The sequence below is a fragment of the Ruegeria atlantica genome (assembly GCF_013032455.1).
GTDB classification, from domain to species: Bacteria; Pseudomonadota; Alphaproteobacteria; order Rhodobacterales; family Rhodobacteraceae; genus Ruegeria; species Ruegeria atlantica_B.
Genome location: NZ_WQCF01000008.1, coordinates 57,166 through 111,837, shown reverse-complemented (window position 1 = coordinate 111,837; position 54,672 = coordinate 57,166). Strand labels below are relative to the sequence as shown.

Annotated in this window: 63 protein-coding genes (1 of these 63 only partly in view); 32 read left to right on the top strand and 31 right to left on the bottom strand. The window is 58.6% G+C overall.

Going from position 1 to position 54,672, the window contains the following annotated elements; translation table 11 throughout:
• Positions 1-46 precede the first annotated feature (46 nt).
• Entirely contained in the window at positions 47-220 is a 174-nt protein-coding gene (locus GOW93_RS14725) for an argininosuccinate lyase (RefSeq protein ID WP_438826195.1), read from the bottom strand.
• Positions 221-228: 8 nt separating this feature from the next.
• Complete coding sequence (gene argH / locus GOW93_RS14720; protein ID WP_170385751.1) at positions 229-1,617, bottom strand: argininosuccinate lyase; 1,389 nt, start codon at positions 1,615-1,617, stop codon at positions 229-231.
• A gap of 21 nt (positions 1,618-1,638) precedes the next feature.
• On the opposite strand from argH, the gene GOW93_RS14715 reads away from it, so the two are divergent.
• From GOW93_RS14715 to yddG, 11 genes are all read left to right on the top strand, one after another.
• Positions 1,639-2,205: a TlpA disulfide reductase family protein gene (locus GOW93_RS14715; protein ID WP_170385748.1), complete on the top strand. Its 567-nt coding sequence runs from the start codon at positions 1,639-1,641 to the stop codon at positions 2,203-2,205.
• A 65-nt stretch (positions 2,206-2,270) separates the two neighbouring features.
• Positions 2,271-2,633: a hypothetical protein gene (locus tag GOW93_RS14710; protein WP_170385745.1), complete on the top strand. Its 363-nt coding sequence runs from the start codon at positions 2,271-2,273 to the stop codon at positions 2,631-2,633.
• Positions 2,634-2,721: 88 nt separating this feature from the next.
• On the top strand, positions 2,722-3,051 hold the full coding sequence (locus GOW93_RS14705) for a hypothetical protein (RefSeq protein ID WP_170385742.1): 330 nt from the start codon (positions 2,722-2,724) through the stop codon (positions 3,049-3,051).
• 60 nt (positions 3,052-3,111) lie between these two features.
• Positions 3,112-3,498, top strand: a complete 387-nt coding sequence (locus GOW93_RS14700; RefSeq protein ID WP_170385739.1) for a hypothetical protein — start codon at positions 3,112-3,114, stop codon at positions 3,496-3,498.
• A complete protein-coding gene (locus GOW93_RS14695) occupies positions 3,495-4,466 on the top strand; it encodes a sterol desaturase family protein (RefSeq protein WP_170385736.1) in 972 nt (323 codons plus the stop codon). The genes GOW93_RS14700 and GOW93_RS14695 overlap by 4 nt, the downstream gene beginning before the upstream one ends.
• 91 nt (positions 4,467-4,557) lie before the next feature.
• Entirely contained in the window at positions 4,558-4,746 is a 189-nt protein-coding gene (locus GOW93_RS14690) for a hypothetical protein (RefSeq protein WP_170385733.1), read from the top strand.
• Positions 4,747-4,837: 91 nt separating this feature from the next.
• Positions 4,838-5,671 (top strand): EAL domain-containing protein, encoded by an 834-nt coding sequence (locus GOW93_RS14685; protein ID WP_170385731.1) that lies wholly within the window; start codon positions 4,838-4,840, stop codon positions 5,669-5,671.
• Positions 5,672-5,853: 182 nt separating this feature from the next.
• Positions 5,854-7,029: an acetyl-CoA C-acetyltransferase gene (locus GOW93_RS14680; RefSeq protein ID WP_170385728.1), complete on the top strand. Its 1,176-nt coding sequence runs from the start codon at positions 5,854-5,856 to the stop codon at positions 7,027-7,029.
• 185 nt (positions 7,030-7,214) lie between these two features.
• Positions 7,215-7,937 carry an acetoacetyl-CoA reductase gene (gene phbB, locus GOW93_RS14675; RefSeq protein ID WP_170385726.1) on the top strand — a complete coding sequence of 241 codons (723 nt, stop codon included), beginning with the start codon at positions 7,215-7,217 and terminating at the stop codon, positions 7,935-7,937.
• A 301-nt stretch (positions 7,938-8,238) separates the two neighbouring features.
• Positions 8,239-9,186 carry a transcriptional regulator GcvA gene (locus GOW93_RS14670; protein ID WP_170385723.1) on the top strand — a complete coding sequence of 316 codons (948 nt, stop codon included), beginning with the start codon at positions 8,239-8,241 and terminating at the stop codon, positions 9,184-9,186.
• Positions 9,183-10,046: an aromatic amino acid exporter YddG gene (yddG, locus tag GOW93_RS14665; protein WP_170385721.1), complete on the top strand. Its 864-nt coding sequence runs from the start codon at positions 9,183-9,185 to the stop codon at positions 10,044-10,046. The genes GOW93_RS14670 and yddG overlap by 4 nt, the downstream gene beginning before the upstream one ends.
• Here yddG and GOW93_RS14660 read toward each other — a convergent pair.
• The 3 genes from GOW93_RS14660 to GOW93_RS14650 form a co-directional block, all read right to left on the bottom strand.
• On the bottom strand, positions 10,043-10,207 hold the full coding sequence (locus tag GOW93_RS14660) for a YdcH family protein (RefSeq protein WP_170385717.1): 165 nt from the start codon (positions 10,205-10,207) through the stop codon (positions 10,043-10,045). The genes yddG and GOW93_RS14660 overlap by 4 nt on opposite strands.
• A 121-nt stretch (positions 10,208-10,328) precedes the next feature.
• Complete coding sequence (locus tag GOW93_RS14655; RefSeq protein ID WP_170385713.1) at positions 10,329-11,102, bottom strand: tRNA1(Val) (adenine(37)-N6)-methyltransferase; 774 nt, start codon at positions 11,100-11,102, stop codon at positions 10,329-10,331.
• Positions 11,099-11,314, bottom strand: a complete 216-nt coding sequence (locus tag GOW93_RS14650; RefSeq protein WP_170327214.1) for a putative signal transducing protein — start codon at positions 11,312-11,314, stop codon at positions 11,099-11,101. The genes GOW93_RS14655 and GOW93_RS14650 overlap by 4 nt, the downstream gene beginning before the upstream one ends.
• A gap of 56 nt (positions 11,315-11,370) precedes the next feature.
• On the opposite strand from GOW93_RS14650, the gene GOW93_RS14645 reads away from it, so the two are divergent.
• Positions 11,371-12,369: a polyprenyl synthetase family protein gene (locus GOW93_RS14645; RefSeq protein ID WP_170385710.1), complete on the top strand. Its 999-nt coding sequence runs from the start codon at positions 11,371-11,373 to the stop codon at positions 12,367-12,369.
• Here GOW93_RS14645 and GOW93_RS14640 read toward each other — a convergent pair.
• The 4 genes from GOW93_RS14640 to soxR form a co-directional block, all read right to left on the bottom strand.
• Complete coding sequence (locus GOW93_RS14640; protein WP_170385708.1) at positions 12,362-13,183, bottom strand: 4-(cytidine 5'-diphospho)-2-C-methyl-D-erythritol kinase; 822 nt, start codon at positions 13,181-13,183, stop codon at positions 12,362-12,364. The two genes, GOW93_RS14645 and GOW93_RS14640, sit on opposite strands and share 8 nt — an antisense overlap.
• Entirely contained in the window at positions 13,173-14,885 is a 1,713-nt protein-coding gene (locus tag GOW93_RS14635) for a tetratricopeptide repeat protein (protein ID WP_170385705.1), read from the bottom strand. The genes GOW93_RS14640 and GOW93_RS14635 overlap by 11 nt, the downstream gene beginning before the upstream one ends.
• Positions 14,886-14,989: 104 nt before the next feature.
• Positions 14,990-16,636 (bottom strand): electron transfer flavoprotein-ubiquinone oxidoreductase, encoded by a 1,647-nt coding sequence (locus tag GOW93_RS14630; protein ID WP_170385703.1) that lies wholly within the window; start codon positions 16,634-16,636, stop codon positions 14,990-14,992.
• Between the two features lie 135 nt (positions 16,637-16,771).
• The gene (gene soxR / locus GOW93_RS14625) at positions 16,772-17,227 is read right to left on the bottom strand and encodes a redox-sensitive transcriptional activator SoxR (RefSeq protein ID WP_170385700.1); all 456 of its coding nucleotides are present in this window, start codon (positions 17,225-17,227) and stop codon (positions 16,772-16,774) included.
• 88 nt (positions 17,228-17,315) lie between these two features.
• Here soxR and GOW93_RS14620 point away from each other — a divergent pair, with 88 nt between their 5' ends.
• From GOW93_RS14620 to GOW93_RS14610, 3 genes are all read left to right on the top strand, one after another.
• Positions 17,316-17,696, top strand: a complete 381-nt coding sequence (locus GOW93_RS14620; RefSeq protein WP_170385697.1) for a VOC family protein — start codon at positions 17,316-17,318, stop codon at positions 17,694-17,696.
• 140 nt (positions 17,697-17,836) lie between these two features.
• On the top strand, positions 17,837-18,307 hold the full coding sequence (gene greA, locus GOW93_RS14615) for a transcription elongation factor GreA (protein ID WP_170385694.1): 471 nt from the start codon (positions 17,837-17,839) through the stop codon (positions 18,305-18,307).
• A gap of 13 nt (positions 18,308-18,320) precedes the next feature.
• Positions 18,321-19,313, top strand: coding sequence for a hypothetical protein (locus tag GOW93_RS14610; protein ID WP_170385691.1), 993 nt, complete (start codon positions 18,321-18,323; stop codon positions 19,311-19,313).
• On the opposite strand, the gene GOW93_RS14605 is transcribed toward GOW93_RS14610, so the two are convergent.
• Genes GOW93_RS14605 through GOW93_RS14590 form a run of 4 tightly spaced genes read right to left on the bottom strand, consistent with a single transcriptional unit; the run spans position 19,310 to position 23,460 of the window.
• Positions 19,310-21,385: a molybdenum cofactor synthesis domain-containing protein gene (locus tag GOW93_RS14605; RefSeq protein ID WP_368039679.1), complete on the bottom strand. Its 2,076-nt coding sequence runs from the start codon at positions 21,383-21,385 to the stop codon at positions 19,310-19,312. The two genes, GOW93_RS14610 and GOW93_RS14605, sit on opposite strands and share 4 nt — an antisense overlap.
• Positions 21,382-21,873 (bottom strand): molybdopterin-guanine dinucleotide biosynthesis protein B, encoded by a 492-nt coding sequence (gene mobB / locus GOW93_RS14600; RefSeq protein WP_170385688.1) that lies wholly within the window; start codon positions 21,871-21,873, stop codon positions 21,382-21,384. The genes GOW93_RS14605 and mobB overlap by 4 nt, the downstream gene beginning before the upstream one ends.
• Positions 21,870-22,526: a molybdenum cofactor guanylyltransferase MobA gene (gene mobA, locus GOW93_RS14595; RefSeq protein WP_170385685.1), complete on the bottom strand. Its 657-nt coding sequence runs from the start codon at positions 22,524-22,526 to the stop codon at positions 21,870-21,872. The genes mobB and mobA overlap by 4 nt, the downstream gene beginning before the upstream one ends.
• Complete coding sequence (locus GOW93_RS14590; RefSeq protein WP_254443604.1) at positions 22,519-23,460, bottom strand: formate dehydrogenase accessory sulfurtransferase FdhD; 942 nt, start codon at positions 23,458-23,460, stop codon at positions 22,519-22,521. The genes mobA and GOW93_RS14590 overlap by 8 nt, the downstream gene beginning before the upstream one ends.
• Here GOW93_RS14590 and GOW93_RS14585 point away from each other — a divergent pair.
• Both GOW93_RS14585 and GOW93_RS14580 read left to right on the top strand, forming a co-directional pair.
• Positions 23,459-24,181 carry an AzlC family ABC transporter permease gene (locus GOW93_RS14585; protein WP_170385682.1) on the top strand — a complete coding sequence of 241 codons (723 nt, stop codon included), beginning with the start codon at positions 23,459-23,461 and terminating at the stop codon, positions 24,179-24,181. The two genes, GOW93_RS14590 and GOW93_RS14585, sit on opposite strands and share 2 nt — an antisense overlap.
• A complete protein-coding gene (locus GOW93_RS14580) occupies positions 24,178-24,510 on the top strand; it encodes an AzlD domain-containing protein (protein WP_170385679.1) in 333 nt (110 codons plus the stop codon). The genes GOW93_RS14585 and GOW93_RS14580 overlap by 4 nt, the downstream gene beginning before the upstream one ends.
• Here GOW93_RS14580 and GOW93_RS14575 read toward each other — a convergent pair.
• The 7 genes from GOW93_RS14575 to GOW93_RS14545 form a co-directional block, all read right to left on the bottom strand.
• On the bottom strand, positions 24,499-25,131 hold the full coding sequence (locus GOW93_RS14575; RefSeq protein WP_170385676.1) for a hypothetical protein: 633 nt from the start codon (positions 25,129-25,131) through the stop codon (positions 24,499-24,501). The genes GOW93_RS14580 and GOW93_RS14575 overlap by 12 nt on opposite strands.
• 18 nt (positions 25,132-25,149) lie before the next feature.
• Positions 25,150-25,284: an aa3-type cytochrome c oxidase subunit IV gene (locus GOW93_RS14570; RefSeq protein ID WP_170385673.1), complete on the bottom strand. Its 135-nt coding sequence runs from the start codon at positions 25,282-25,284 to the stop codon at positions 25,150-25,152.
• Between the two features lie 68 nt (positions 25,285-25,352).
• Positions 25,353-25,913: a hypothetical protein gene (locus GOW93_RS14565; RefSeq protein ID WP_170385670.1), complete on the bottom strand. Its 561-nt coding sequence runs from the start codon at positions 25,911-25,913 to the stop codon at positions 25,353-25,355.
• Positions 25,900-27,738 (bottom strand): glycerophosphodiester phosphodiesterase, encoded by a 1,839-nt coding sequence (locus tag GOW93_RS14560; RefSeq protein ID WP_170385667.1) that lies wholly within the window; start codon positions 27,736-27,738, stop codon positions 25,900-25,902. The genes GOW93_RS14565 and GOW93_RS14560 overlap by 14 nt, the downstream gene beginning before the upstream one ends.
• A gap of 63 nt (positions 27,739-27,801) precedes the next feature.
• Positions 27,802-28,254, bottom strand: a complete 453-nt coding sequence (locus GOW93_RS14555) for a DUF6173 family protein (protein WP_170385664.1) — start codon at positions 28,252-28,254, stop codon at positions 27,802-27,804.
• Between the two features lie 4 nt (positions 28,255-28,258).
• On the bottom strand, positions 28,259-29,305 hold the full coding sequence (locus GOW93_RS14550) for an MBL fold metallo-hydrolase (protein WP_170385661.1): 1,047 nt from the start codon (positions 29,303-29,305) through the stop codon (positions 28,259-28,261).
• Complete coding sequence (locus tag GOW93_RS14545; protein WP_170385659.1) at positions 29,305-31,008, bottom strand: acyl-CoA dehydrogenase; 1,704 nt, start codon at positions 31,006-31,008, stop codon at positions 29,305-29,307. Before GOW93_RS14545 ends, GOW93_RS14550 begins: the two co-directional genes overlap by 1 nt.
• Before the next feature lie 137 nt (positions 31,009-31,145).
• Between GOW93_RS14545 and GOW93_RS14540 the strand changes: the two genes are divergently transcribed.
• Complete coding sequence (locus tag GOW93_RS14540) at positions 31,146-32,096, top strand: L-threonylcarbamoyladenylate synthase (RefSeq protein ID WP_170385655.1); 951 nt, start codon at positions 31,146-31,148, stop codon at positions 32,094-32,096.
• On the opposite strand, the gene GOW93_RS14535 is transcribed toward GOW93_RS14540, so the two are convergent.
• Positions 32,097-32,651 carry a YqgE/AlgH family protein gene (locus tag GOW93_RS14535; protein ID WP_170385652.1) on the bottom strand — a complete coding sequence of 185 codons (555 nt, stop codon included), beginning with the start codon at positions 32,649-32,651 and terminating at the stop codon, positions 32,097-32,099. It lies immediately after the preceding gene.
• A 148-nt stretch (positions 32,652-32,799) separates the two neighbouring features.
• Here GOW93_RS14535 and GOW93_RS14530 point away from each other — a divergent pair, with 148 nt between their 5' ends.
• Positions 32,800-33,612: a protein-disulfide reductase DsbD domain-containing protein gene (locus tag GOW93_RS14530; RefSeq protein ID WP_170386148.1), complete on the top strand. Its 813-nt coding sequence runs from the start codon at positions 32,800-32,802 to the stop codon at positions 33,610-33,612.
• Between the two features lie 3 nt (positions 33,613-33,615).
• On the top strand, positions 33,616-34,035 hold the full coding sequence (locus GOW93_RS14525) for an NUDIX hydrolase (protein WP_170385649.1): 420 nt from the start codon (positions 33,616-33,618) through the stop codon (positions 34,033-34,035).
• On the opposite strand, the gene GOW93_RS14520 is transcribed toward GOW93_RS14525, so the two are convergent.
• From GOW93_RS14520 to GOW93_RS14495, 6 genes are all read right to left on the bottom strand, one after another.
• Positions 34,032-37,433: an efflux RND transporter permease subunit gene (locus GOW93_RS14520; RefSeq protein ID WP_170385647.1), complete on the bottom strand. Its 3,402-nt coding sequence runs from the start codon at positions 37,431-37,433 to the stop codon at positions 34,032-34,034. The two genes, GOW93_RS14525 and GOW93_RS14520, sit on opposite strands and share 4 nt — an antisense overlap.
• A gap of 5 nt (positions 37,434-37,438) precedes the next feature.
• On the bottom strand, positions 37,439-38,887 hold the full coding sequence (locus tag GOW93_RS14515; protein ID WP_170385644.1) for an efflux RND transporter periplasmic adaptor subunit: 1,449 nt from the start codon (positions 38,885-38,887) through the stop codon (positions 37,439-37,441).
• A gap of 106 nt (positions 38,888-38,993) precedes the next feature.
• On the bottom strand, positions 38,994-39,536 hold the full coding sequence (gene moaB / locus GOW93_RS14510; protein WP_170385641.1) for a molybdenum cofactor biosynthesis protein B: 543 nt from the start codon (positions 39,534-39,536) through the stop codon (positions 38,994-38,996).
• 6 nt (positions 39,537-39,542) lie between these two features.
• Positions 39,543-40,163: a LysE family translocator gene (locus tag GOW93_RS14505; RefSeq protein ID WP_170385638.1), complete on the bottom strand. Its 621-nt coding sequence runs from the start codon at positions 40,161-40,163 to the stop codon at positions 39,543-39,545.
• Complete coding sequence (locus GOW93_RS14500; RefSeq protein WP_170385635.1) at positions 40,160-40,759, bottom strand: metallophosphoesterase family protein; 600 nt, start codon at positions 40,757-40,759, stop codon at positions 40,160-40,162. Before GOW93_RS14500 ends, GOW93_RS14505 begins: the two co-directional genes overlap by 4 nt.
• On the bottom strand, positions 40,759-41,523 hold the full coding sequence (locus GOW93_RS14495; RefSeq protein ID WP_170386145.1) for a uracil-DNA glycosylase: 765 nt from the start codon (positions 41,521-41,523) through the stop codon (positions 40,759-40,761). Before GOW93_RS14495 ends, GOW93_RS14500 begins: the two co-directional genes overlap by 1 nt.
• A gap of 774 nt (positions 41,524-42,297) precedes the next feature.
• Here GOW93_RS14495 and GOW93_RS14490 point away from each other — a divergent pair.
• The 8 genes from GOW93_RS14490 to GOW93_RS14455 all read left to right on the top strand — a co-directional run bounded on the left by GOW93_RS14490 (position 42,298) and on the right by GOW93_RS14455 (position 47,394).
• The gene (locus GOW93_RS14490; RefSeq protein WP_170385632.1) at positions 42,298-43,233 is read left to right on the top strand and encodes an aspartate carbamoyltransferase catalytic subunit; all 936 of its coding nucleotides are present in this window, start codon (positions 42,298-42,300) and stop codon (positions 43,231-43,233) included.
• Complete coding sequence (locus GOW93_RS14485) at positions 43,230-43,748, top strand: hypothetical protein (protein ID WP_170385629.1); 519 nt, start codon at positions 43,230-43,232, stop codon at positions 43,746-43,748. The genes GOW93_RS14490 and GOW93_RS14485 overlap by 4 nt, the downstream gene beginning before the upstream one ends.
• Entirely contained in the window at positions 43,733-44,119 is a 387-nt protein-coding gene (locus GOW93_RS14480) for a hypothetical protein (RefSeq protein WP_368039678.1), read from the top strand. Before GOW93_RS14485 ends, GOW93_RS14480 begins: the two co-directional genes overlap by 16 nt.
• Positions 44,116-44,577: a hypothetical protein gene (locus GOW93_RS14475; protein ID WP_170385626.1), complete on the top strand. Its 462-nt coding sequence runs from the start codon at positions 44,116-44,118 to the stop codon at positions 44,575-44,577. Before GOW93_RS14480 ends, GOW93_RS14475 begins: the two co-directional genes overlap by 4 nt.
• Complete coding sequence (pyrC, locus tag GOW93_RS14470; RefSeq protein ID WP_170385623.1) at positions 44,574-45,854, top strand: dihydroorotase; 1,281 nt, start codon at positions 44,574-44,576, stop codon at positions 45,852-45,854. Before GOW93_RS14475 ends, pyrC begins: the two co-directional genes overlap by 4 nt.
• Positions 45,854-46,459, top strand: coding sequence for a glycerol-3-phosphate 1-O-acyltransferase PlsY (plsY, locus tag GOW93_RS14465; protein WP_170385621.1), 606 nt, complete (start codon positions 45,854-45,856; stop codon positions 46,457-46,459). The genes pyrC and plsY overlap by 1 nt, the downstream gene beginning before the upstream one ends.
• On the top strand, positions 46,456-46,725 hold the full coding sequence (locus GOW93_RS14460) for a hypothetical protein (protein ID WP_170385618.1): 270 nt from the start codon (positions 46,456-46,458) through the stop codon (positions 46,723-46,725). Before plsY ends, GOW93_RS14460 begins: the two co-directional genes overlap by 4 nt.
• A gap of 195 nt (positions 46,726-46,920) precedes the next feature.
• Complete coding sequence (locus tag GOW93_RS14455; RefSeq protein WP_170385615.1) at positions 46,921-47,394, top strand: YHS domain-containing (seleno)protein; 474 nt, start codon at positions 46,921-46,923, stop codon at positions 47,392-47,394.
• A 132-nt stretch (positions 47,395-47,526) separates the two neighbouring features.
• On the opposite strand, the gene GOW93_RS14450 is transcribed toward GOW93_RS14455, so the two are convergent.
• Positions 47,527-48,510 (bottom strand): quinone oxidoreductase family protein, encoded by a 984-nt coding sequence (locus GOW93_RS14450; protein WP_170385612.1) that lies wholly within the window; start codon positions 48,508-48,510, stop codon positions 47,527-47,529.
• A gap of 192 nt (positions 48,511-48,702) precedes the next feature.
• Here GOW93_RS14450 and GOW93_RS14445 point away from each other — a divergent pair, with 192 nt between their 5' ends.
• On the top strand, positions 48,703-49,560 hold the full coding sequence (locus GOW93_RS14445) for a DUF2189 domain-containing protein (RefSeq protein WP_170386139.1): 858 nt from the start codon (positions 48,703-48,705) through the stop codon (positions 49,558-49,560).
• A gap of 22 nt (positions 49,561-49,582) precedes the next feature.
• On the opposite strand, the gene GOW93_RS14440 is transcribed toward GOW93_RS14445, so the two are convergent.
• Positions 49,583-50,569, bottom strand: coding sequence for an NAD(P)H-quinone oxidoreductase (locus tag GOW93_RS14440; RefSeq protein WP_170385609.1), 987 nt, complete (start codon positions 50,567-50,569; stop codon positions 49,583-49,585).
• Positions 50,570-50,624: 55 nt separating this feature from the next.
• Positions 50,625-51,317, bottom strand: coding sequence for a COQ9 family protein (locus tag GOW93_RS14435; protein ID WP_170385606.1), 693 nt, complete (start codon positions 51,315-51,317; stop codon positions 50,625-50,627).
• Positions 51,318-51,428: 111 nt separating this feature from the next.
• Here GOW93_RS14435 and rpsU point away from each other — a divergent pair, with 111 nt between their 5' ends.
• Complete coding sequence (gene rpsU, locus GOW93_RS14430; RefSeq protein ID WP_005614280.1) at positions 51,429-51,635, top strand: 30S ribosomal protein S21; 207 nt, start codon at positions 51,429-51,431, stop codon at positions 51,633-51,635.
• A gap of 297 nt (positions 51,636-51,932) precedes the next feature.
• On the top strand, positions 51,933-52,967 hold the full coding sequence (locus GOW93_RS14425; RefSeq protein WP_170385603.1) for a CAP domain-containing protein: 1,035 nt from the start codon (positions 51,933-51,935) through the stop codon (positions 52,965-52,967).
• A gap of 131 nt (positions 52,968-53,098) precedes the next feature.
• On the opposite strand, the gene ppk2 is transcribed toward GOW93_RS14425, so the two are convergent.
• On the bottom strand, positions 53,099-54,016 hold the full coding sequence (ppk2, locus tag GOW93_RS14420) for a polyphosphate kinase 2 (RefSeq protein WP_170385600.1): 918 nt from the start codon (positions 54,014-54,016) through the stop codon (positions 53,099-53,101).
• A gap of 290 nt (positions 54,017-54,306) precedes the next feature.
• On the opposite strand from ppk2, the gene GOW93_RS20935 reads away from it, so the two are divergent.
• Positions 54,307-54,672, top strand: partial view of a CPBP family intramembrane glutamic endopeptidase gene (locus GOW93_RS20935; RefSeq protein ID WP_170385597.1) — the start only. The gene runs 474 nt beyond the window's last position; 366 of the gene's 840 nt are visible here — the first part of the coding sequence; its start codon is at positions 54,307-54,309; its stop codon lies beyond the right edge, outside the window.

The following is a 54,672-nucleotide window of genomic DNA, read 5'->3' as shown; positions in this document are numbered from 1 at the left end:
CATAGCAAGTGGGTGAGGCGCCGTGAAAATACAATTGCCTCAACGCTTAAATGCCAAGATAAACGCCCAGGCCGCCACGCCGCAGGCCGACACCACCACCGACATAGGTGCCGCTGCTGCCGACTCCGACGTTGGCGCTCATCGAGGGTTGGACAGGCTCCCCATCCGCACCGCATCCGGCCAGGACAAACCCGGCCGAAATCAGAAACACCAAACGCATTATCCGCATCACACCAGCGCCTTCCACCGCTTGATCTGGGCACGCACCTGATCCGGCGCCGTACCACCATAGGACTGGCGCGAGTTTACCGAATTTTCGACGGTAAGGACAGAATAGACATCATTTGTGATATCAGCATGGACGGATTCCATGTCTTCCAGTGTCAGATCCGGCAGATCGCAACCCTTGCCTTCCGCCATGGCCACCAGCGACCCAGTGACGTGGTGGGCATCGCGGAAGGGCAAGCCCAGCACGCGCACCAGCCAATCGGCCAGATCAGTTGCGGTTGAGAAGCCCGAACCCGCCGCCGCGGCAAGGCTTTCGCGGTTGGCGGTCATGTCTTTTACCATTCCTTCCATCGCGGCCAGCGCCAGCATCCAGTTGTCTGCGGCATCAAAGACTTGTTCTTTGTCTTCCTGCATGTCCTTGGAATAAGCCAGCGGAAGGCCCTTCATCACCATCATCAGCGCAGTGTTAGCACCGTAAATTCGACCCACTTTGGCGCGGATCAGTTCCGCTGCATCGGGGTTCTTTTTCTGCGGCATGATCGACGAGCCGGTCGAGAAGCGATCCGAAAGCGTGACGAACCGGAACTGGGCCGAGGACCAGATCACCAGTTCCTCGGCAAAGCGCGACAGGTGCACGGCACAGATCGAGGCGGTCGACAGGAATTCAAGCGCGAAATCGCGGTCGCTAACGGCATCCAAAGAGTTTGCTGCAGGGTGGTCAAAGCCCAACGCTTCGGCCGTCATTTGGCGGTCGATGGGGAACGATGTTCCGGCCAGCGCGGCAGCACCCAAGGGGGATTCGTTCATCCGGGCGCGGGCGTCACGAACACGGCTCAGGTCACGGCCAAACATCTCGACATAAGCCATCATGTGGTGGCCCCACGTCACCGGCTGTGCGGTTTGCAGATGGGTAAAGCCTGGCATGACCCAATCAGCCCCGGCCTCGGCCTGCGCCAAAAGCGCGCGGATCAAAGCGAGCAGGCCGGTTTCCGCCGCATCCAACTGATCACGCACCCACAGTTTGAAATCGGTCGCCACTTGGTCATTGCGCGACCGGCCAGTGTGCAAACGGCCTGCGGGCTCACCAATGACCTCTTTCAGGCGCGCCTCCACATTCATGTGAATGTCTTCAAGCGCGGTCGAGAACTGAAATTCTCCGTTCTGAATTTCTGACAAAACGGTGAGCAGCCCTTCCCGAATGGCTTCGGCGTCACTATCAGTTATAACGCCTGTGGCCGCGAGCATGGCGGCATGGGCGCGCGAGCCTGCGATGTCCTGGGCTGCCATCCGCTGATCGAACCCGATCGAGGCATTGATCGCCTCCATGATCGCGTCTGGACCGGCGGCAAAGCGGCCGCCCCACATCTGGTTCGAGGATTGATCGGTCATGTTGGAAAACCCGGAGTTGATATGCGCCTATTTCGTTTGATCCCCCTTTATATGGCCCTTGCGCTGGGTGCAAATGCGGCTTTGGCCACGGATGCGGAAACTCTGGGTCCATTGCGGGACGGCACCCTGAAGCGCTTGATTCTGCATTCTGAACCGAAACCCGCCAAGGAAATCGAGTTCCAGTTGGAAGATGATGGCGGCATTGGCACGCTTGAGGACTATGCCGGGAAATATGTTCTGGTGAATTTCTGGGCGACCTGGTGCGCGCCCTGCCGCAAAGAAATGCCTCAGATCGCCGAGCTGCAGGAAGAATTCGGCGGTGACAAGTTTCAGGTTCTGACCCTTGCCACCGGGCGCAACTCACCGGCCGGGATCAAGAAGTTCTTCGAAGAAAACGGCATCACCAACCTACCACGCCATCAGGACCCCAAATCAGCCGCCGCGCGTGAATTCGGCGTCGTGGCGTTGCCAATCACCGTCATCCTGAACCCGCAAGGTCAAGAGATCGCGCGGCTGATTGGCGATGCGGAATGGAATTCAGACAGCGCCAAGGCGATTATCGCGACACTGGTCGGTGCTGAAAGCTAAGTACAACACATAAGAAATTCACGAATCATGCTATTCTCTCAGCTTTAATCGTTGGGAGAATAGTTATGAAATCATTTGCTACACTGGCCGCAGCGGTCAGTATTCTGTGCATTGCGGCGACGACAGCAGATGCGAAAGACATCAAGAAGCAGCAGCAATTCATGGACACAATCGTTGGCAAAAAGTTGGTAAGCGGCGGGTCTTGGCTTGTCGTCGAGGCAGACGGCACGATTCAGGGGGAAACCGCCAAGAAAGGTAAAATCAAAGGTGCTTGGGTCTGGAACAAAAGGTATTTTTGCCGAAATGTTTTTGTTGGAACCAACCAACTTCCCGAGGATTGCCAGAAAGTTACAATCGACGGCAATCAAGTAACCTTCACGCGCGATAAAGGAAAAGGTGAGGCCGTGCCTATGACCATTTCCAACTAGGCAGAAAACACTGCATTTTTTTGTGCTAGAATGAAACCGGTCCCTTTGGACCGGTTTTTCTGTTGGTTACCAGTGAAAGGAGGCGACAATGAAACCAGTGGTTCTGTTGATCGGTCGCTTGCCGAATGTCATCGGCGACGTGGCGCGGCGCTTGGATCACATGCCAATCCAATGGCTGGGCGCGCATGATCAGGATGAGGTCCGGCGGCAACTGGATGCCGAACCTCGGATCGTCTGCGCCATCATAGGCGCGGGCCTGGATGACAAGATACGCGGAGAGATGGTGGGCATAATCGCGGCACGCAGGCCGGACATCTGCATTCACCTCAAAGACAGGGCATCAGGCCCTGACGGGCTGGTGCCCTTTGTCGAACGTGTGGTGCAGCACCAAATCTTGGACACGCTCGAAGCAAGCTGACGCGACGCTACCTTTGACAGCGTCATGACCGCTCTGCACTCTGCCGAGCGGGAGGAAAGAATGCCGCTTGAAATACTTCTGGTTCTGGTGGTCGGAGGCATCATCGGCATCACCGTGCTGCTGCATCTGTCAGGGCGGTCGCGCGTACGTGAACTGACCCCCCAATCTGCGCGCTCGGAATGGCTGCGCCACGCACCGGATGACGTCATCATCGACATAACAATCTCACATGACAAACGGTCCGCCCTGATCCGGGCCGAGACCGGCAACGGACTATTGTGGTCCTTTGGCGCCGATACGGTGGCGCGTCATCTGCTGGATTTCGATTGGATCGACCACCCAGAGGGGTTCAAGGTTCAGTTCCACGATTTCGGCACGCCCAAAGTCCTTGTTCGCCTCGATGATTTTGAACGCCCCCATTGGCAACACCTGATGGACCCTGCATGACCGACCAAGTGAACTTTCCCGATGCCGTGCAATGGGCCGTGCCCTTCTTCATCGCCGCCATTCTGGCCGAGTTCCTGTGGATCGCTTTCAAAAGCAAAGGCGGGCGGTACGAGACGCGGGATGCAGTGACCTCTTTGGTGATGGGTGCAGGAAACATCGCCTCAGGCTTGTTGCTTGGGTTTATCGCCTATGGGTTCTTTATGTGGCTGTGGCAGATCACTCCGCTGAACCTTGGCACCTCGATCCCGGTGATTGTCCTGTGCTTTGTGCTGGATGACCTGCGTTACTACTGGGTGCACCGGTTCGGGCATCGCATCCGCTGGGTTTGGGCCAGCCATGTGAATCACCACAGTTCTCAGCACTACAACCTGACCACCGCGTTGCGGCAGACCTGGACCTATACATTCACCTTTATGATGGTCGTACGCGCACCCTTGATATTGCTGGGGTTTCACCCGGCCATGGTGTTATTCGTGGGCGGGTTGAACCTGATCTACCAGTTCTGGATACACACCGAGGCCATCGGCAAAATGCCCCGCTGGTTCGAGGCGGTGATGAACACGCCCAGCCACCACCGCGCCCACCACGGCCGCAACGCGCGCTATCTGGATTGCAACTATGCGGGCGTTTTCATCATCTGGGACAAGATGTTCGGCACCTTCGTTCCTGAGCAGAAAAATGACCGTGTCGATTATGGGCTGGTCCACAATATCGGCACGTTCAACCCGCTACGCGTGGCGTTCCACGAATGGGTCGGCATTTGGCGTGACGCAACGCAACCGGGGCTGAACCTGCGCGAGCGCCTGGCTTATTGCTTTGCCCCGCCGGGCTACAGTCATGACGGCAGCCGTGAAAACTCGGAACAGATCAAAACGCGCCATCTGGCCCGACACCCTGAAGATCGCGGGACGCCAGGTTTTGAACATTTCGAGGCCGAAACACCCAAAACGCAAGCAAAACAGGCTTAAATCCACCGATCTGGCCTCGGCTACCTTGAATGCGGAATTTCGCATTCCATATGCAACGGATGTGATCCATTTCGAGTAACCGGAGGCCGACATGACTCGCTTGACGACAGCATCAACCACGCTTGGTCTGTTGGGTCTCGTTCTGGCAATGCTAACGGTGTTGGCCGGAGGATCATCGGCAATCGTAGTATTGGGTTTCATCATGCTGGCGCTGGGATTTACGGGCGCAGTTATCGGCGGTGCCGCTACATTGGGCCGTATCTGGGAAACTTCGCGCTAAACCGCGTCTTTTTCGCACCTCTTAACCACGGATTCATCAATTTGCCCTGAAATCAGTCCCTGACAGGCGACGTGAAGGGATGGATCAGGACATGCGGGACGTAAAACAGGCGGACGTGCCCGAGGGTGCCGATAGCCCGCTGGACGCGGCTGTCGCATCCCGAGATAGCTCCACAGTTGAGATGGCGACCGAAGCTGTGAAGCACAAGCAATGCAAATTGGCCTTTCAGCCCGTCATGCAGGCCCAACCGCCGTTTGGCGTGGCGTTCTACGAAGGGTTCATTCGGGTTCTGGACGAAACCGGGCGGGTAATACCCGCGCGCGATTTCATGCCCCAGCTGGAAAATACACCTATTGGCCGCGATCTGGACTGTGTCGCGCTTGAGATGGGGCTTAGGACGCTGGTCAGAAATCCGGACATCCGGCTATCCATCAACATGTCCGCCCGTTCGATCGGATATGCGCGGTATTCACGAGTGCTGGAGCGGTTTCTTAAGAAAGACGCCGGTCTAGGCGAACGCCTGATCCTTGAGATTTCGGAAAGCTCGGCCATGACGGTGCCCGAACTTGTGGTCGACTTTATGGACCGGCTGCAACCGCGCGGTGTCGCTTTTGCACTGGACGATTTCGGCGCCAGCAATTTCAGTTTCCGCCATTTTCGCGAGTTTTTGTTCGACGCCGCCAAGATCGATGGCCAGTTCGTGTGCGGCATCAACACCAACCCCGACAATCAAGCGCTGGTCCGGGCACTGATCGCCGTGGCACGCGAGTTTGAAATTCTCGTGACCGCCGAATCGGTCGAAACCAAGGAAGATGCAGAATTTCTTGTGGCCAATGGTGTGGACTGTTTGCAGGGGTTTCTGTTCGGCGCTCCCACAGTCTCGGCCCCCTGGACGAGAGAAAACACCAAAAAAACTGGTAGTTAGGCGTAAAATTTCCGCCGCCTCTCCTCCTGAGACAAGCTGACCGTTGCTGCAATTGCAGCATTACGCTATGCCATGAGCAGCTGGAGCGGAGGATCAGGAGGTGCTTTCGTTCACAGGGTCTTGCCTCTGTGATCTGCGCCGCTACCGCTCTTACAGGACCTTGATGGTAAAGGATTGTCTAAATGACCAACGTAGTAATCGCATCCGCAGCACGCACCGGTGTCGGCAGTTTTGGCGGCTCGTTTGCAAACACACCCGCACATGATCTGGGTGCCGCCGTTCTTGAGGCCGTCGTGGAACGCGCCGGTGTCGAAAAAGGCGAGGTCAGCGAAACCATCATGGGTCAGGTCCTGACAGCTGCTCAGGGTCAAAACCCGGCACGTCAGGCACATATCAATGCCGGTCTGCCGCAAGAAAGCGCCGCATGGGGCATCAACCAGGTTTGCGGTTCGGGTCTGCGCGCTGTCGCTCTGGGTGCCCAGCACATCCGGCTGGGCGATGCCGAGATTGTTGCCGCTGGTGGCCAAGAGAACATGACCCTGTCGCCCCACGCCGCCGCCCTGCGTGCCGGTCACAAAATGGGTGACATGAAGTACATCGACACGATGATCCGCGACGGTCTGTGGGATGCGTTCAACGGCTACCACATGGGCCAAACCGCTGAGAATGTCGCCGAGAAGTGGCAAATCAGCCGTGATACGCAGGACGAATTCGCGGTCGCATCGCAGAACAAGGCCGAAGCAGCCCAAAAAGCTGGCAAATTCGCCGACGAAATCGTGCCGTTCACTATCAAGACCCGCAAGGGCGACATCGTGATGGACAAGGATGAATACATCCGCCACGGCGCGACCATGGAAGCCATGGCCAAACTGCGCCCTGCCTTCACCAAAGACGGCTCGGTCACTGCGGCAAACGCCTCGGGCCTGAACGACGGTGCAGCAGCGACCCTTCTGATGTCGGCTGAGAACGCTGAAAAGCGCGGGATCGAGCCTCTGGCCCGCATCGCATCTTACGCGACCGCTGGTTTGGACCCTTCGATCATGGGTGTTGGCCCGATCTACGCGTCGCGCAAGGCACTGGAAAAGGCAGGTTGGTCGGTTGACGATCTGGATTTGGTCGAAGCCAACGAAGCTTTTGCCGCACAGGCCTGCGCTGTGAACAAAGACATGGGTTGGGACCCTTCGATCGTGAACGTGAACGGCGGCGCGATTGCCATTGGCCACCCGATCGGCGCCTCCGGCTGCCGCGTCCTGAACACGCTGCTGTTCGAAATGAAACGCCGCGACGCGAAGAAGGGTCTGGCGACTCTCTGCATCGGTGGCGGCATGGGTGTTGCCCTGTGCGTGGAGCGCGACTAAGCGCTTTGCCTGCTAAACATAAAGGGCGTCCGTTGGGCGCCCTTTTTTGTTACACACGGGCATCACCCATTAGATGCGACAATATCGCCGATCAGAAAGACAAATACGACGACGAAACGATATTGCGCAGCAATCTCTCTCAGAGTAACAGAATTACCAAGCAGATTTAATTGGAGGACTCCTCAATGGCACGTACAGCACTCGTCACCGGCGGCTCCCGCGGCATCGGCGCATCAATTTCCAAGGCGCTCAAGGCCGAAGGTTACAACGTTGCAGCCACTTATGCTGGGAACGATGAAGCGGCGGCAAAATTCACCGAGGAAACCGGTATCGCCACCTACAAATGGAACGTGGCGGATTATGACGAATCCAAAGCAGGCATCGAAAAAGTCGAAGCCGAAGTTGGCCCCATCGACATTGTGGTCGCCAACGCAGGAATCACGCGCGATGCGCCGTTCCACAAGATGACCCCGGAACAGTGGCATCAGGTGATCGACACCAACCTGACCGGCGTCTTCAACACCGTGCACCCTGTCTGGGCTGGCATGCGCGAACGCAAGTTTGGCCGCGTGATCGTCATCAGCTCGATCAACGGTCAGAAGGGTCAGTTCGCGCAGGTGAACTATGCCGCGACCAAAGCTGGAGACCTGGGCATCGTAAAATCCCTGGCGCAGGAAGGCGCGCGCGCGGGCATCACTGCTAACGCGATCTGCCCCGGCTATATCGCGACCGAGATGGTGATGGCTGTTCCTGAGAAGGTCCGTGACTCGATCATCAGCCAGATTCCGGCTGGCCGCCTGGGTGAGCCAGAAGAAATCGCGCGCTGCGTCGCGTTCCTGGCGTCTGATGATTCTCAGTTCATCAACGGTTCGACAATTTCGGCCAACGGCGCACAGTTCTTCGTCTGATCCGATAATCGGAATGAATACGGGCCGGTCCTTTTGGACCGGCCCTATTTTATCCCGTAAGAACGCGCGCGCTGCGTTCAGCGGGAACCAAATAACCAGTGGAAGGCCTGTGCGATCGCCTTGCTACGCTCTGCATGCGCCCGCTGAAAGGCGCGGGCGGCCGCCGGATTTGTCGTCGCCTCGATCATGGCAACACTCCTTTCACATCAGCATTGTTTGACTTCAATCCAACATGCACCCTACAAATTAATTAAACAAACGAGGTTTCTCCGAAGTTCAGTTAAGTATATCTTGTGCATTAATGAACGATTATCTTCCCCCTCTGACTGCCTTGCGGGCTTTTGATGCCGCCGCACGGCACATGTCCTTCGCAAAGGCGGCTGAGGAACTGCACGTCACCCCGGCGGCGCTGTCCTTTCAAATCAAGTCGCTAGAGGAACATCTGGGTCGGCCCCTGTTTCGCCGCCTCAACAGGGCCGTGGAACTGACCGAGGCAGGGCGAATGCTGGCCCCTGGCGCGGCCGATGGGTTTGCTACATTACACACGGCCTGGAGAGCGGTTCGAAAACTTCAGGACAGCACGAACCTGACAGTCACTGCCGGGCCCGCTTTGACCGCGAAATGGCTCGCCCCGCGCCTGTACGAGTTTGCGCGGTCACACCCCGAGATCGACCTGCGTTTCTCAGCCACGCTGCGAAAAATGGATCTGGAGCGAGACGATGTAGACGTCGCGATTCGTTTTGGCGAAGGTGAGGATGAAGGTCTGTATTCCGTGCCAGTGCGCAAGGAATGGCTAACTCCGGTCATGACCCCGGAAATGGCCGCTCAATTCCCAACACCTGAAAGCCTGAAAGAAGCCCCGCTGATCCACGATGACTCCATCAGCTTTCTGAAACCACCCTGTGACTGGCCGATGTGGTTTCGCGCAGTAGGAATCGACTTCACGCCCACTCACGGCGCGCATTTTTCCAATGCGGATCATGCCATTGATGCAGCTGTGGCCGGTGTCGGGGTTGTTCTGGGCCGCCGCCCGATGATCCTTAAGGACATCTCAGAAGGGCGGTTGGTTGCGCCTTTTAAAACCGCAATCGAAACCCGTGCCCGTTTCCGTTTTGTATGCCTGAAAGGGGCCGAAGAACGCCCTCAGGTCGCCGCCTTCCGCGATTGGTTTTTGGCCGAAATCGAAAAAACCGCGCATATCTCCGACGAGTTCGAGATCATCCCCGTCGAAGAGGTCGCTCTGAAATGACCAGAACGCGCGCGACTGCGGTTGGGTTTATCGCCGTCATGTTATGGTCCCTGCTGGCATTGTTCACGGTCGGGTCTACGCCCACCCCACCATTGTTGCTGAATACGATCTGTTTTTCGATCGGGGGGACTTTGGGCCTGATCTGGACATGGGCAAGCGGCGGGCTGGGCCAGTTGCGCGCTGCACGCTGGACCACCTACGCTTTCGGTACAGTCGGATTGTTTGGCTATCACGCGCTTTATTTTTCGGCTCTGCGTATGGCACCGGCTGCCGAAGCTGGGTTAATCGCCTATCTCTGGCCGCTGCTGATCGTATTATTCTCAGGATTGCTACCCGGAGAACACTTGCGAATTGGGCACCTGTTCGGCGCTTGCCTGGGCTTTGCCGGGGCCGCTGTGATCATCGCAGGCGGTGGCACCGGGTTTCAAGCCACGCATCTGCCGGGATATGGGTTGGCGCTGCTCTGCGCACTTACATGGTCAGGCTATTCGGTCCTGTCACGACGGTTGGGGAAAACACCGACAAGTTCGGTTGCCGTGTTCTGTATCGCCACTGCCATCGCCTCGGGCATGCTGCATCTAATGCTTGAAGACACAGTCTTTCCTGACAGCGCCTTCGGCTGGGCCTCAGTGGCTGCACTCGGGCTGGGGCCCGTGGGGCTGGCGTTCTACGTCTGGGATATCGGGGTCAAGCAGGGAGACATTCAGATTCTGGGCACGGCATCCTATGCAGCACCCTTGCTGTCTACCTTGGCTTTGGTTGTGGCCGGGATCGCCACCCCGACTTGGGGTTTGGCGATCGCGGCTGTTTTAATCACCGGCGGCGCGGCCATTGCCGCGCGGGCCAGTATGCGTCGCTAGTTGGACAGGCGCTCGATCTCTTCTTTCAGCCTAAGCTTCTGCTTTTTGAGTTGAGCTATATGGAGATCGTCGATGCCAGGCGAGCGTTGGGCTTGTTCAACTTCAAGACCGAGGTTTTCGTGCTTTTTCTTCAGTTCGGTCAGGTGTGCGCTCACGCTCATGGCGATACTCCTTTGTTGGTGTCTGAGTTCCACGTAAGAAGTTGACCACATCGTTTCCACCCTGTCACGCTGCATACGCACAGAATCTGCAATAAATCCGACAAATTCGGCTGGTTAATGCCTATTGCCCGGAAAACACGGGTAGCGCGGCCCCATTCCGCAACACATCCGAGACCTGAGTCGTATAACTGTCACCGTCTTTCTCATGCCGTTCACCCGCATGCAAAATCAGCGGTGCGTGCAGTCGAAACGCGGCCTTTCCACCCTTTCTGGCACGCAGAATCACCAATTCCGCAGTGCGATCAAGACGCGCCGCCAGCGGCAACACCTCGACCGAACCCAAACGTCCGGCACAACCTGCCAGCATATCCGGCAAACGATCTGCCTTTTGAACCATGTGCAGATACCCTCGGGGCGCGAGGCGTTTGGCTGCCGTATCGAACCAGATATCAAGCGGAGTCCCTTCTCCCAATGCGATACTACGCCCCTGATCGTTGGCAGAACTATGCGCCCCAGCGCGGTAATAGGGCGGATTGGCGATGACATGGTCGAATTGGCGCTGTTTCAGCTCTGCCGGAAGGGCACTGAGGTCAGCCTCAACCACCTCAAGTGTGGCGTCGTTTTCGATCGCGTTCCGGCGGGCCAAATCGGCGTAGGCAGGCTGCAGCTCAACACCCACACCCTGCGCCCCCGGAACGCGCGCAAGAAGGCACAGGATTGCCGCCCCTGCCCCGCAACCCAGTTCCAGCACAGTATGACCACGAGTTGCTGTGACAGCCGCCGCAAGCAACACCGGGTCCACCCCGGCACGATAACCCGAACGCGGCTGCCAAAGGCGCACACGCCCGCTCAGAAAATCATTGCAGGTCAGATCGCTATCGGAAAACAGGCTCATCGGCCCAGCGGGATATCATTGTCGCGCATTACCCGTTCAGCACGGATCAAATCATCCGCGCGCACCATCAGACGGCGCGGGAAAATTCCGATGCCCCCCTCGAGGATGCTCATATTTACGTCCATTTGAAAGCAGTCTATATCCTCACCCTCAAGAAGGGCTGAAGCAAAGGCCAGGATCGTTGGATCGGTGCTGCGCAAAAGTTCTTTCATGGGGATGGATGTAAAGGCAAGGTACGCGGAAAGTCGAGCCTTGTATCAGGAGTGTGATGGATACCGACACGATCACGAAACCGCATGAGCGGCTGGCAGAACTTCTGGCCGGCGAAATGGACGCGGTCAATGAGCTGATCCGTACGCGCATGGCTTCTGAGCACGCGCCACGTATTCCCGAGGTCACTGCACATCTGGTTGAAGCGGGCGGCAAACGCTTGCGACCGATGCTGACATTGGCTGCGGCGCGGTTGATGGGATACTCGGGCGACCATCACATCCGTTTGGCGGCAACTGTCGAATTCATTCACACCGCGACCCTATTGCATGACGATGTGGTGGACGAAAGCGGACAGCGGCGCGGGCGGCCCACGGCCAACCTGTTGTGGGACAACAAATCCAGCGTTCTGGTAGGCGATTACCTGTTTTCGCGCAGCTTCCAGCTGATGGTTGAAACCGGATCGTTGAGGGTTCTGGACATTCTGGCCAATGCCTCGGCCACTATTGCCGAGGGTGAAGTGCTGCAGATGACTGCCGCCACGGACCTTCGCACTGATGAAGCTATTTACCTGCAGGTCGTGCGCGGTAAAACCGCCGCTCTGTTTTCAGCTGCAACCGAAGTTGGTGGGGTGATCGCCGGGGCGTCCGAAGAACAGGTCAAAGCGCTGTTCGATTACGGCGACGCTTTGGGGATAGCATTCCAGATTGCCGATGACCTGCTGGATTATCAGGGCGACAGCAAAGCAACCGGCAAGAATGTCGGCGATGATTTCCGTGAGCGGAAGCTGACCCTGCCGGTGATCAAGGCCGTGGCACAAGCAACCCCGGAAGAGCACGCCTTTTGGGAGCGCACGATTGGCCGGGGCCGTCAGGAAGAAGGTGATCTGGACCAGGCTCTAAACCTGATGAACAAGTATGGCACGCTTGAGGCGACACGGTCTGACGCGTTCGGCTGGGCTGCCAAGGCCAAAGATGCTCTGAATGCCCTACCCGATCACGAAATCCGCACCTTGCTGCGTGATCTGGCCGATTACGTGGTCTCGCGTCTCAATTAAGCTGCGTCGCGCGGCACCACCAACCGGGATGGGCCGCACCGATCTCATAAGCCGCAAAATGCGCATCTTTCATTGTGGGATAGAGCGCAAAACAGGTTGAACCAGAGCCCGACATGCGGGTCAAAAGGGAATGCTTGGTTTCGGCGAGATCGCCAAGCACTCGCTCTACTTCAGGGGCCAGCCGTGTCGTTGGCGGTTCCAGGTCGTTTCGTTGGCTCTGCAACCAAGTGGCACAATCTTCAACTGTTTGAAATTCAGGAATAACCTCGGGCATGGGAGGGTTTTCCCGACTGCCCAGAGACGAAAACACCGCCCCCGTCGCCACTTCCACACCCGGATTAACCAAGAGGGCCGGCAGTTGCGGAAGTTCGACCGACATTAGCTGCTCACCAATACCGCGCATCCGGGTCGAACGCGTTTGCGTGCATACCGGCACATCTGCGCCCAAAGACAGTGCTGTATCCAGTGGGACCAATTCATCCTGACCCACCGCCATTCGCAAGGTCGCGGCCGCGTCGGACGACCCGCCGCCGATACCGCCGCCATGGGGCAGGTTTTTGTTCAGATCAATATGTCCGGTCCAACCCGTAACCTCGGCCGCTTTCCAAACTAGATTGCGGCTGTCTGTGGGTACGCCTTCTGCATGTTCACCGGTGACAGAGATCGACAAAGCGGGTCCAGGTGAAAACTCCAACGTGTCTCCCACATCCGCAAACACCACCAACGAGTCCAGCAGGTGATATCCGTCCGGCCGTTGGCCGGTCACATGCAGGGTCAAATTGATCTTGGCGGGCGCAAACGCCTTAGTTGCCATTGGCAACCTTCAGCGGTTCCGCGCCTTCGTCAGCCAATACAGCGCCCAACCCGATTTCCAGTTTGCGCCGGATGCGCTCAGGGTCGGCTTCGCTATCGGTGTCCTCGGGGTCGATGAATGACAGGGCGCGTTTCCACTGGAACTCGGCTTCGCGCGCGCGACCCACGGCCCAGTAGACATCACCCAGATGGTCGTTCACCACCGGATCGACCGGCATCAGCTCGACCGCGCGTTCCATGTGCTCTACCGCTTCGTGATACCGGCCCAGGCGGAACAGAACCCAGCCCAGGCTATCGACGATATAACCGCTGTCGGGGCGCGCAGCGACGGCGCGTTCAATCATCTCAAGCGCCTCGTCCAACTTCTCGCGCCGCTCGACGAGCGAATAGCCCAAATAGTTCAGAACCTGCGGCTGGTCCGGGTTCAACTCAAGCGCACGACGAAAGTCAGATTCAGCCTCATCCCATTGCTTCAAACGCTCGTGCGAGATTCCGCGGGCATAGTACAAAAACCAGTTCGCACCCGAGTTGCCCTCGGTCAGTTCAATGGCGCGGTCATAAGATGCAACCGCGCTTTTGTATTCCTCTTCTTGCCGCTGCAGGTCTGCCAACGCGACATGAACGCTGGGCAGGCCAGGGTTCTGAGCGGCCAGAGTCTGCAACACTTCGGCTGCCGCATCCTTTTTTCCTGAACGGCTAAGAACCTCGGCCCGGCCCAGCTCGGCCGCGTGGTAATCGCTGCTGTTGGCAGGCACCATGCGATAGGCTTCAACCGCCAAATCATGTTGTCCCAACGCATCCAGCAGGTTAGCGCTCAGCAGAATCGCGTCCACGTGATCAGGCCGCAAGAACACGGCTGTACGGACATAGAGCAAAACGTAGTTCTGCGCCGCTTCATTGCTTAGGGCTGCGCCGACCGAAAAGAACACCTCGGCCATACCGTCCTGTGCCGATTGGACATGGGTGAACGGCAAAGTTTCACCGGCCGTCAGCCGCGCCACGTATCCTTCAATCGAGGGGTCGCTGCCAGCGGCAAAAACTTCCTCAACGAACTGCAGCGCGTCCGAATTGCGGTCCAACTGCGACAAGACCTCGGTCCGGGCCAGGGCTGCACGGCGGGAAAAGCGGGCGACAGCGCCGTTATGCGCCGTGAAAACCTGCTCGGCACCTTCAAAATCGCCGACAGAGGCCAGAGCCAAGGCTTTGTGATACAAGGCGAATTCCCGCAAGCCATCCTGCGTTGCAACCTCGTCAAAAGCCTCCATCGCGCGTGTCATTGCGCCTTGGCCAATGTATGCCCAGCCTTGCATCAACCCATCGACCAACGGCCCCACACCTTGAAGTTCAGGGTCGCGGCTCAGCAACTCTTCAAGTTGACCTTCAGATGCGAGATTTGCGGTGATCACGACCCGCGCGGCTTGGCTGTTCAGCCCGGCTTGTTCGATCGACTGAGCTATCGGCAGTGCACGCTCCAGCTCGCCAAGCGACAGGCGGGCGACAACGACGCTTTCCAGCAAAGCAGCATTTTCGGGATCAGCTTTCAGGGCCTGCGCATAGTATTTCTCGGCCGCAGTATAGTCGTTCTCGTAAATCGCCTGACGACCGGCCAAATAGGCGCCGGACCCTGTATCCGCCTGAGTCGGAAGCACAAATGACGAGGTGAACAGCGCGGCCAATACCGCGCGACGAACCAGAGAAGTCACCAAAATCCTGCCTTGCTATTGTTGACTGCTCAACAAGCTAGGGCTTTGGCTGGCAAGAGGCAATGGCAGAGCCTTCATGACCCTGCCAATACCCGGATTTTTGCTTACATGTTAGGATAGTTCGGGCCATCCCCACCCTGCGGTGTAGTCCATGTGATGTTCTGGCTGGGATCCTTGATATCGCAGGTCTTGCAATGGACACAGTTCTGGAAGTTGATCACGAACCGCGACTCACCATCCTCCTCGACCAGTTCATAAACACCCGCCGGGCAATAGCGCTGCGCAGGTTCGTCGAACTTAGGCATGTTTACACCGACCGGGATCGATGGGTCGGCCAGCTTCAGGTGGCAAGGCTGGCTTTCCTCGTGGTTGGTCGCAGCAAAGGACACGTTGGTCAGACGATCAAATGACAGCGTCCCATCCGGCTTAGGATAGTCGATGGGCTCGTGCTTGCTGGCCTCTTCGGTCGATTCCGCGTCGTTCTTGCCGTGACCCAATGTACCCAACAGCGAAAAGCCCAGCGTATTGGTCCACATGTCCATGCCGCCCAACATCAACGAGGCAGTCAGGCCGTATTTCGACCACAGCGGCTTGACGTTGCGCACTTTTTTCAGGTCAGCGCCGATGGCGCCTTCACGCACATCTGTTTCGTATGCGGTCAGCTCATCACCCGAACGCTCGGCCTTGATCGCATCATAGGCGGCCTCGGCAGCGGCCTTGCCCGACAACATCGCGTTGTGGTTGCCTTTGATGCGCGGCACGTTGACCATACCCGCCGAACAACCCAGCAGCGCCACACCCGGCGCGACCAGTTTCGGCATCGACTGATAGCCACCTTCGGTGATCGCCCGTGCGCCGTAGGCCACGCGCTTGCCGCCTTTCAGCAGCTCGGCAACCATCGGGTGGTGCTTGAAGCGCTGGAATTCCATGTAGGGGTACAGGTAAGGGTTCTTGTAATTCAGGTGGACCACGAACCCGACATAGACCTGATTGTTTTCAAGATGATAGATGAACGATCCACCACCCGCGTTGCTGCCCAGCGGCCAGCCCATCGTGTGGGTGACCGAGCCTTCCTTGTGCTTGGCCGGGTCGATCTCCCAAATCTCTTTCATGCCGACGCCGTATTTTTGCGGCTCCTTGCCGGCAGACAGATCGTATTTGGCGATGACTTCCTTGGACAGCGAGCCGCGCACGCCCTCCGACAGGAAGACATATTTGCCGTGCAGTTCCATGCCCGGTTCCGTGTTGGGACCATAGGAACCGTCAGCTTCAAGACCAAAGACACCAGCCACAACGCCTTTGACTTCACCGTTGTCGCCATAGACCAGCTCGGAACAGGCCATGCCGGGGAAGATTTCCACGCCTAGTTCTTCGGCTTGTTCGGCCATCCAGCGGCAGACATTGCCCATCGAAACGATGTAGTTGCCGTGGTTGTTCATCAACGGCGGCATCGGGAAGTTGGGGATCCGAATCTTGCCCGCCTCACCCAGCATGTAGAAGTTATCTTCGTTGACCGGCGTGTTTAGCGGCGCGCCTTTTTCCTTCCAGTCGGGGATCAGAGCATCCAGACCGCAGGGGTCCAGCACCGCGCCCGACAGGATATGCGCACCAACTTCTGAACCCTTTTCCAGAACCACGACATTCAGGTCGGCATCCAGCTGTTTCAGACGGATGGCCGCCGACAGGCCCGCGGGACCTGCGCCCACGATAACCACATCGTATTCCATCGCTTCGCGTTCAATCTCGGCCATCGCGGGCTCCTTAGCTAACATTCCGAATTGGCGCTTTCACCGCATGGTTGGCGCAATTTTGTTTCTCGGCTGATTACCCGGTTGGCAAGACCTTGGTCAATCGAAACACGGCGTAATACAGCAGCAATACGGCAGTTATGCCTCGGGAGCGTCCCCCATAAGGTACCTGGGACCGCTACCATAGGTTTTGGCACGGTCATCCGGGTTGTAAAGGGCACATTTCGGCAGGCTCAGGCAGCCGCAGCCGATGCAGCCGTCCAGATTGTCGCGCAATCGCGTCAGGGTGGCGATTCGCTTATCCAGATGGGCCCGCAATCCGACGCTGATATCCTTCCAATCCTGCGGCGTTGGCGTGCGGTTTCCGGGCAACCCAGACAGTACCTCGCGAATTTCTGGAAGGGACAGGCCAAATTGCTGCGCGATCATGATAAAGCTCAGGCGCCGGATATCTGCGCGCTGATACCGCCGCTGGCCGCCTGCGTTACGCCAAGGAGCGATCAGGCCCTGCGCCTCGTAATACCGAATGGCTGAAACAGCCAAACCGGTACGCCGGGCCAATGCGCCAATTGCCAACCCTTCAGAAATGGCCATGACTTTTCCTTATAATTACCTTGACCTCAAGTTAGGTTTAGAAATTACGGTGAGTCGCGACACGCCTCAAGACTGAAAAGGAGATCCCATGATGGCGACGCTTGAACATACCAATTTTACCGTCCGCGACCCGCAAGCATCGGCTGCGTGGATGCACAAGGTTTTTGGCTGGAAAACCCGCTGGGAAGGCCCGGCGATTGCAGGCGGATATACGTTGCATGTGGGCAGTCAGCATACCTATCTCGCGCTCTACGCGCCCAGCGATCCAAAACTGTCTGAAGAAAGCAGCTATGACATTGTCGGTGGGCTGAACCATGTGGGTGTTCTGGTCGAAGATATCGACGCAACCGAGCAGAAAGTGATCGCTGCAGGGTTCACTCCAAAATCACATGCGGATTACGAACCCGGCAAACGGTTCTATTTCAACGATGACAATGACATCGAGTTCGAAGTGATTAGTTACAACTAGGCCGTATTCCGCGCGTTGCACGGCCAATCCCTCTTGCATTTCACGCTTCATTTGGGTCAGGTAATCAGCAACCCATCAAATCGCCCCGACGCTGGTTCCATGCGGCGGGGCGCATCACTTTCTGCGTGGACGACAAGAACATGGAAAAAATTCCAATGACGCCTGCGGGCAATGCCGCGCTTGCGGCAGAGCTGAAGAACCTGAAATCAGTTGAGCGCCCTGCGATCATCGAAGCGATCGCAACCGCCCGTGAACTTGGTGACCTGAAGGAAAACGCCGAGTATCATTCGGCCCGTGAAAAACAGGGCTTTATCGAAGGTCGGATCAAAGAGCTGGAAGGCATCCTGTCATTGGCCGATGTGATCGACCCGGCCAAGCTGTCGGGCGCGATCAAGTTCGGCGCCAAGGTTACTCTGGTCGACGAAGACACCGACGAAGAAAAGACCTGGCAGATCGTGGGTGAGTATGAGGCCAATATCGAAAACGGCCTGCTGAACATAAAGTCCCCCATCGCCCGTGCCCTGATCGGCAAGGACGAAGGTGACAGTGTCGAGGTACGTACCCCCGGTGGGGTACGCTCCTATGAAGTTCTGAGTATCGAGTACGCCTGATCGGAGCATCCCCATGTCCGAGCCCACACCTGAGCACGAAACAGAGCGGCCGACTTCACTGGGCGTCTATGACAAGCCCTCGGAGCCGTCCATTACCTCGATCGAGATCGCGGCCGTCGTGCTTAGCGTGATCTGGCTGGTCATTGCGGTTTTGTTTCTCGTGCTGCCTGACAACATTCAGGGCGGCGGCTTCGTGATCACCCTGCTGGCCGTATTTTTGCCAGTGGCTATGATCTGGGTCGCCGCGATGGCCATGCGCGCCAGCCGCATCATGCGCGAGGAAAGCGAGCGCCTTCAAACCGCCATTGACGCGCTCCGGCAGGCTTATGTGGGGCAGCAGCAGCGCGCCGCCATTTCGCATGAACCAGCAGTCACCAAAAAACTGGATGAAATTGCGGAAACCGCGAAAAAGACCGAAAACGCGCTGGCCACGTTTTCGACCAAGCGCACGGAACCCGTCCCCGTGGCGGAACCAAACGGGGCAAGCGATCAAACCTCGCTTGAATTGGGCACCCAGGCCGAGGATATTTCTCCGCCGCTGAGCACGGATATCTTCATCCGCGCGCTGAATTTTCCCGAAACTCAGGAAGACACCGAAGGCTTCAACGCCCTGCGTCTGGCGCTGAAAGACCGCAAGACCGCGCAGTTGGTACAAGCCTCGCAAGACGTTCTGACCCTGCTCAGCCAGGAAGGCATCTATATGGATGACCTGCGTCCCGACATGGCCCGCCCTGAAATCTGGCGCCAGTTCGCACAAGGTGCACGTGGGCGTTCAGTGGCCGCACTCGGGGGTATCCGCGACCGCTCGTCTCTGGCGCTGACCGCTGCGCGAATGAAACAGGACCCGATCTTTCGCGACGCCGCGCATCATTTCCTACGGCGCTTTGACCACATGATCGTCGCGTTTGAACCCGAGGCCAGCGATGCCGACCTGACCTCGCTGGGGGAAACCCGCACCGCGCGAGCCTTCATGTTGCTGGGGCGGGTTGCGGGGACCTTCGACTAAAGCCCAAAACTGCCATAGGGGATGAACCGGACCATATCGCCCGGTTTGATATGACGCGCACCGTCTTCAATTTCGACCAGCCCTTCGGCCCAGCTTAGCCCGCTGATCCGGCCCGACCCTTCCGAGGCGAACACCTCGGCCCGACCATCCCTGACACGGGCGCGCAGATACTCGCGACGGCCCGCTTTCTTGCGTTTTTCAAAGGCAGCAGGCAGATCAAAAGCCTGCGGCTCTTGCCACCCCTCACCTGCCATTAGCCCCAGCGCCGGGCGGGCAAAGATCAAAGTGCAGACCATAGCCGCCACCGGGTTTCCGGGCAGACCAAACACTGGCGTGCCGTTCCACAGGCCCAACGCCAGAGGGCGACCCGGTTTCAGCGCAATCCGCCATTCCTGCATCGCACCTGCCTCGCGCAGCAGGGCCGAGACGTGATCTTCATCCCCGGCGGACGCTCCGCCGCTGGTCAGGATCACATCCGCCTGCTTTGACGCGTTGTTCAACCGGTCGCGCAACGCTGCGCGATCATCCGGCACGCGCCCCAAATCCACCGGCTGAAACCCCATCCGATCAATCAGCGACAAAAGCATTGGCCGATTGGCATCAAATATCTGACCGGGCCCAGCGGTTTCACCGGGCTCAACCAGTTCATCCCCGGTGGACAGAACTGCCACGCGCAAGGTCTTGCGCACATGGATTTCCGCGATGCCCGTTGCCGACAGCAAGGCCAGATCGGCGGGCGTCAGCCTGCGCCCGGCGGGCAGAACCAGATTTCCCTCGGCCACATCCTCGCCAGCGCGGCGGGTGTTGGCGCCCTGTTTCAAAGGCCCGTGAAAAGCGATGTGGTTGTCCTGAACCGTCACATCTTCTTCCAGAATGACCGTATCCACGCCGTCAGGCAGAGCGGCACCCGTCAGCACGCGCACGGCATGACCATCCGGCACAGTCCCGTCAAAAGGCATGCCCGCAGCCGCCCGCCCCGGATACAGAGGCATGACTTGCGCGCCCTCTTGGGCAGCACCAGCAAATCCATAACCATCCACCGCCGTATTCGGTTGCGGCGGGTTCGAACGGTTCGCAAGGACATCCTCAGTCAAAATACGCCCTGCGGCCTGTGACAGTGCGACCCTTTCGGGCGTTGCGACCACAGTCAACCGCTCACGCAACAGCGCCAGTGCATCGTCCACCGGCGTCCAGTTCACTCCGGCGGGCAAAGCGAAACAATCGTTACGCAGTGGCGGCGGTGCGATATTCGGTTTGCTCTGTGACACTCCCAAAATCCAACCTTCCTCTGCTGCGTTCACGTTCAGATGTTGCGCCAGTTCCTCGACCTGCATCCGTGCAAGTGACTGGGCAACCTGTTCAACCTGCCAGGCATCCTTGATCCGCCCGTCCGGCGCAGCCCCAAGGGTCAGCGAGGGCCAGATTTCCACGAAGGCAACCGGCGTGTCCAGCGCCTCGAACGGCCAAACTGAGATCTGCCCGGCAAATGCGTGACGCAAGCGGGCCAGCACTGGCAGGCCCATCATTACCTGACCCCCGACTGCCCCGGCACCGCCCATCTGCCAGCAGGAAAAGCTGCCCTTGGCTTCCGGCATCAGTTCGACAGCCCGGCGCTCGGGGAAGGGATTTTGGTAATCAGATTTATTTTTGGGCAGGCCGTCGATGTCGCGTTGCAGACCGTTGAACCAGAACGGACCTTTACCGCCAAAGTGCCGGTTGATCTCACCAGCCAGATCGAATCGATTGTTGGCCTTGGGCGAGTCCTCAGTCCGGCGTTCGAACCAATCCCACAGTTTCAGCGGATCATCCGATCCCGTCAGCGCACGGGCAAAACCTTTGGGATAGCCAAAAGGGAAATCGAAGCCCAGAAACAGCCGCCGACTGGCGGCAATCTCGGTCTCGATCAGGTTTCGCAACCACAGTTCAGCAATGCCGCGGTTTCTGAGATACATCGGCTCTTCCGCTTCGCCCTTGCGCACCACACAAGCCCAGATCGCATCCTTACGCGGTCGGGGGCCGGTATCGTTGCCGCTGGACCAGTCGACCATGGCGAAACTGTCGAAACCGGTCACAAACCAACCTCCTGCAGGATGAAATTTGCGATAGATTCGGTGTCGTTCAGATCGAAAACCGGCACCTTCACATTCAGCGGCGTGTCACTGGCAACGGCGCGAATAGTGGTGTTTTCAGGAGCCATCAGAGCATTACCCACCTCGGCCCGAAACGCTTCGACCTTGGGATGGGCTTCGCGCTTGAACCCTTCGATCAGCACCAGATCGACAGGCGACAAGCGCCCCAGAAGGTCTTCCAAAGATGGCTCAGGCGCACCGCGCAGCTCTTGCATGAGGGCGATACGCTGACCCGAGGCCAGCAACACTTCGGATGCCCCCGCAAGCCGGTGTCGATAGCTGTCGGTACCTTCCTGATCGACATCGACGCGGTGATGGGCATGTTTCAGGGTCGATACTGTAAAACCACGTCTGGTGATCTCGGCCACCAGCCGCTCCATAAGCCCGGTTTTGCCTGCGTTTTTCCAGCCGGTGACGCCGTAGACCCTCATGCCTGCTCCTGCAGTTGTTCGGCCCGTGCCAGATCATCAGGCGTGTTGACGTTGAAAAACGGGTCGAACGGCTCCGCCGGAAACAGCGCCTCACGCCCGTCATGTTGATCGGTCCACAGCACGACCTTGCGCAACCCGTCGTTCAATGCATCCCGCAGATCATCGCGCAGCGCCACAGGCCAGAGGCCAAAGGTCGGATGCCGGTTGATCCGCTTACCCCCGCCGGATTTCAGCGCCTCATCCCCAGTACGCGGCGTGGTGGCCAGCACCAGGGGATGGGTTTGCCCTTCGGCTGCCTGCAGAAGGCGCGCCACCAGATCGCGCGGAAAAAACGGTGTGTCGGCGGCAGCGGTGACGATACTGTCAGCCCCTTGCGTGGCCGCCCATTCGAGCCCCGCCAAAACGCCCGCCAAAGGACCAGCGAAACCTTCGATCGTGTCGGGTAGGATGGGCAGATTCAGATCGGCGAACCGTTCAGGATCACCATTGGCATTCAGCGCGACTCCAGCCACTTGAGGTTGCAGCCGTTCGATCACGTGGTGCAACAGGCTTTGGCCGCCCACCTGCAGCAGCCCCTTGTCGCCACCACCCATTCGGGTGGCAAGACCGCCTGCTAGAATTACGCCAAGTGGTTTTCTTGCCGCCTCAGCCATTGGCACTTTTCCTGCGATGTTTCTTATCCTCAACCTGAACAGTCGCCGGATCAACGTCACGCACCAACCGGTCCTCGCCCGACAGGCAGACAAACCGCTGCCCGCGCATACGGCCGATCAGGGTCAGACCGACCTCGCGCGCAATCTCGACACCCCAGGCGGTGAATCCCGAGCGGGATGCCAGAACCGGGATGCCCATCATCGCCGTCTTGATCACCATTTCCGAGGTCAAACGACCGGTCGTGTAGAGAATCTTATCCTCCGCTGCCGCACCCTCGGACAGCATCCAGCCTGCGATCTTGTCGACCGCGTTGTGGCGGCCCACGTCTTCCATATAGACCAGCGGGCGATTTTCGCGACACAGGACGGTGCCGTGGATCGCCCCAGCCTCAAGATACAGCGACGGGGTGCGGTTGATCTTGGCCGCCAAATCATACAGCCACGAGGTGCGCACCTGAACCTGAGGCAGGCGCACGTCCTCGAGCCCCTCCATCATATCGCCGAACACGGTGCCTACTGCGCAACCGCTGGTGCGGGTCTTTTTCTTCAGCTTGTCCTCATAAGAAGTCTCGCGCGCTGTGCGGACAACCACGGTTTCCAAGTCATCATCGTAATCGACGCGCGTGATCTCATCATCCGACAGCAGCATGCCCTGATTGCGCAGGAACCCCAGCGCCAGGTATTCTGGATAGTCGCCGATGGTCATTGCGGTCACGATTTCCTGTTTATTCAGGAAAATCGTCAAAGGGCGCTCCTCGACAACCGAGATATGGCTGACCTCTCCATTCTGGTCCACGCCCTCAACTGCACGAGTCAATCGCGCCGCGCCGGGATCTGGGGCGATGATGTAGTCCGAGACATCCAGTTCCGTAACCAATTGCAACCCTTTCCCAAGACCGCTACTTCTGCTGCGGACACCATAGGATTTAGCCATGGCAGACACCACATCCAAGTCATACTTCTGGAAGGGTTTACGCGACGGGTCCCCGTTCATTTTCGTCGCGATCCCTTTCGGCACCCTATTCGGCGTTTTTGCGACCGAAGCCGGGTTGGACATCGTCCAGACCATCGCCTTTTCCGCCACCGTGTTCGCGGGGGCCGCACAGTTCACGGCACTGCAATTGCTGCAGGACAATACACCCACCGCCATCGTATTGGCCTCGGCGCTGGCGGTAAATTTGCGGGTGGCGATGTATTCTGCCTCTCTGACGCCTTATCTGGGGGCCGCGCCCCTATGGCAACGGGCTTGTGCCGCCTACCTGACGGTGGATCAGTCCTATGCCTGTTCGATCGTACGGTTCGAAAAAGAGCCACAAATGACCGTGCCCCAGCGAATGGCCTATTTCATTGGCACGGTCACACTGATCACTCCGCTGTGGATTCTTGCATCGTATCTGGGGGCAGTGCTGGGCACGCGAATCCCGGAAAGCTGGGCGCTGGATTTCGCGCTACCGATCACCTTTCTGGCCATGATCGGGCCGATGATGCGTACGTTGGCGCATGTGGTGGCCGCTCTGGTCGCCATCGTTGTCGCGTTACTGGCGGTTGCAGTTCCCTATAATCTGGGCCTGCTGATTGCCGGGGCGGCAGGCATGATGGCCGGCGCACAAGCTGAGCTGATGTTGGAACGCAAGCTGGAGCGGGAAAGAACATGACCCAGATCGACGCTACAACCATGTGGATCGTGATCATCGGTCTGGCCATCGGCAGCTTTGCCTTGCGCTTTACCTTTATCGGTCTGGTCGGGGACCGCCCGATGCCGCCATGGCTGCTGCGCCATCTGCGCTATACGGCCGTTGCCATCATCCCGGCGCTGATCGCGCCGCTCGTCATGTGGCCTACCGCCACCGAAGGCCAGCCGGATGTCCCGCGCATGACCGCAGCAGCGGTCGCACTGTCTGTCGGCGTGATCACCAAGAACGTGCTTGCGGCTATCTTTACCGGGGCAGCCACTCTCTACGGGCTGCTGTATCTATTGGGGTGATGCTGCTTCCAGCTCGTTCAGTCGGGCATTGTTGAACGCCAATCCTTGCTGCAAATCCGCGTTGTCGTTTTCGCGGTATTCGGCGGTTTGAACTCCGGGCAACTGACCGAACTGATCGGAAAGTTTGACAGGGTAGAACGTGGTTTGGATCTGCTCGAACCCCGGAACCTGTTGCAACAACTGTGCCGTTGAATTGGCGCAGAACGCGCCCGCAACCGGGCCTGACTGTTTTGCCAATTGTAGGGCAATCTCAGCCTGTTGCGGCGTCACCTCGATGGTTTGGATACGCGCGTAATGCGTTTCGCGCGCGTGACTGCTGCGATAGGCGCGCTCGACATTCGGAGTGATACCGTACAGCACATCATCCTTGATCGGCACCACATCCGCCCGGAATGAGCCTGCAGGGTCGAAAATCACGCGCTCACTGCCGCTGATCATCAACGAGGTATGAGCACCCGAGCCTGTCCGGGTGCTGATCATCGTATACAGCGTCAGGGTCGAAGGCCCGGGATCCCGATAGGACCGGGACACGATTTCCGACTGATCTGCCTGTGGTCGCTGCGATCCAGTGCAGCCCGCCACGGTTACTGCCAGCAGGCAGGCAAGCAATATCCTGATCACGGTCGACCCCGTTTCGGATTAAGAGGCGAAAACCGCCAGGAATAGGCAGAGGAAGGCGATCGCAACTACGCACCATGTGGTGGCCTTGATAAAGCCGTGGAAGGTTTTTTCTTGGACGGTGATGTCCATTTCGCCGTGCTTGTGTTCAGCCATGACTCAGAGATTCCTAATTCGCGTGTTTGAGATGTTGGATAAATGAAAATCCAAGTGCTGTCACCACGTCATTCGGGCGCAGGGGTCAAGGATTTGAACACGGAACACCCCGGATAACCGAACCCCCAGCGCCAGGGCAAACCCGAACAGGGCCCTCCACCCAATCGCACCGCCCTATACATGGCCTCGGCGGTCACGGAATGGGCTGTACGAATCTGATCAGGCGTCATGTCGTACCTGTCAGCGAAATCCTCGGCGTTGTCTTCCCCGTGCTGTTTGACACAAGCGCGCAAGGCTTCGTCTGCGGACAGGCGCGCGTCAAAACTCGCCTCAGCCTTCGACGCACCGCCTGCATTGTGATAGGCACGGTCGTGGGTCACACAGCAGTATTCCCACGGTGGGTGCGCCTCGTAGAGCGCTCTGAACTTCGGGAAGGTATCAGCCACAAAACGCCAACTGGTTGACAGACCACCTGAACAGCCATCCGTTTCAAATGGGATAAGCTCGACATCACCCCGCTGCGCAAACAGCGCGCGATGGGCAGGCATCTCGATAGTACGCATAAAGTCTTGAGCCGACGCCGAGGCAGCCATCAGTGCAAGCAAGGCCGCTGGCTTAAGGGCTTTCATCGCGCATCGCCTGCGTATCGACGGTCATGCCGAAAGTGGTCGCCATCCACAGCAACAGCCGCTCTGCCGGTCCCATTTCGGCCCGGATGCGCAACACCTCGTTGGCCATTGCCGGGCGGTCGGTGATCAGCCCGTCCACCCCCAAAGAGGCCATGGCTGACATCTGCAACGGGTCATTGACCGTCCAGACATAGATATCCTTGCCCGCTGCGTGGACCGAGCGCACAAGCCCCGGCGTCGCCATTGCGGCGTTCACGGCGATAAAGTCACCCTCAAGCCCGGTCAGATCGCCGATGGCGGTCGCGGCCAGAACCCCTGCCCGCCAGTCGGGACGGATGGATTTCATTTTCTGCACCGCCGGGTATTTTAGCGACATGGTGGCGATGTCGTCCTGCATCGCCATCTCTTCGACTATCGCTGCGACGCGGTTTTCCAGGTCAACGTCATGGCCATAATACTTAAGCTCGATGATGACCTTGGATTTGCCTTTTGCGGCCTCAAGCACCTGACGCAATGTTGGTGTGCGTTCATCGGCAAATTCGGGGTCGAACCAACTGCCAATGTCGATGTCGGCCAAATCTTCCATCGTTGCATCCCAAACCTTGAGATTCACACCCGCCAGTTTCATGAAATCGCTGTCATGGGCAACGATGACCACATCATCAGCCGATTCCTGCACGTCGATCTCAACCCAATCCGCCCCGTCCTCAATCGCCTTGAGGACCGCAGCCATGGTATTTTCGGGCCGTAAGGCCGCAGCACCACGATGGCCTATGACCTCGGCCCGATCTGGAGCTTGAATTCGTGCCAACAGATGCTGGCCAAACCACAACCCGATCAGCACGGCCGCCACTGCTGCGCCGACGACGGCGAACAGGGGCATCCGCAAGCTTCCCGGTTCGGGGTGGGGTGGTTCCGAGGTCCTGATCTCGAAAAAACCGTCCAGCAGAACCGCCAGAGCGCCCAGCGCGGTCGCCGCCAGCACCAGCCCCGCCAAAGACCAGATCCCCGCGATCACAAGGCTGTAGATCAGCGCCAGACGCAGATTGTCCGCTCCTTGCAGGGGCACAACCGAGAACAACACCCCAGCCATCCAGGCAATTGCAGAAGAGATGGCGAGGCGCAGGATCAACCAGATCGCCAGCTCGATCTTGAGACGCCCGCGCTTGCCCTCCATCCGGGTGTCGCTGATGTTGAAAGCATGTGCCGGGTGGACACCTTCAAACAGCACCAGATGCAAGGAAAGAGCCCATGCCGACAGGCGGCGGATCAATACCCACGCCATCGCCAACAGCACTACACCAATCAGCACCACTGCAACCCAGAAGGATGGTGGGTGGAAAGTCAGGTAATAGTTGATGTCATATTCGGTCAGCGTCCACCACGCGATCACAGCTGAAACCAGCGCAAAAGGCAGAACAAGTAGCAGTACCCGCAGTACGAACCGCACCGCAAAGCCGAACAGATTTGGCAGACGCGAAATGATCAGCCCGATGGCCGCACTGCCAGCACGCCATGGGTCGGATTCGCCCATTCTCAGGGATCCCGCCATGACCGCGAAGACAAACACTTCGGCCAGCAGAAACAGGCTGAGGACGACGATGGCCGAGATGAATCCCGCAGGTGAGAGGACGAAGGCGGCGATCGCCTGATCGGTCAAAGCGGTCTGGTTTGACAGCGACACCGCAAGGTTCACGGTAATCGCCACGCCGGGCGCTATCAGCGCCACCAGCAACAATCGCACGGCAACATAGATCGGCACAAAGATGCGGCGGCGCGCCCATGCATCTCTGTAGGCTTTTGTAACGGCTGAGAAACTGGTCACGCTGCACCCCCGGAAATGAGAACTCATTCAAGGCTGCGCAGACCTGAATTGCAAGTCAGGTAATCAGGTTTCTTCCAGATCCTTGGCCAAACGAAAGCCGATCCGATTGGCGGGCTTATCCTCGACCGATTTGGGCAAGGCGCGCAGCATCACGTTCAACTGGCTGACATGCTGCACCAGCTGGGTTCGCGCGCCGGTCGCGTCTGAGCCGTAGAAGGTGATGATATCGGGGTCGAAGTAACCCATGCCCTCGATCCGCATCACACCGGCATCACCGCCGGTAAAGCCCATGGCGACCTCCTGATCACCGTCCAGCGTCTGTTCGAAATTCTGGATATAGAGGATCAGCCGTTCATAGGCCCATTGCGCCGGGCTTTTGGTCGCGACGGGTTTTTGCAGCTGACCGGGCAGGTCCTTGGCGCCGGATTTCGCATTCGGGTTGGCGTGCACCTCATAACACCGGGGCAAAGCCGCTGCCTCCGCCGCTTCGGCCGATGTTTCGATCTGGTCCTGCATGCCTTTACCCTTTGCGCTGAAACTCCCACGCCCCGTCCGCGCGGCGCGTCCGTGTAACAGCTCCAATGTGGTAGAGATGGTTCAGATGTGCAACCGCCTCGACCAGCGCCAGCCCATACTCGCCCTCACCGATCTGGCGTTTGAACAAAGGTACAAAGCAATCGGCGGCGGTTTTGGGCGTGTCGAGGAAATCCTGCAAGCGGTCCAGCGCGCCGTGGTGATTGTCGATCAGTTGTTTCATGCGCAGCGGCAGGCCGGTGAACGGCAGTTTATGCCCGCCCAGTGCCAGATGATCCGGGCGTGCCAGACCCTTCAGCCTCTCACACGCCTCAAGCCATTCGGCCACCGGATCGGCCATCGGTTCGGTGACATAGACACCCAGATTGGGGCTGATCGAGCTAAGAATCTGATCCCCGGTGATCACCAGATTGTCGTCGCGGCTCCAAAAGGTTGCATGCTCAGGCGCATGGCCATTGCCCATATGCACGTCCCAGTCCCGCCCTCCCATACGGATCACGCTGCCCTGTTTGATCCGGGTAAAGCCCAGAGGCATCGGATACACAGTGTCACAGAAATTGAACGGGCGCTGAGTCATCCGCTTGGCGAGAAACTCGGCGTCCATCCCGGCGCTGCGATAGTAATCCAGTGTTTCTTGTGGCCAGCTTTCCTGCACGTCCAACTGCAGCATCCGCGCAAACAGCCAGGCGGTGCGGGTCGTGACCAGCTCGGCGCCATGCTCTGACTGGAACCAGCCTGCATTGCCGATATGGTCGGGATGGTGGTGGGTGACCACGACGCGCGTGATCGGCTTACCCGCCAGTGGCCCTTCCATCAGCTCTGCCCAGATGCGGCGGGTCTTGTTCGAAGACATGCCCGTATCGATCACCGTCCAGCCATCGCCGTCATCCAGCGCGTAGATGTTGACGTGATCCAAGGCCATGGGCAGCGGCAGACGCATCCACAGCACCCCTTCGGCAATCTCAACCGCCTCACCCTGTGCCGGAGGCTCGGGCCAAGGATACCGAATCGCCAAAGGGGAATCTCCGTCCATTAGGCCACGAACTCCTCAACGCTGAGGGCGTACAGGTCATCCGCGCCATTCTGCGCCTGCGCCAATAGACCGGCATATTCCGGCAGCAGCGCATTGATGTAATACCGCGCCAGCTTGAAACGCGGGCCGTTGGGTTCGGCCTGCGCCGCCTTCAGGTGGTAGTGCGCGCCCAGAACACGGGCGAAGGCGTGTAGATAGGGAACGGCTCCGGCAAAGCGGGCGTTCATATCGGACTGCGCCACGATCCATTCTGTGGTTTCGCGCAGGCTTTCCGTGGCCTCCCAGACCGGGCCAGCCAGATCCGGCAGAGTGGCGCGAGCCTGTTCGGCGTGATCCTCGATCTCATCCAACAGGCGGGAGGCCGCTTCGCCCCCGTCCATCATCTTGCGCGCCACAAGGTCCATGGCCTGAATGCCGTTGGTACCTTCATAGATCGCAGTCACACGCACATCGCGGTAATACTGCGACGCACCGGTTTCCTCGATGAACCCCATGCCACCGTGCACCTGCACACCCGTTTCCGAGACACGAATACCGGTTTCAGTCCCGAATGCCTTGCAGATCGGGGTCAGCAGTGCCGCACGCGCGCTCCATTCAGCGTCGCCGGTGGCGTTGGCCATGTCGATGGCCGCAGCGTTGGCCAACATGATCGCCCGCGCGGCAAAGGTATCGGCGCGCATGCTCATCAGCATCCGGCGCACATCTGCATGGTCAATGATGGTGCCCGAGGGCGTCTTGCCCTGCTTGCGCTCCAACGCATAGGCCAGCGCGTGCTGATAGGCACCTTCGGCAGCACCCACGCCCTGACCGCCAACTCCCAGACGGGCATTGTTCATCATGGTGAACATTGCGGCCATACCGCCATGTTCCTTGCCCACAAGCCAGCCCTTGGCGCCATCATATTGCATCACGCAGGTTGGCGAACCGTGCAGACCCATCTTGTGCTCGACCGAAACCACTTTCAGATCGTTCGCCACGCCCGGGTTGCCATCTTCATCCGGTAGGTATTTGGGAACCAGGAACAACGAAATCCCTTTGGTTCCGGGCACCCCATCCGGCAGGCGCGCCAACACCAAATGGCAGACATTCTCGGTAAAATCGTTATCGCCCCACGAGATGAAAATCTTCTGACCCGAAACCGAATAGGTTCCGTCCCCATTTCGTTCCGCCTTTGAAGACAGTGCACCCACATCGGAACCAGCCTGAGCCTCGGTAAGATTCATAGTTCCCGACCATTCACCAGACATCAGCTTCGGCAGGTAAAGCGTCTTCAACTCGTCGCTTGCGTGATGTTCCAGCGCCTCAATCTGGCCCTGCGACATTAGCGGCGCCAGTTGCAGGGACAGGCAGGCGGCCGACATCATCTCGTTCACTGCGCTCGTCAGTGCCATCGGCAGGCCCATGCCTCCATGCTCCGGATCCCCGCTCATCCCGATCCAGCCCCCTTCGGCGATGGCTTTCCAACCATCGGCATAGCCCGAAGATGTCCGCAACACGCCGTTTTCCATTCGTGCAGGTTCCAGATCGCCGGGACGCTGCAACGGGGCCATCACCTCTTCGCACATCTTTCCAGCCTCGGTCAGGATCGCGCTGACCACATCCTCGCTGGCTTCTGAGAATTTCTCGGTCGACGCGATCTGATCGAATCCAACAACGTGGCGGAACAACAATTCGTAATCGGATATGGGCGCGCGGTATGGCATGGCTTTCCTCTGGACTGTCTGTGCGGCTTTTCGCGGTTGGGGTTGGAAATTGCAACGCCCACCTTTAAGCATCCTTGATTAATCGAAAACGTAACCGGCCACATGTCACAAGCAATCAAAACGCGGCGTCACAACAAATGATCCCCAACGGCACATTGGAATTAACCGCCGACCCAAGCGGAATCGCTCAGGCAGCGGATCTGCTGCGACAAGGCCTGCTGGTCGCCTTCGCCACCGAGACGGTCTATGGCCTTGGCGGTGACGCGCGCAATGGCGAGGCCGTGGCCAGCATCTATGCCGCCAAGGGTCGACCCAGCTTTAACCCATTGATCGCGCATGTGGATTCAATCGAGTCCGCACAACGGTATGTGGAATGGTCCGACCCGGCCGAGGCATTGGCCGCCGCGTTTTGGCCCGGCCCTCTTACCATGGTACTCCCATTGCGCGACGGGCACGGGATTTCACCTCTGGTCACGGCAGGGCTTGATACGCTTGCCGTACGCGTGCCCGCACACGGCACCGCCCGCGCGCTGCTGTCGTCGCTTGATGGGCCGGTGGCGGCACCCTCGGCCAACCCCTCGGGGCAAATCAGCCCAACCACCGCCGAACATGTGCGCGCCGGTCTGGATGGCCGCATCGCCGCTATTCTGGATGACGGCCCCTGCGGTGTAGGACTGGAATCAACAATCGTCGGGCTGGCTGGGGAACCGTCTCTGCTGCGCCCCGGAGGTGTGGCGCTGGAACAGATCGAATCCATTCTGCATGCGCAGTTGCACGTGCATCAGGCCGGAGACTTGCTGACCGCACCGGGTCAATTGCAATCGCATTACGCACCGGATGCCCCTGTCCGGCTAAATGCGACCAACGCGCAGGGTGATGAGGTTCTGCTAGGGTTCGGCTCGGTTGCGTGCGATCTGAACCTGTCGGAAAAGGGCGAATTGACCGAAGCTGCTGCGAACCTGTTCTCGGCCCTGCATACGCTCAACACCACAGGCCGCCCTATTGCGGTAACCCCGATTCCAGATCATGGTCTGGGCGCTGCCATCAACGATCGCCTTCGCCGAGCAGCAGCACCGCGCGACAGTTGATCAGGCGCGGCCAGCGCTGGCCGACAGGGTCAGGGGATCGACACCCAATGTGGCCAAAGCGGCCTCCCATTTCTCATCATCGGGCACATCGAACACCAGATCCGAGGTCGCCTCGGTAGTCAGCCAGCCATTCATAGCGATCTCATCCTCTAACTGGCCGGGACCCCAACCAGAATACCCAAGCGCCAGAGTGGAATTCAAAGGCCCTCGGCCCGAAGCCAGGTCTTCCAGCACATCCATTGTCGCAGTCATGCTGAAATCATCCGAGATTTTCATCGAATGCAGGTTGGCGTCGTAGTCCGCGCTGTGCAGGACAAAACCGCGCGACATCTCGACTGGGCCGCCAAAATGCACGAGGCGTTCACCCACGACAGGGATACGGCAAGCGATATTCAGTTGGCTCAGCAGTGTTTTGATCCGCAAGTCCGACGGCTTGTTGACGATCAGACCCATCGCGCCATCGTCTCCGTGGCTGCATATGTAAACCACCGAATGATCAAAACGCGGATCACCCATACCAGGCATCGCAATCAAAAGTTTTCCGGTCAGGTCCATGGAATTACAACTCTTGCTTCGTCCGCCTCTCAACAATGACCCCGGCAGGTAGGGATTGGCAAGGGATCAGGCCATATTTCACTAGATTTCATCCGAGTGACCGGAACGTGACTTGGAATCGCGGTTCGGAACGCGCATTTATATGGGTATGAAGCGTTTACTAAAGTCGTCTGCGGCCGTCCTGACCGCCTGTTTCGCCCTGACCGCCCCTGCGCACGCACAGGCGTTGGACGGGGTTGTGCAATTGGATGTCCTCGATGGCGGGCGCACCGCCAGCGGCACCTACTTGGGCGCGTTGCGGTTGACGCTAAAGGACGGCTGGAAAACCTATTGGCGCGCGCCCGGTGACGCCGGTATCCCGCCGCAGTTTGACTGGAACGGCTCGCAAAATGTGGGCGATGTGTCGATTACATGGCCCGCGCCCGAGGTGTTTGTGCAGAACGGCCTGCAATCCATCGGCTATACGCATCAACTGGTGTTGCCGGTCGAAATCACGCCCTTGAACCCTGCGAAACCCGTGCGGCTGCGCGGGGATATGGATCTGGGCGTCTGCAAGGATGTCTGCATTCCCGAACGTCTGGATTTCGACCATACGCTGGACGCCGACGCAGGCCGCAACCCGGCCATCGCTGCCGCCTTGGCGCAGCGCCCCTATTCCGCGAAAGAGGCGCGCGTAACCGCCGCCACCTGCCAACTGACCCCGACCTCGGACGGGATGCACATCGAGGCTCGTGTCACCATGCCCTCGGCGGGTGGAAACGAAATTGCGGTGATTGAACCGGGCAATCCGGTGCTCTGGGCCGCGCCACCCAAGACAACACGGCAGGGCGATACCCTGGTGGCGACGTCGGAAGTGATCAGTGCCTCGGGCGCGACTTTTGCGCTGGATCGGTCTGAGATCAGGATCACGGTTCTGGGCGCCAATCACGCCGTGGACATTCAGGGCTGCAGCGCGGGCTGAAGCATGGAGAAATCCCCAAAGATCGGCGCGCTGGCCGTAGTTGTGCACGACGCCAAGGTGCTGTTGGTGCAACGCAGCAAACAGCCCGACGCGGGGCTGTGGGGGTTTCCCGGTGGTCACGTGGAATGGGGCGAAACCGTCATGCAGGCCGCGCAGCGGGAACTGCATGAGGAAACCTCGGTCATTGCCGAACCGCTGCACTACCTCGATAATCTGGACCTGCTACGACACGGCGAAGACGGCGCAGTGCAGTCGCATTACCTGCTGGTCGGGGTCGCCTGTCACTACCAATCGGGAAGCCCATTGGCCGGAGACGATGCACTGGATGCACGCTGGTTTCCCGTTGAACAGATTCGACAAGGCGATCTGCCCATGAGCAATCGTGTCACTGATCTGCTGGAAACAGCTCTGCGCAGCTGCTAGGCTGCGCGCCCTCGGATGCGCACGTAAAGCAGGCTGGACAGCACGATGCTCAACAACAGGATCGGCAGCGCCCCGGCGACAAAGGCAACCAGCCCCATGCGCAGCGCCGCGACACTTTCTTCGCCCCCATAAAGCTCTGACAGCACACCAATCGGAGCACCGGCAGACATCGGCCAGACCATTGTCACTCCGAACCATAGCAACAGCGCCAGCCCGGTGGCCGTCACTGCACCTTGCACCATCCGATCCGGCGCCCGCAGCGCCCGGCGCATCGCCGTCATCGGACGCGACAGGTCATTCAGAATGGCCAGCAGCGCGGGCACCAGCAACAGCACCAAGAGCATTCCGAAGCCGAGCCCGTAAACCAACGTGATCACCGAAGGTTTGAGGAATTGCGCCTGCTGCGAACCCTCATAGAGAAGCGGTGTCAGCCCCAAAACCGTGGTCAGCGTCGTCAGCATGACCGGTCGCAACCTGTCCGCCGTACCCTCGACAATCGATGGCACAAGCCCACGCTCTTGTTGATAGGCGTCGATGGTGGTGACCAGCACGATCGAGTCGTTGATGATGATCCCGGTCATCCCCAACAGACCGATCACGGTGAACATGCTTAGTGGTACATCCCAGATGTAATGGCCCCAGATCGCACCCACCAAACCAAACGGAATGATCGCCATAACCACCAAAGGCCGCGTCCAGCTGGCAAAGACCCAGGCCAACACCAGATAGATGCCAGTCAAGCACAGGATCAGGCCTGTGCGTGCCTCGGTCAGGAATTCATCCTCTTGCTCGCTCAGACCCGCCATCTGCCATTCGACCTGCCGTTCGGCGGCGATATTGGGCAGGATTTCGTCACTCAAAGCCCGGGCAATTTCTGCTGCACGGGCCGGATCATCCTCTGAAATGTCGCCGATTACAGAAATCACCCGCAGGCCGTTTTCACGCCGCACGGCCGAGAAACCCGATTTACGCTCGACCGAGACGATATCGGCCAGCGGAACATAGACCCCGTCCGGCGTGCGCATCAGGGTGCGTTCCAGGAAATCGGCGGTCAACTCACCCTCGGGCAGTTCCACTCGGATTTCAGAGCTACGCGGGCCGTCGGGGAAGGTCGCGGCCTCGATCCCGTTCAACCGGTCGCGCAACACACGGCCCAGTGTTTCGATGCGGAAGCCCAGCGCCTGCCCCTTGGCGGTCAAGTCCAGAATGAAATCTTCCTTGTCATAGGCCAGATTATCCTCCAGCGCTGACACTTCGGGGTATTTTGACAGCTCGGCCTGCAAATCCTCAGACGCGGCCTTGAGCGTATTCACATCAGAGCCGTAAAACTGCACGTCAATCGCATCGCCGCCGGGACCCGAGCGCCAGCCACGGAAGGTCAGCAGTTCGACCTTGGGATGGCGCGGCACGAAGTCCTGCAATTCGCCTACGAATTCAAAGCTGGAATAGGGGCGCAGGTCGGCGTCGATCAACTCGATTGAAATCCCGCCTAGAAGATCCTGATCCTTGCCCTCTGCCGCGGGCGGATTGAACCATCCGGCGTTGCCACCGACCTCGGCCAGGACATAGTCGATCGGGTTGCGACCATGGCGTTCTTCGTAAATCTGGCCCAGTTCTTCGGCGGCGCGTTGGATTTCGTGCATCATAGCAAGCGAATCTTCGCGAGTAGCGCCTTCGGCCATGATGAAATTTCCGGTGACCGAGCCACGTTCAGGCGCGTTGAAGAACCGCCAGTTCACGTCACCTTTTATGAATAGCGCTAGCTGGCTGGCCAGTATCACCACCATTACCGCCACGACCACATAGCGCGCCCAGACAACCCAGGCGATCAGCGGGCGGAACAAGTGATCCCGCACCCAGCGGAAGCCACGATTGACTACGCGGTTGGGCCAGTCATACCAATGTTCCTTGGCCGAATGCGCGATGGCATGGGCCATGTGGTTGGGCAGGATCAGGAAACATTCAATCAACGACGCGATCAGCACCGCGATTACCGTAAACGGGATGTCATAGATCAGCTCACCGAACCGACCGCCAATTGCGGTAAGGCCGAAAAAGGCAATCACCGTGGTCAGTGTGGCGGCAAATACCGGCATCGCCATCCGGCGCGCCGCTCGTTCGGCGGCCACAACAGGGGCCTCGCCCAGCCGTCGCGAGCGGAAATCGGCGTGCTCGCCTACGACAATGGCATCATCCACTACAATGCCCAGCGTAATGATCAGCCCGAACAACGAAATCATGTTGATCGACAACCCACCGATATACATGAACGCAATCGCAGCAGACATCGCCACCGGAATACCCGCAGCAACCCAAAAGGCGATGCGTGCGTTCAGGAACAGAAACAGCAAGCAGACCACAAGGCCCAGACCTACCAGCCCATTGTCGACCAGAATATCCAATCGGTCGGTGATTGCCTGCGCACGGGTCCGGATCAGTTCGATCGTCACGCCTTCGGGCAGGATGGCCTGAAGCTCAGCCACCACTTCCTCGACCGTGCGCTGTATCTTGATGGCATCACCTTGGTTCGAGCGGTCAACGCGCACGGACATGGCCGGGTTTTCGCCCACAAAGTAACTGCGGTTGCGATTAACCCCTTCGACCCGAATAGTTGCCACATCGCCCACGTACAGCTTGGAGCCATCAGCGAAATTGCGCAGAGCGATGCCCTCGATCTCTTCCGGCGTACGTTTTTCGGTGCCGGTGCGAATGCGAGCATTGGCCCCGGTAACGTCACCCGCCGGGTTGGCCATGGCCTCGGCCGCGATGGCCTGAGCAACCTCGTTCAACGTGATGTCGTTGGCGATCAGTTGCGCCGTCGGCACCTCGACGACCACGCGCGGGGCGGCAACACCCCGGATCGTGGTACGGGTCACGCCAACCGCGAACAGACGGGTTATCAATTCGTCGGTGAACTTGGCCAGTTGGTCCGGGTCGACCGGGCCTGTCACGACCACATCCGTCACCCGATCCCGCCACGCCCCGCGCCGGATCGAGGGTTCTTCGGCATCCTCGGGCAGGTTTGTCACGCCATCGACAGCGGTTCGAACCTCATCTACGGCGCGCGACATGTCCCAGTTGGGTTCGAACTCAAGCCGGATGCTGGCGCGCCCTTCGCGCGAGGTCGATGTCGTGCTGGCCACCCCTTCGACCGCCAACAGGGCCGGTTCCAGCAATTGCACGATACCGTTGTCCACGTCCTCTGGACCGGCACCGTCCCATTCAACGTTCACGTCAACACGCTCAAGGATCACGTCGGGGAAAAACTGCGCTCGCATGGCCGGGATCGAGGCTGCACCCAGAACCAGCATCACCAGTAACAAAAGATTGGCCACCGTCCGATGACGAGTGAAGTAGCTGAGAATACCGCCCGCCGCTCCGGGGATTTCGCGCATCATGGCGCTTACCCTCCAGCCCGCGTCTCGATACTACGCACCAGTGAGGCAGGAACCCTGGCCTCGCTCAGTTGCCCCAATACGCGGGCTTTGACGTCCTTCGGCATCTGATCGCTGGCTTCAACCTGCGCCATCAGCTGGGCGCGCTGTTCCTCGGACAGTTCAACCATATCGGGGTCTGCACGCGCCTCGACCCGCAGTGGCCTCACCCGGACCCCGCCGCCCAGCAAAGGCGTCCGGCCCACCACCACTTCGCGCCCGGCCAGTCCCTGCCCACGCAGCAGCACCTCGTCGCCCTGACGACGGATCAACTGTACCGGCAACGCTTCGAGCCGGTCATCAGGGCCCAACACCAGAACCGTGCCCGCTGCATCCAGAACCGATGCAGGCAGACGCACAACATTGTCCAGCGGTTGTTCCTCGACCGTCACAGTGACAAAATCGCCGGGTTTGAACCCCGGTGCGTCATCCAAGCGGGCATAGATCAGGCGACCTGTCTGCCCCTCGCCCGCCGATCCGCTATCACGGCTGATACGCCCTGTGGCCGTCAAATCCGCACCTGTCACCTCAAGGGATACCGTGACTGGCGCGTCGATCAATTTACCCTCGGCGTCCAACAATCGCACGAACTGCGCCGTTGAAACTCGGAATGCGACCTCAAGCGCGTTGGGGTCAACAAGTTCAGCAAGCTTTTCATTCGCAGATACCAGACGCCCTTCGACCAAAGTCACATCGGTCAAAGTTCCGCTAAATCGCGCGCGAACCGTCATGTCATCCAGATCACGTTCAGCGGCCTCAAGTGCAATCCGTGCGCGGGCCAGCAATGTTGTGGCCTGATCCACCCGGGATTCCGCCTGCGCCAGCGCGATGCGGCGGGCCAGAACCGCTTGCTGGGCCGCCGCTTCGGCCAGTTCCGCCTCTTCAACGGCAGCAGGCGTGCCCACCCCACGGCTCTGCAAGTCCTTCTGGCGCTGCAACGCTCGCCCTCGCAAACTCGCCTGCGCCTCGGCCGAGTTCAACTCGTCTTGCGCCAGCAGCAGCGAGCGTTCGGCATCGCGTTCTTCGAACTGAGCATCCAGAAGATCGGATTTGGCCCGATCCAGAGCCGATTGTGCGTCGGCCGGGTCAAGCTCAACCAGAACCTCGCCTGCCGCCACGACACCGCCATCCTCAAAGTCATCTGCCAGAGTGATGACACGTCCGCCCAGCGCCGCGCGCAACTCTAATCGGCGGCGGCTTTGCACTTCGCCAAAGGCTTCCAGATAGGGTGTTACGGTCTCAAGCTCGGCGGGTTGAACACTAACGGCAAAAATACGTTCGCGCGCTTCCGGAGGCTCGCTTTCGCGGTTCAATGCCTCTTGCACTGCGCTGGTGACCAGTTGCACCGCAACAAATACCAAGGCCAGCGTCAGAAACGCCAGAAAGATACCTACAAGGCTTTGCCTCAGAAATCGCATCAATCACTTACCCCGGTCGCATCAGGCTGCTACGTGCAAAAGGTAGCCGCACCTAGAAAAATGCCAAGCCACAAAGCGGTTACGAACTGTTATACGCGCAACCAGTCTACTTCCGTCGCAGATGTTCGTCCAATCGGGGCATTATTTCCACAAAATTGCAGGGTCGGTGGCGGTAATCGAATTGTTTTTCCAAAATCCCGTCCCAAGCATCCTTGCAAGCACCTGGACTGCCTGGCAGTGCGAATAGGTACGTCCCTTGCGCCACGCCGCCCGTGGCACGGGATTGCACGGCGGATGTACCGATCTTTTCCATCGAAATGATGGTGAATACGGTGCCGAATGCCTCGATTTCCTTTTCATAGACATCCCGGTGCGCCTCGACCGTCACGTCGCGACCCGTCAAACCGGTGCCGCCGGTCGAGATCACAACGTCGATTTCGGGATCGCTAACCCACAGCTGCAACTGCGCTGCGATTTCATTGCGCTCATCGCGGATGATCTTGCGATCGGCCACCGCATGGCCCGCTCGTTCGATCCGATCCACCAACGTCTGGCCGGAGCGATCCTCGTCCAGCGACCGCGTGTCCGAGACCGTCAGAACGGCGATCCGGACCGGAATGAATTCCATGCTTTCGTCAATGCGCGACATGTAGCGTCAGGCCCTTTCCATGATGGCAAGTCGGACGGCGAGGGCGGTGAAAATCCCCCCGGTCACCCAGCCCATAATACGCGAGGCGCGCGGGTTCGAGATCAGAACCTTTCCCGCACCGCCGGCAAAAATACCCACCAGCCCATTCACTACGAAGCCACCCAGGGCGATGATAACACCGAAGATCAGGAACTGCGGTAGGATTGGACCAGTGTCAGGGTTTACGAATTGCGGGATAAAGGCCAGAACGAACAGGATGACCTTGGGATTGGTCAGGTTCACAATCATCCCGTCGCGAAACGCGTGACTTGTGGGCTTTTCCGGTGCTTCGGCGGACACCGCCCCGTTCCGGATAGCCCCCCAGGCGAGGTACATCAGATAAGCTACGCCCATCCAGCGGATCACGTCGAACAGCCACGGCAAGCTGTTTACCGCCGCACCCAGACCCAAACCGGCAAGCAAAACGTGGACCATCAACCCCAGAGAGATACCAGCACTTGCCACCAACGCCGGTCGGGAACCAGAGCGCAAGCCCTGACCAAAGCAGAACATCATATCGGCGCCGGGGGTGAAATTCAGCGCAAGGGCTGCCGGAATGAATGCCAGCAGAGTGACCGTTTCTATCATAAAGTGACCTCGAACCAGTTTACCTTGGGGCCCAGATTGGCGATCTGAGTACGACCGATTGTGCCGCGATAACCCCAGCTGTCATGGATATGGCCGCACAGCGCATATTGCGGCTGCAGCCGTTCCACCGCGTCGCGCACGGCAACCGAGCCGACCGCGTCACCCATCGACGTGACATCGCCATGCCCTTTGGGCGGCGAATGCGCGATTAGAATGTCGGCAGCATCGCACCGGTCCAGTAGTTCTGCAGCCTCGGCATCCGTCATGTCGCATGACCAGTCGCCAAAGGGCGTGACCGGTACCCCGTACCCCAAACCGAACAGGCGCAGACCATCAACCGTCATCCCGGTACCATGCAACACGTGCACGCCCTCGGGCGCGGCATCAGTCAACTCTCCGGCGCTTTCGGCATTTCCGGGCACCAGCACCAGCGGTGCCGTGATACCTGACAGCATCTCCATAGCTGCACCCAAACCCTGCCGCATGTTGCAGTAATCTCCGGCACCGATCACCAAATCGGCCTCGGTGCTGGCGGCGACGACCTCGGCAGCGCGGTTGCGTGCCATATGCAAATCGGAAAACGCTAGGATACGCATCACGTGCCCTCCAACCGAGCTTTCAGTTCCAGTAGATCGGCCCAAGCCTGCCGCTTCATCTGCGGCTGGCGCAGCAAATATGCGGGGTGAAACATCGGAATCACCGGCAAATCCAGCGCCTGTTCCCACTTCCCGCGCAACCGGGTGATACCACGTTTGCCCAACACCGCCTGACAGCTGATATTTCCCATGATCACCAGGACCTCGGGCTTGGCAAGCGCTACATGCCGTTCCAGAAACGGCTTCATCATACCGATCTCTTCCGGTTTGGGGTCGCGGTTCTGTGGCGGCCGCCACGGTAGGACATTAGTGATATAGACGTTCTGGGTGCGATCCAGATCAATTGCCGCCAGCATCCGGTCCAGCAATTGCCCGGCCCGTCCGACAAAGGGCTTGCCCTCGCGGTCTTCCTCGCGCCCCGGAGCCTCACCAATGATCATAACTTGCGCGCCCGGTGTGCCGTCGGCAAAGACCAGTTGCCGTGCACCTCGTTTCAACTCGCAATGCTGAAACGCGTCCATCGCCGCGCGCAGTTGATCCAGCGATCCGGCACCATTGGCTGCAGCTTTCGCTACAACAACCGGATCCACCTGCTTGGGCTTTTCCGGAGCAGTCTGTACAGCGGCAGGCTTTTTGACTTTGGGCGCGGTATCGGGCAACGCATAACGGTCAATCGGCGCGTTGCCGATTGCATCCGTTGCGCCCAGTTCAATCTGCCATTCCAGAAGCGCCCGCGCAGTATGATAATCCAAAGCCGATTCCATACCCCTCAATCTAACCACCTTTTGAACGAGGGAAAGCGAATAGGGCTTGATCGGGCGACCCGTCGCACCGAGCATTGAGCTATTCATGCTGATAACTTTGCGATTCCTCCTGATTACTCTGCTGCTGATCACACTCAGCGGCCCTGTCTTTGCGCAACTCTTCGATCGCAACGGCCAATGCCGCGCCGGACAAGTTCAGTGCGGCGCAAGATGCTGTTCAGCCGGACAACGATGCAGCTTTGACGGCCACTGTATTCCCTTGGGAGGAACATATTGCGGCGGTGGGCGCACCTGCGGACCGTTTGAACGCTGCGTGGCCGGAGGAACGCGGTGTGCACCTGCCGGCGCAAACAAGTGTACCTCGCGTCTGGATTGCCCGGGAGGAACCTTCTGTAACGCGCGGGGCGAATGCGAACGCACCTCGCCTGTGTTTGACCCGAACACGGCGACGCAAGGCTTGCCCACGCTTTGCGACGATGGCCAGTCCTGTTCGGCGGGTTCATCCTGTTTGCCGGGCGGAGGATGTACGCGGTCGGGCTGGTTCCTGTGCGAGGAAACGGGCTCGCAGTGCCGTCCCGGTTTCAAATGTTCCGAACATCAGGGCTGCGTGCCAATCAAGGCTGTGGACTGCGGCAATGGCAAGTGGTGCAAACCCGGCGAGCAATGTCTGCCAGAAGGCGGATGTGAGAAACTGCCCTAAGGATCTGATCCTTAGGTTGCCTTGACCCGCGCAGCTTCCTATAAGCGGCCCGATTGTCAGACAGGAGCCCGCCAATGCGTTTCGCCCATCGTCACCTTCTTGGCATCGAGCACCTGTCGCAGTCCGATATCACCGCCATTCTTGATTTGGCCGAGAAATATGTCGACATGAACCGCCAGTCGACCAAGCATTCTGATGTGCTGTCGGGACTAACGCAGATCAACATGTTCTTTGAGAACTCAACTCGCACGCAGGCCAGTTTTGAGATTGCTGGCAAGCGGCTGGGCGCGGATGTAATGAACATGGCGATGCAGGCCAGCTCGATCAAAAAGGGCGAGACCCTAATCGACACGGCAATGACGCTGAACGCGATGCATCCAGATCTGCTGGTGGTGCGGCATCCGCATTCCGGCGCGGTCGACTTGTTGGCGCAAAAAGTGAACTGCGCCGTGCTAAACGCGGGCGATGGCAAGCACGAACATCCAACGCAGGCGCTACTGGATGCGTTGACCATTCGCCGTGCCAAAGGTCGCCTGCACCGACTGAACATCGCCATTTGCGGCGATGTCGCGCATTCCCGCGTGGCCCGCTCGAACCTGATCCTGTTGGGAAAGATGGAAAACCGAATTCGCCTGATCGGCCCACCTACACTGGTGCCCGGCCACTTTGCCGATTTCGGTGCCGAGATATACGACGACATGAACGAGGGCTTAAAAGATGTCGACGTCGTGATGATGCTGCGCCTTCAGAAAGAGCGGATGGATGGCGGCTTTATTCCATCCGAGCGCGAATACTACCACCGCTACGGTCTGGACGCCGCCAAGCTGGCACAAGCCAAGCCCGACGCCATCGTCATGCATCCCGGCCCGATGAACCGGGGTGTCGAGATTGACGGCACGCTAGCTGATGACATCAACCGATCCGTCATTCAGGAACAGGTTGAGATGGGCGTCGCCGTTCGAATGGCTGCAATGGAACTGCTGGCCCGCAACCTGCGCGAGGCCGCATGAACGATCTGGCCGTAGCCCCTCATGAACATGGCGTAATCCGCCTGTTCGCGCTGAACATGCGCCCGGAAGAGGCGATGTTCCTGCGCGAACCCGGTGCCGCCGATCAAGTTCTGGGGGTCGCCGGGCTGGATATGAATCAAATCGATGTCTTCCCTGTTTCCGACCTCGAAGATCTTGGGCTGTACGGTTATCTAAATGAAGGCTGCGGTGTGTCGGCCGACCAGCTGGATCGCATTGCGCTTGACGCTATAACAGGTTGGGTCATGGTGGTTCGCAGCGCAGCCTTTGGTGGGCGCGCGGCCACTCTGATCCCTGACCGGCGGCTGCACCTTTTTGGCCCTTTCACCGAAGAGGCGACCAACTGGACCGGTGGACCAATCGCAACCGAAAGCGCGAAACCGTACTCGGCCCCTCAGACCGCACCGCAAGACGATAAACCCCGCCGCATCGGCTCGGCCTTTCTGGCGCTGGTGCTCCTTTTGGCCATCGGAGGTGCACTGTGGCTGATCCTGTGACTTTCGCTCCTGATAAAGGGGCCTATATCCGCACCAACGCATGGATGGCCGCCGTGGCGATGGCGGGGGCGATGATCGTTCTATGGCTAATCGGCAACCCCTATCCCTGGACCGGCGCACCTGCGGGTCTTGCCGCCATAGGCATTCGCGCATGGTATCTGGCCTCGGAAGAACTGGTCGCCACATGGGAAATGACCGAGACCACCCTAACCGGCCCCGGCCCCCGCAAGGTCGCGCTGAATCAGATCAAAGCAGTCAATACCATGGGCAGCTTTGTCCAGATCGTCACCAAAGGCGGTGACAAACACCTGATCAAATACCAGGCGGACCCAGCCGCCACCAAGGCCGCAATCGAAAGGGCGATTGGATGACGGATTCCAACGACGATTGGTGGCAATCACAAATTCCCAAGGATGAAGAAGTTTTGTGGTTTAGCCAGCCTGATCAGACGTTTTTCCCGTCGCGCTTCAGACATCTGTACAAGAGTACGATCGTTCTGACTGTAGGGTTGTGGCTTGCCAGCCCTTGGATCATTGAAACACCCTGGGACTTTTGGAAGCTGCTTCTTTGCACGGGTTTCTTTGGTTTCGTGCTCTTTGGAGATCGCTATACCCGAAAGTCTCGCTACTACGTAGTGACCTCGCAAAACGCTTGGGAAATCAACAAGCACATCAAATCGAAAAACCTGACAATCGATCGCTTCCTCCATTTCTCAGAAAAACGCGAAGGAGTGGCCTTTGACGGCCACCCGTATTTCTCGTTTGAGCACCTATTGAACCCGGATGCCGCGTTGAAGGCATTGCACCAAGCCCAAGAGGCCACGAAATGACTGACGCTCTTTTCACAAACGCCCGCCTGATTGACCCGGAATCCGGCACCGACAGCCTGGGTTGGCTAAACGTGAGCAATGGTCGGATTACCGCGCGGGGCGATGGAGATGTCCCCGCGTCGGATGCACAGATCGTCGACTGCGGCGGCCAGTGCTTGGCGCCCGGCATTGTCGATATCGGCGTAAAGGTCTGCGAACCGGGCGAGCGCCATAAGGAAAGTTATAAATCTGCCGGTCTGGCGGCGGCAGCCGGGGGGGTGACCACCATTATCACTCGCCCCGATACCAGCCCCGCCATTGATACGCCGGAAAGTCTAGAGTTCGTCACCCGCCGCGCGCAGGCGGATACGCCGGTCAACGTGCTGCCAATGGCGGCTTTGACCAAAGGCCGTGATGGCCGTGAGATGACCGAGATCGGCTTCCTGCAGGATGCCGGAGCGGTTGCGTTTACCGATTGCGACCATGTCGTGGCCAATACCAAGGTATTTTCCCGCGCCCTGACCTATGCCCGCTCATGCGGCGCACTGGTTATCGCACACCCGCAGGAACCCGTTCTCAGCGCCGGAGCAGCCGCCACCAGCGGCAAGTTCGCCACCCTGCGTGGATTGCCTGCCGTCTCGCCCATGGCCGAGCGGATGGGTCTGGACCGTGACATCGCTCTGCTAGAGATGACCGGCGCCAAATACCATGCCGATCAGATCACCACCGCACGCGCCCTGCCCGCGCTGGAACGGGCCAAGCGCAACGGGCTGGACATCACTGCGGGAACCTCAATCCACCACCTGACGCTGAATGAAATGGACGTCGCCGATTATCGCACATTCTTCAAAGTGAAGCCGCCGCTGCGGTCCGAGGACGACCGTCAGGCGGTGATCGAGGCGGTGCGGACTGGACTTATCGACATCCTCAGCTCCATGCACACACCTCAGGACGAGGAAAGCAAGCGCCTGCCGTTTGAAGAGGCGGCCTCGGGCGCAGTGGCACTGGAAACACTGCTGCCAGCGGCTCTGCGCCTGTATCATTCGGAGCAGCTGGACCTGCCGACCCTGTTCCGGGCCATGGCGCTGAACCCGGCAAAACGACTGGGGCTCGACTGCGGTCGCCTGACCGAAGGTGCACCCGCCGATCTGGTGCTGTTCGACCCGGATGTGCCCTTTGTGCTGGACCGGTTTTCGCTAAAATCAAAATCGCAGAACACACCGTTTGACGGCCAGCGGATGCAGGGTAAGGTCACAGCAACTTATGTTGCAGGCCAAGAAGTTTACCGGAGATCCTGATGCCCCCCTTCGACAGTTCGATAACCCAGCTTATCCTCTGGGCCGCGCTTGGTTATCTGATGGGCTCGATCCCTTTTGGCATGATCATTGCCAAGGTCATGGGGCTGGGCAATTTGCGCAATATCGGGTCCGGCAATATCGGCGCGACCAATGTTTTGCGTACCGGCAACAAGGCCGCGGCTGCACTGACACTGATATTCGACGCAGCCAAAGGCGCGGTGGCCGTGCTGCTGGCGCGCGCATTAGCTGGGGAAGACGCCGCCCAGATTGCCGCATTGGCCGCGTTTCTGGGCCATTGCTTTCCCGTCTGGCTAAGCTTCAAGGGCGGCAAGGGTGTGGCTACCTTTCTGGGTTTGTGGCTGGCACTGGACTGGCGCGTGGGCGTGGCGTGCTGCCTGACGTGGTTGGTGGCTGCCGCTATCTGGAGGATTTCGTCCCTCGGAGCACTTCTCGCTGCAGCCTTTTCGACCATCTGGGTCATTGTGCTGACTGATGGCTCTACCTTCTTGCTGGGCATTATTTTGACCCTGCTGGTCTATTGGCGCCACAGCGCCAATCTGGCCCGGATCAAGGCAGGCACCGAGCCAAAAATCGGCCAGTCTTGAGCGCACCTGACTCTTTCCTGTCTGCGTTCTTCGCCATCCCGTCGGGATCATCGACGGGGCAGAGCAATGGCCGTCGCTACATTGTCAGCCGGTCAGAACAGGTTTCGGGCAAATCCCACAAATTGGTCGCGCACGAATTGGGCGGAACCGACTACATCAGCCTCAACCTCTATCTGACACGCGACAGCGGAGCTTTGTTGAGGCCATGCGAGATGTCTTCAGAAAAAGTCATCGACTTCGTGCTGGCATTTAAGCCCGACGAATGACCCCACTTCGCGCATTTTTGAACAGCCCCTCTTTGTATCCGCACAATCACAATTGATTGCTTTGAACGTGATCAAAGCGCTGCCCAGTTAGGGATCGTACCGGGCAATTGCCGCCCGGACATAACAATCTCAACGGGATACCACAGCGCAATTTTCTGCGTCATTCGGTATCTCAGTTCACGAAAGGTGAAACAAATGAACAAGTTCAAATCCATTCTGGGCGGCGTCGCCCTGTCCGTCGCAATTGCAAGCTCGGCGCTGGCCGCAGGCGTTGAGCTGAACGCAAGCTCGACCGGTCTGGCAATGCAGGGCTACGACCCTGTTGCCTATTTCACTGAAGGCGCACCGGCCAAAGGCGACTATCGCATCACTGCACTGCACAATGACGCGCTGTACCGCTTTGCCAACGAAGAAAACAAAGTAGCGTTTGAAGCAAACCCAGAAGCATACCTGCCGGCATATGGTGGCTATTGTGCCTTCGGCGCTGCGATGGGCTTTAAATTCGACGGCGACCCGACCCACTGGAAAATCGTTGACAACAAGCTGTACCTGAACCTGTCGAAAGACATTCAGGAACGTTGGGAAGGTGATATCCCGGGCTTTATCGAGCAGGCCAGCACCAACTGGGAAACCATTGCTGACAAAACTCCGGCAGAGTTGCAGCAGTAACTCTCTGACGTCTGACAACACTGCGGCGACGGATCCCCCGTCGCCGTTTTTTGATTTCCCGTTCTTGGCCCGAGGCGCAATTAGCTACTTGGAAAAATCAGACCCGGCACGATGACGTCGGGCCAACCATCCTTACAGTTCCAATACCGTACTGCCGGTGGTTTGCCGCGCCTCAAGTGCACGATGCGCGTCAGCCACCTGATCCAGCGGGAAACGCTGGTCAATGTGAATCTTCACTTCTCCACCCTCGACCTTACCGCACAGACGCCGGGCCATCGCCTGGCAGACCGCGCTATCGGCAATATGGGTGAACAAGGTTGGCCGCGTGATCTTAAGCGACCCCTTCTTGGCCAAAATCCCGATATCCATAAGCGGCACCGGCCCCGAGGCATTGCCGAAGGAAATCATCATCCCCAGTGGTTTCAGACTATCCAGAGATCCGTTGAACGTGCTGGCCCCGATCGAGTCCATCACCACATCCACTCCTTCGCCGCTAGTGATCTCAGCCACCCTCTCGGCAAAGTTCTCGGTGCGATAGTTGATGCAATGGGTCGCGCCGTTGAACCGCGCCAGGCTGCATTTGTCGTCCGTCCCGGCCGTGCCGATCAGAGTGATCCCTTCTGATTTGGCCCACTGGCAGGCAATCAACCCAACCCCGCCTGCAGCCGCATGAAACAAGACTGTGTCGCCGCGCTTTAGCGGTGTCGTTCGATGAAACAGATATTCAACCGTCATTCCCTTGAGCATCATTGCCGCCGCCGCGTCGTAAGAAATCCCATCAGGCAACGGGCACACCTGTGCGGCATTCATTACGCGCGCCTCAGAGTAGGCCCCGGCAGGCGCGGCGGCATAGGCTGCGCGCTGACCGGGCTCAAGATGGGTTACCCCTTCGCCGACAGCCTCGATCACGCCAGCGGCTTCCATACCCAACGGGTGCGGAAGGCTTAACGGATAGAGCCCCGTCCGCTGATAAACATCAATGAAATTCAGCCCGCAGGCGTGATGGCGGATACGGACCTCACCGGGGCCGGGATCGCCCACGGGTCGGTCTTCGATCTTCAGAACTTCGGGGCCGCCGTGTTCATGAATGACGACGGTTCTTGCCGTTTGCTGCATGCTGACCTCCTGTTGCCTGACCCCAAGCTAACACGCCTGAAAATAAGGGCAATCGGCTCGAATCTGCATCACGCAACCGCAAGGTGAAAAAATGTGCTATACTATTCGTCGGGCGTTGCTGGCTGGTCCGGCCAAGGGTAACTGTCTCCGGATCCACTCTGCTGCGCTGCAATGCAAAGGGAGAGGAAAATGATGGCCAAAACGATTGGAAACCCGATCAGCTGGGCCGCTAGAAACATCAGTGCGACCGGCGATCACATAGCAGAAAGCGTGAACCGCATCGGCAGCGCAGATACACGGCACTTGCCGGTGGTGCAGACCCTGACAATGCAGGATCTGAAAGCCTGTTTGCGGGCGGGTTATAACGATTTTCTGGAAACTCGGGCCGATGCCATATTCATCGTTCTAATCTACCCCATCGCGGGCTTGTTGATGTTTGGCTTTGGCTTGAATCGCAACATGGTGCCATTGCTGGCCCCGCTGATTATGGGATTTGCCCTGATTGGCCCTGTTGCCGCAGTGGGCCTGTATGAAATCAGCCGCAAACGTGAGCAAGGCGGCGACGTGCATTGGCTGGACGCGTTCGGTGTGTTCAGATCACCCTCGTTCGGGGCCATTTTGATGCTAGGCTTTTATCTGGTCATGTGGCTGTTGATATGGCTGATGGTCGCGCAGAGCATTTTTGTGCACACGCTTGGCCCTGATCTACCCACATCCTTCGGCTCGTTTGTAACACAGGTGTTCACTACCGGAGCAGGCTGGACGATGATCATATTCGGCAACGCTGTAGGCTTCCTGTTTGCCCTGGTCGCGCTGGCGATTAGTGTGGTCAGCTTTCCGTTACTGCTGGACCGCAAAGTGGGTCTGCCAGTGGCGGTTGTGACTTCGGTCCGGGTGCTGCGCCACAATCCGAGAGTCATTCTGGCATGGGGCTTTATCGTCGCCGCGATGTTGGCTATCGGTGCGATTCCGATGCTTCTGGGTCTGATCGTCGTTATGCCGGTACTGGGCCACGCCACATGGCACCTGTATCGCCGGGCCGTCGCCTGAAACGGCCCGCGCGCTGTTTAGGTTAACCTGCCACGTTCAAAACGATCTTACCTATATGTTTTGAGCTTTCCATATGCGCATGCGCGGCGGCGGCATCAGCTAGCGCGAACTCACTGTCCATCACCGGCGCAATTCTCCCGGCGTCCAGCAATGGCCAGACCGCCTCTCGCAGATCCTGAGCAATCCTTGCTTTGGCCAGATCACTTTGCGGGCGCAAGGTGCTGCCTGTAATAGTCAAGCGGCGCATCATTACATGGGCAAAGTTCACTTTAACCACCGGTCCCTGCAGGAATGCGATTTGCACTAGCCGCCCATCATCCGCCAGCGCCTTAATGTTACGTGGGATATAGTCGCCACCCACCATATCAAGGATCAGGTTCGCGCCACCCTCAGCCCGCATCAACGCAACGAAATCCTCATCGCGGTAGTTAATCGCCTTCTCGGCACCCAGCTTGACACAAGCCGCGCATTTCTCATCCGATCCGGCGGTGGCAAAGACACGGGCACCAAAGGCATTGGCCAGTTGGATCGCCGTTGTCCCAATCCCGCTCGAGCCACCATGAACCAGAAACCGTTCACCGGCCTTCAGACCGCCACGAGAGAAAACGTTGGACCAGACAGTAAATAGGGTCTCGGGTAAGCAGGCAGCTTCTTTCATGTTCATGCCCGATGGGATTGGCAAACAATGGGCCGCAGGGGCTGCCACATATTCGGCGTACCCCCCGCCCGGCACCAGCGCGCAGACACTGTCCCCCAAGGACAGAGAATCAACCCCGGCCCCGATGGCGACCACTTCACCCGAAACCTCCAGCCCCGGCAGATCGCTGGCACCCGGCGGCGGGTTGTAAGAGCCCGCGCGTTGCAGCGCATCTGGACGGTTCACCCCGGCATAAGCAACCTTTATTACCACTTGGCCCTGCGTCGCTTCGGGCATCGGGCGGGTCGTCAGTTGCAGAACTTCGGGACCACCAGGTTCGGTGATCTCAACAGCGCGCATCGTCTGGGTCATGGGCAAATCTCCTTTGCCCAATGCCTAGCAGGCAATTTCTGGAAGGCCCAGATGCTTACTTGCGCGGATTCAGCATCCCGGGCAGATCATCCCGCATTTTCACAGGGGGCTTCACCTGGCTGGCGAACCAGTTAGGCACAGCAAGAAACGGCTTGAACAGTGGATTGTCGTTCACCTGAGCCTTAAGCTTTTCGAACTGCATCACATTATCGATACGACGGTCCAGAAACTCCCACGTTTTCTGGTGATCCGGAGAATCATCGCCCAGCCAGAATAGCAGGGTCGAGGAATATACCCCCGACAGAGTAGCGCGCTTGGTGTACCAGTTCACGTCATCCGAGGTATCGCCCAACGTGTCCCAGATCAGGTCGCAGGTCTGCCAAAGCGCCTTTGCGCCATCCGCCGCATGGGTCGGCAGCGAAAACAGCGTCATGCCCCGGCGCACCAGTTCCTTGTCTGGGACAGCCTCCAGCCGGAACCGGACGGCGGCGGCCACGCGGTCGCGGAATTTCAGCTCGCTCAGGTCCGTGGATTTCAGACGCTCTACCATGGCCGCATCCCCGCGCGCATGAAACGCCAGCGCCAGATCGACTGCGCCGCGCGGGCATATCGCGCGCGCCAGACCGTCATCCAGATCGCAATCGGCGAACGCCGCGCGAAAGCTGGTCTCGGACCAGCCATCAAAGGGTACATGGGTCAGAATCGCGTCCAAAAGCTGTTGTTTGGCATCTTCATAGGTCACTGTCATGGCGGTTCTCCGGTTCTGGGGACCAGTACTAGACAAGATAGACCGGCTTTGCTATACGGCCAACTCCTGCAATTTCCTTGCAACTCTATCTAGAAAGGTGGTGACAACCACATGCAGGTTAGTGTTCGCGACAATAACGTCGATCAGGCGCTTCGTGCCCTGAAGAAAAAGCTGCAGCGCGAAGGCGTGTTCCGTGAAATGAAGCTGAAGCAACATTTCGAGAAACCGTCCGAGAAAAAAGCGCGCGAGAAAGCTGAAGCGATCCGCCGTGCCCGTAAACTGGCACGTAAGAAAGCACAGCGCGAAGGTTTGCTCTAAGCACCTGACGCTCCTCCAGCTTTGGATGACACTATTTGACGACCCCCGAGGCCCCGCCCGGGGGTTTGTCGTTTCAAGCACCGGTTGTAATCCGCCGAATCAGCCACAGCCGTGTGCGATAAGCTGCCAAATCCGTTTCAGCACCATTTTGCTCGGCATTTTGCAGCGCAGCGAATCTCGCTTAGGTAGCGTCCATGCGCTGAAATTCCCCTAAAAGTTCAACAGCTCTATCCGTTCTTCCGACGCCCCCTGTAACTGGCCTCGTCTATCCAGACGACCATTCAAACGGAGGCAACAATGTCGACTGCAAGTACATTCGAGCAAGAAATGCTGGCGCTGATCAACGGCGAACGCACATCCCGCGGGCTAAACCCGCTGCAATTGGAAACACAGCTGAACGACTCGGCCGAGGATCACAGCACCTGGATGCTGAACACCAACACCTTCAGCCACACAGGCTCGGGCGGTTCCAGCGCAACAGAACGGATGGAGGATGCCGGGTTCGATTTCACCGGCAACTGGCGCTCGGGCGAGAACATCGCATGGCAATCGGAACGCGGGGCTGAAGGCATCAGCGATGACGTCGAACAGCTGCATCAAAGCCTGATGGACAGCCCCGGCCACCGCGCCAACATTCTGAACCCCGATTACGAATTTATCGGAATCGGAATTGAAGAGGGCGACTACAATGGATGGGACGCCGTCATGGTGACCCAGAACTTTGCCACCACAGATGCCGAAGTGGTGCTGGACAACGGTGCCACCCCAACCCCGCCCACGGACGACGTGGCGGAACCCGAAAACCCGGTGTCCGAAAACCCGGACAGTGATGTCACCGAAACCGAAAAGCCGGACGACGACATAACAGACACCGACGTCACTGAGACCGAAGACCCGGACGACGTTACGCCCGATACAGAGGTCACCGAAACCGACGATCCAGACGAGGAAGCACCGGACACTGACGTCACCGAGACCGAGGAACCAGTCGAAGAAACTCCCGATACAAACATCACAGAAACCGAGGAGCCGGAGGAGGAAACTCCGGGTACTGACGTCACAGAATCAGGTGACCCCACATTTGAGTGCTTCGACGTTGAAATCTTCCTTGCTGCAATCAAAAACTTCGTGAACGATTTACTGATACTGGTCGACGAATTCAAAATGGATGCATCAGAACCAGCGGACGATGATGATTTCCTGCTGACTTGGGGCATTTGCGACGACGCACCATCCGCGCCCGAAGGCGCACCGGGCGAGGAGCCAAACCCTATGGACACTTTCTTCGAGCCGATCGCTTTTGACAGCGGATGCATGATGGACTTTGTCTGATACGCAGACAGCGGCGCATCCTCAGGATGCGTCGCAGCCCGTTTCACGGTCACTCCACGCAGGATTCAATCGTTCTGAAAGGACACGGCGACACAAGGAAAAAGCCCCGACACCGGGGCATGTTGTTGTGATCAGTAAATCTTGGGCACGTGTAGCTCATCCGGCAGTACGCGGCGTTCATATTCCGGGTTATACTTGCGATCCGGCAAGTTGACCTTTTCCTGCGGAACATCCGTATAAGGGATCTTGGTCAACAGGTGTTCGATGCAGTTCAGACGCTCGCGTTTCTTGTCATTGCCTTCGACAATATACCATGGCGCCTCGGGGATATTGGTGCGGAAAAGCATATCCTCTTTCGCCTTTGTATAGGCCTCCCAACGGATGCGGGATTCCAAATCCATCGGCGACAGTTTCCACTGCTTCATTGGGTCGTGGATGCGCATGAGGAATCGCAGCTGCTGTTCTTCATCCGTGATCGAGAACCAGTATTTCAGCAGGATAATCCCCGAGCGCACCAACATCCGTTCGAATTCGGGAACGTCCTGAAAAAACTGTTCGACCTGATCGTCACTGGCAAAGCCCATCACCCGCTCGACCCCGGCGCGGTTGTACCAGGACCGGTCGAACAGCACGATCTCACCGGCCGCAGGCAGATGCGGGACATAGCGCTGGAAATACCATTGGCTCTGCTCCCGGCGGCTGGGCGCAGGCAGGGCAACCACCCGCGCAACACGTGGATTCAGCCGCTGAGTGATCCGCTTGATCACCCCGCCTTTACCGGCACTGTCGCGACCTTCGAACAGGATGCAAACTTTGGCCCCGGTATGCTGCACCCAGTCCTGCACCTTGATCAGCTCGGCCTGAAGGCGCAGCAGATTGCGGAAATAGACCTTGCGGTCCAGCATATCCGGGTGCTGGTCCTTGTAAATCTTGCGAACCTCCATTGAAAGCATCGGTTCGCTGAACTCAATCTCGAAATCTTCGTCGAGCGTGTCTTCCAACTCGGCTTCCAGCCAGTCCTTGGGGGCATCGTTATTTTCGTAAACCAAGATCTTATCCTTATCGTCTGTCGGGTCGGACTGTAAATCGCGCGTGTAACCGCCTGATGTCATCAGAGGAATTGATAATAGCCCCGCCCCAAGCGAGACCGCAAACGGTGATGAGGCAAGGTAATGAAAAAAGGGGTTCGGTCTTATTGGAAATCTGAGCCTAACAGTAAGAGGAAGCAAGCGTCAGAATTGCCGCATTGCCAACGGTTTGGCGTAAACCCGCCGTAAGGATACTTGCAATCGGTTACTTTGAGACGGCACAAGTGCTCCGGTCGAACCATGAGGTGACCGTGGCACATTTTCTGTCCTTGCTGCCCGCAATCTGGCCTTGGCTTATACTGATTGCTGGCCAAATCAGCGTGATCTCGGGCCACCAGGCGATGGGCCTAACCCTGCTTGCAGTATTCGGGGGAATCGCTCTGGTGCTTGGGTTGGCGACACCTCTGGCTGCGGCGATTGCAGTAGCAGGACTATTGGGTGCAGCGGTCTTATCCCGTCTCAGCGGGCCTGCGGCCCTTATTGGCCATCTGGCGCTGATTTTGTGGTGCCTTGCGCTGGGGGCGCATCTGGTCCCCGGCTTTCATAACCTTTTGGTTCTGGATCAAGTTCGGGCCGGGCCAGAAAGCTCTGAGTTTTCTATGTATCTCAACCTGGAC

What these genes read in the sequence shown, in the direction of transcription:
- GOW93_RS14725 (WP_438826195.1), bottom strand. Translation starts at nt 220, where the DNA reads ATGCGTTTGGTGTTTCTGATTTCGGCCGGGTTTGTCCTGGCCGGATGC.
- argH (WP_170385751.1), bottom strand. Translation starts at nt 1,617, where the DNA reads ATGACCGATCAATCCTCGAACCAGATGTGGGGCGGCCGCTTTGCCGCC.
- GOW93_RS14715 (WP_170385748.1), top strand. Translation starts at nt 1,639, where the DNA reads ATGCGCCTATTTCGTTTGATCCCCCTTTATATGGCCCTTGCGCTGGGT.
- GOW93_RS14710 (WP_170385745.1), top strand. Translation starts at nt 2,271, where the DNA reads ATGAAATCATTTGCTACACTGGCCGCAGCGGTCAGTATTCTGTGCATT.
- GOW93_RS14705 (WP_170385742.1), top strand. Translation starts at nt 2,722, where the DNA reads ATGAAACCAGTGGTTCTGTTGATCGGTCGCTTGCCGAATGTCATCGGC.
- GOW93_RS14700 (WP_170385739.1), top strand. Translation starts at nt 3,112, where the DNA reads ATGCCGCTTGAAATACTTCTGGTTCTGGTGGTCGGAGGCATCATCGGC.
- GOW93_RS14695 (WP_170385736.1), top strand. Translation starts at nt 3,495, where the DNA reads ATGACCGACCAAGTGAACTTTCCCGATGCCGTGCAATGGGCCGTGCCC.
- GOW93_RS14690 (WP_170385733.1), top strand. Translation starts at nt 4,558, where the DNA reads ATGACTCGCTTGACGACAGCATCAACCACGCTTGGTCTGTTGGGTCTC.
- GOW93_RS14685 (WP_170385731.1), top strand. Translation starts at nt 4,838, where the DNA reads ATGCGGGACGTAAAACAGGCGGACGTGCCCGAGGGTGCCGATAGCCCG.
- GOW93_RS14680 (WP_170385728.1), top strand. Translation starts at nt 5,854, where the DNA reads ATGACCAACGTAGTAATCGCATCCGCAGCACGCACCGGTGTCGGCAGT.
- phbB (WP_170385726.1), top strand. Translation starts at nt 7,215, where the DNA reads ATGGCACGTACAGCACTCGTCACCGGCGGCTCCCGCGGCATCGGCGCA.
- GOW93_RS14670 (WP_170385723.1), top strand. Translation starts at nt 8,239, where the DNA reads ATGAACGATTATCTTCCCCCTCTGACTGCCTTGCGGGCTTTTGATGCC.
- yddG (WP_170385721.1), top strand. Translation starts at nt 9,183, where the DNA reads ATGACCAGAACGCGCGCGACTGCGGTTGGGTTTATCGCCGTCATGTTA.
- GOW93_RS14660 (WP_170385717.1), bottom strand. Translation starts at nt 10,207, where the DNA reads ATGAGCGTGAGCGCACACCTGACCGAACTGAAGAAAAAGCACGAAAAC.
- GOW93_RS14655 (WP_170385713.1), bottom strand. Translation starts at nt 11,102, where the DNA reads ATGAGCCTGTTTTCCGATAGCGATCTGACCTGCAATGATTTTCTGAGC.
- GOW93_RS14650 (WP_170327214.1), bottom strand. Translation starts at nt 11,314, where the DNA reads ATGAAAGAACTTTTGCGCAGCACCGATCCAACGATCCTGGCCTTTGCT.
- GOW93_RS14645 (WP_170385710.1), top strand. Translation starts at nt 11,371, where the DNA reads ATGGATACCGACACGATCACGAAACCGCATGAGCGGCTGGCAGAACTT.
- GOW93_RS14640 (WP_170385708.1), bottom strand. Translation starts at nt 13,183, where the DNA reads ATGGCAACTAAGGCGTTTGCGCCCGCCAAGATCAATTTGACCCTGCAT.
- GOW93_RS14630 (WP_170385703.1), bottom strand. Translation starts at nt 16,636, where the DNA reads ATGGCCGAGATTGAACGCGAAGCGATGGAATACGATGTGGTTATCGTG.
- soxR (WP_170385700.1), bottom strand. Translation starts at nt 17,227, where the DNA reads ATGGCCATTTCTGAAGGGTTGGCAATTGGCGCATTGGCCCGGCGTACC.
- GOW93_RS14620 (WP_170385697.1), top strand. Translation starts at nt 17,316, where the DNA reads ATGATGGCGACGCTTGAACATACCAATTTTACCGTCCGCGACCCGCAA.
- greA (WP_170385694.1), top strand. Translation starts at nt 17,837, where the DNA reads ATGGAAAAAATTCCAATGACGCCTGCGGGCAATGCCGCGCTTGCGGCA.
- GOW93_RS14610 (WP_170385691.1), top strand. Translation starts at nt 18,321, where the DNA reads ATGTCCGAGCCCACACCTGAGCACGAAACAGAGCGGCCGACTTCACTG.
- mobB (WP_170385688.1), bottom strand. Translation starts at nt 21,873, where the DNA reads ATGAGGGTCTACGGCGTCACCGGCTGGAAAAACGCAGGCAAAACCGGG.
- mobA (WP_170385685.1), bottom strand. Translation starts at nt 22,526, where the DNA reads ATGGCTGAGGCGGCAAGAAAACCACTTGGCGTAATTCTAGCAGGCGGT.
- GOW93_RS14585 (WP_170385682.1), top strand. Translation starts at nt 23,459, where the DNA reads ATGGCAGACACCACATCCAAGTCATACTTCTGGAAGGGTTTACGCGAC.
- GOW93_RS14590 (WP_254443604.1), bottom strand. Translation starts at nt 23,460, where the DNA reads ATGGCTAAATCCTATGGTGTCCGCAGCAGAAGTAGCGGTCTTGGGAAA.
- GOW93_RS14580 (WP_170385679.1), top strand. Translation starts at nt 24,178, where the DNA reads ATGACCCAGATCGACGCTACAACCATGTGGATCGTGATCATCGGTCTG.
- GOW93_RS14570 (WP_170385673.1), bottom strand. Translation starts at nt 25,284, where the DNA reads ATGGCTGAACACAAGCACGGCGAAATGGACATCACCGTCCAAGAAAAA.
- GOW93_RS14565 (WP_170385670.1), bottom strand. Translation starts at nt 25,913, where the DNA reads ATGAAAGCCCTTAAGCCAGCGGCCTTGCTTGCACTGATGGCTGCCTCG.
- GOW93_RS14555 (WP_170385664.1), bottom strand. Translation starts at nt 28,254, where the DNA reads ATGCAGGACCAGATCGAAACATCGGCCGAAGCGGCGGAGGCAGCGGCT.
- GOW93_RS14550 (WP_170385661.1), bottom strand. Translation starts at nt 29,305, where the DNA reads ATGGACGGAGATTCCCCTTTGGCGATTCGGTATCCTTGGCCCGAGCCT.
- GOW93_RS14545 (WP_170385659.1), bottom strand. Translation starts at nt 31,008, where the DNA reads ATGCCATACCGCGCGCCCATATCCGATTACGAATTGTTGTTCCGCCAC.
- GOW93_RS14540 (WP_170385655.1), top strand. Translation starts at nt 31,146, where the DNA reads ATGATCCCCAACGGCACATTGGAATTAACCGCCGACCCAAGCGGAATC.
- GOW93_RS14535 (WP_170385652.1), bottom strand. Translation starts at nt 32,651, where the DNA reads ATGGACCTGACCGGAAAACTTTTGATTGCGATGCCTGGTATGGGTGAT.
- GOW93_RS14530 (WP_170386148.1), top strand. Translation starts at nt 32,800, where the DNA reads ATGAAGCGTTTACTAAAGTCGTCTGCGGCCGTCCTGACCGCCTGTTTC.
- GOW93_RS14525 (WP_170385649.1), top strand. Translation starts at nt 33,616, where the DNA reads ATGGAGAAATCCCCAAAGATCGGCGCGCTGGCCGTAGTTGTGCACGAC.
- GOW93_RS14520 (WP_170385647.1), bottom strand. Translation starts at nt 37,433, where the DNA reads ATGATGCGCGAAATCCCCGGAGCGGCGGGCGGTATTCTCAGCTACTTC.
- GOW93_RS14515 (WP_170385644.1), bottom strand. Translation starts at nt 38,887, where the DNA reads ATGCGATTTCTGAGGCAAAGCCTTGTAGGTATCTTTCTGGCGTTTCTG.
- moaB (WP_170385641.1), bottom strand. Translation starts at nt 39,536, where the DNA reads ATGTCGCGCATTGACGAAAGCATGGAATTCATTCCGGTCCGGATCGCC.
- GOW93_RS14505 (WP_170385638.1), bottom strand. Translation starts at nt 40,163, where the DNA reads ATGATAGAAACGGTCACTCTGCTGGCATTCATTCCGGCAGCCCTTGCG.
- GOW93_RS14500 (WP_170385635.1), bottom strand. Translation starts at nt 40,759, where the DNA reads ATGCGTATCCTAGCGTTTTCCGATTTGCATATGGCACGCAACCGCGCT.
- GOW93_RS14495 (WP_170386145.1), bottom strand. Translation starts at nt 41,523, where the DNA reads ATGGAATCGGCTTTGGATTATCATACTGCGCGGGCGCTTCTGGAATGG.
- GOW93_RS14490 (WP_170385632.1), top strand. Translation starts at nt 42,298, where the DNA reads ATGCGTTTCGCCCATCGTCACCTTCTTGGCATCGAGCACCTGTCGCAG.
- GOW93_RS14485 (WP_170385629.1), top strand. Translation starts at nt 43,230, where the DNA reads ATGAACGATCTGGCCGTAGCCCCTCATGAACATGGCGTAATCCGCCTG.
- GOW93_RS14475 (WP_170385626.1), top strand. Translation starts at nt 44,116, where the DNA reads ATGACGGATTCCAACGACGATTGGTGGCAATCACAAATTCCCAAGGAT.
- pyrC (WP_170385623.1), top strand. Translation starts at nt 44,574, where the DNA reads ATGACTGACGCTCTTTTCACAAACGCCCGCCTGATTGACCCGGAATCC.
- plsY (WP_170385621.1), top strand. Translation starts at nt 45,854, where the DNA reads ATGCCCCCCTTCGACAGTTCGATAACCCAGCTTATCCTCTGGGCCGCG.
- GOW93_RS14455 (WP_170385615.1), top strand. Translation starts at nt 46,921, where the DNA reads ATGAACAAGTTCAAATCCATTCTGGGCGGCGTCGCCCTGTCCGTCGCA.
- GOW93_RS14450 (WP_170385612.1), bottom strand. Translation starts at nt 48,510, where the DNA reads ATGCAGCAAACGGCAAGAACCGTCGTCATTCATGAACACGGCGGCCCC.
- GOW93_RS14445 (WP_170386139.1), top strand. Translation starts at nt 48,703, where the DNA reads ATGGCCAAAACGATTGGAAACCCGATCAGCTGGGCCGCTAGAAACATC.
- GOW93_RS14440 (WP_170385609.1), bottom strand. Translation starts at nt 50,569, where the DNA reads ATGACCCAGACGATGCGCGCTGTTGAGATCACCGAACCTGGTGGTCCC.
- GOW93_RS14435 (WP_170385606.1), bottom strand. Translation starts at nt 51,317, where the DNA reads ATGACAGTGACCTATGAAGATGCCAAACAACAGCTTTTGGACGCGATT.
- rpsU (WP_005614280.1), top strand. Translation starts at nt 51,429, where the DNA reads ATGCAGGTTAGTGTTCGCGACAATAACGTCGATCAGGCGCTTCGTGCC.
- GOW93_RS14425 (WP_170385603.1), top strand. Translation starts at nt 51,933, where the DNA reads ATGTCGACTGCAAGTACATTCGAGCAAGAAATGCTGGCGCTGATCAAC.